Source organism: Bacillus sp. GbtcB14 (assembly GCF_019091205.1).
GTDB lineage: Bacteria > Bacillota > Bacilli > Bacillales > Bacillaceae_G > Bacillus_A > Bacillus_A cereus_AG.
In genome coordinates, this window is record NZ_JAGXJT010000005.1 from 461373 (window position 1) to 509261 (window position 47889).

The following is a 47889-nucleotide window of genomic DNA, read 5'->3' on the forward strand; positions in this document are numbered from 1 at the left end:
TTTCTTGTTGTGATATGAAGAAACGCTTACAAATATAGGGAAATGCGCTTATCACAAGGGATGGGAGTTGTTATGATGAAAGTCGCAAAGAAAAAAATAGTACCGTTGTTATTAGTAGGTGGAATACTTGCTGGGGGAGGTATTGTAGCTGAAACTGCGTATGGAGCTGAAACGGAAGTTTTTCAGCCAAAGTCAGTAGAGTATGAGATTCAGATGATGAAAGATAGTGGCATGACGTTGGAACAGGTAAAACAATTTGTTGAAATTTCTAAAGAAGGAAAAGAGTTTTTCGAAAAAGATGCGAAAATTAAAGCGGAAAACGATTTGAAAGAGATTGATGAGTTAAAAACAACACATCCAGAAGAAGCGAAAGAATTGTATTCTAAAATTGATGATCCTGCATATAGTCAAAATGAATTAAATGGTCTTGTTGCGTTAGCAGGATCTGCTTTAGGTACAAAAGGGATGTTTTAGTCAGTTATGAAATTAATTCTGGAAGTTCTTCTATCGGTGTAGGACACACAGCGATCGTATCAAAAGATAGTAGTCGTACAATAGAATCATTTGCAAAAAGTTGGAGTCCAACTGGAAAAGATGGAGTCCAATATTACCCTAATACATGGAAAGGACGTTCTAAAGTTTATGGTCTATGGGTGAAGGGAGCTAACAATACAAAATATTTAAATGCAGCTTCATATGCTCAGGGACAAATTGGAAAAGGTTATAATTGGTCATTCTTCGATAAAAATAGAACGGATAAGTTTTATTGTTCTCAATTGGCATGGCGTTCTTGGAAAAATCAAGGTATTGATATTGATAATGTTACTTGGGACACTGTTGTTACACCAATGGAATTAGTAAAATCATCAAATACTACTATTTTCTATTCTAATTGATAAACAATATTTTATAGAGCAATCGGCATTTAATTGTCGATTGCTTTCACTATATATGTGGGGTGATTACATGCTAAAGAAATATATTTTAATAGCTAAAGTTATAATATGTACAATGTTTCTTTTTGTAGGTTGTTCTAAAAATATTAATGACAATAAAGAACTTAAAAATATTCAAAAAGCAGATTATCTTGTTTCCTATTCAAATGCAATGAAAGACGGTGGTTACATATATGGATATGATAAGAAAGGAAATGAGATTAGTAAAATAGAGATAGATGGACAAAGTATGATGAGTAATGCAAAAGATGAAAAGGGGTACTATTTCTCATCAAATAGAAATAACAATCATTATGCTATTGATAAGATAGGCAAGATACAAGAGATAAATAGACCTAAAGAATTACAAGATGTAAACGCAGGGGCATATTTCATCCATGCAGAGCAAGGGTATGTATATTATGATGTAAATATTGGATTGGTGGACGAAAAGAAGGGATATACAAGTGAACTTGTATATTGGAAAGAGAGTGATAAAAAGCAAGAAAGTGTAGAACTAAAAGGAACGATTCAAGGGGCGCATATTATTCAGAATAACATGTACGCATTTTCACAAACGTTAGATAAAGTATATATTTCAGAAATAGATTTGGCGACAAATAAAAAGATAAACGAATTTGAAATTCCTAATGAAAATGTGTATTTTGCACCAACTGCTCAAAAAGTAATTTTTCAAAAGTATAAAGATAAATTATTACTCGTATTAAGTGATAATGTGAATCAAAAGTTACCACCTAAATTAATTATGGTAAATACGAAGACTAGAGTAGTAGAAAAAGAAACGATATTAGACGAAAAGCAATTCATACCTGTTCTAGTGCAGATAATTGATAATAAGGTGTATGTTTTAAATAATGATGAGAAAATGAAAGAATTAGATGAGAATTTGAACATCATACGCACATATTCATTACAAAGTGACAAAAATACAAAAATCAATAGAGAGGATAAAGGGATTTCAGATATACAAGTACATGGTAATAAGGTGTATATCTTATACAAAGATATGAATCCAAAGAGTAAAACGAAACAATTGGTAGCTGAGATTGAAGGATATGATGTGTTAACTGGAGCTAGTATTGAAAAGACTACTTTAAAATTAGATGAAAAATGGGATGATATTACTTTTCTCGTATTGAAAGAGTAAATAAAATGATGTGAAGGAGATAACTTAAATTATGGCATTCAATAGTGAGGAATAACTAAATGAAGCTATCCAAGAAGCTAAAGCAAGTCTAGCAATAGAGAGTATGATTATTACAAAAGAAATGGAAAAAATTATTAAAGCGAAGGTAACAGGAAAGATAACGCACAAGCAACTTATTACATTAGCTGATGCGATTGCAAGGCGTGAACTTACTTAACAATCTAGAAGGCACCACAAACTTTTGTTAAATAAACGGGAAAAAGTGATGGTAGACCCAACTCTCAGGCTGTAGATAAACTATTTTTGGAGAGTTCAGATGCTAAAAAATAGTTTGTCTCTTGCTGTATGGCGAATTTATCCAACAATATATATACGTAGTACGTTCTATGCTACAATTTACTATAAGTGAGGAAGGAAGGTGTCTTATGAAAATATCTGTTTATGTTGCAAGTGCATTTAGCAAGGATCATAAAGGCGGAAATAAAGCAGGAGTGGTATTTATGGAGAATACATTGACTACTACTCAAAAAATGGCAATAGCCAAACAACTGGGCTATGCGGAAACCGCATTTATATCAGAATCTGAAGTTGCTGATTATAAAATTGAGTATTTTACACCAAAAGAGGAAGTTGATTTATGTGGTCATGCCACAATTGGCTCTTTCGCGATACTGATGCATGTAAATAAACTTTTCAAGAATCGCTATACGATTGAAACGAACAGCGGTGTTCTTACTATTACCATAAAAGATGATATTATATTCATGGAACAAAACGAACCGATATTCTATGATGTTATATCTCCAAATGAGTTTATCGACTGCTTTGACATTGAAGATATAGACAATACATACCCAATTCAAATTGTCTCCACGGGCTTAAAAGATATTTTAGTTCCTATAAAAAGCGAAACACAATTACATACACTGCAACCTAATTTTGAAAAAATTAAAGAAATCAGCAAGTATTATAATGTTGTCGGGATGCATCTATATACTTTTAATGACAATCGAATTATATGCAGAAACTTTGCTCCACTATACGACATTAATGAAGAAGCAGCGACTGGAACTTCAAATGGTGCATTAGCTTGCTATCTTTATGAACAGCACTACTTACAAAAAGAAGTCTATGTATTTGAACAAGGTTATTCTTTACACTCGCCTTCCGAAATATTAGTTAAATTAGCAACCGATAGCGAGAATAAAATAGAAAAAGTTTATGTTGGTGGCAAAGGCTATTACTGTGAAACAAAGTGTTTAAATATAGAAAATATTGAGTGAAAATAAAAAAGAGATGGTATATCCATCTCTTTTTTACTTTCGAATCGCCTTAATCATAAATCGATGTTGCTTCACATCAAAATATCCCTTTTGCAAAATGATCTCATGTATACGATATAATTCCTCATAGTAACCCTCGACAGTAAAATCAGGAATTTGCCACGGAATTGCTTTTAAGTAATAGATGATAGCGCCAATGTCATAAAAGCGTTGAAAAGGGAACTCTTCTTTTTCTTCTAAAATAGTAAATCCATTTTCCTCTAACTCACTACATGCCGCTTCAAGCGACCAACTTGCAAATTCGCTATTTAGCGGTGAGCCAAACTGCTCATTAAGTTCAGCGCAATCAAGACCGCCAACTTGTTGTGTCAGAAAGGTTCCATTAGGAGAAAGGATTCTTTTTACTTCAGAAGCAGCATATGATTCATGTTGATTTAGGATTAGATTAAACTGACCATCTTGAAATGGCAATGCAGTATCATCGCTCACCTCTACAACAGTAATCCCTAAAGGCTCTAATTTCTTTCGAGCAATTGGCACGTTTGGAGCGTAGCCCTCAGTAGCATAAATAGTTGACGGGAACGGTTGTAACTTAGATAAAAACTCTCCGCCGCCAGTCCCCATATCGAGCGTTGATTCTGCATGCTGCATAAGCTGGAAAGCTGTACTGCCATATGACCACGATAAAGGCTCGCTCTTCATTCGACCCGTTTCTGAAATAAAAGAAAAATCCCAACCGCTAAAATTTGTATTAGCATTTTCTAATAAAGTTAAAAATAATGGATCACGTTTCATAATGGTATCCTCCTATTTTGTAAGTAAATGATATGGTGAGAAAAGAAAAAAGGAGGACCTCTTATGAAAGGGGAACGGTTTTACGTTTCGTGTTCGAATAGATGCATATAAATTCGCTCCTTGTGAGAATGGTAATTTATATATTCGGGATAACCGAGTGGAAATCCTTTGAAATTATGGGGGAAGATAGTTATTTAATGAAAGATTGGATGGAGTGTACAGAAAAAGGGTGCACTCAAACTTTAGAAAAGGTATTTAGTAAACTTAAATTTTCGCCCAGCCCTTTTATGAGATATGTGATATTTCTCACTACTATTAAGTAACAATAAAGTCGTACTGTTTATAAAAGACGTGACGTTGTTGTATCTCTTTGGATTTACTTATCTATGGGATAAGTAAAGAAGTAGACATATAAACTGAATATAAAAACGTTTTAATTCTTTGAAAACATTCCATAATTTAGTATTGTTATATATGGAATAATTTATTTGTACGAAAAGAGGAATAAGATGTTTATACAAAAGTATAAGGGTTTGATGCTAGGGATAGTTAGTAATATCCTTTGTTTACTTTAAAGATTTAGATTATATATAAGACGGGCCTTAAGTTATTATCTGTAACATTAATCATTATAGGTTGTGTTATTGCCTGTGATTCGACCTGTTTCTATAAAAAAGAGAATAATAATGTATAAGATTATTATTATATAAATTTAGCTTGTTGAGCATGGGGCATACTCCTCTTACAAACACGATAGTTGATTGACCACGCTATCTAAAAATTGCGATACCTTTTCTTTTGTTGTATCTGGCGAATGATACCCAATCGTAAATGTAAGTCTTCCATTATAAGAGCTTGCTCCCATTGTAAAGAATGGTGCATACATAATAGGTGATGTCATATACCCGTCTTGAGCCTGAACTTCACCAAACTTAATAGGTTCATCTGCTATCGATCCGAAATTAGTAAGTAACGGTAAAGCCATGCCCATTTGTAAAGCCCGTTCGTATTGCTGTTTATACATTTCCTTCACTTCAGATAGCTTTTTACTTGCCAGTAACTCCATTCCTGCGGCTGAAGAAAGACCTGGATTTTGAGATTTTATTATATCCATTGATTCTTTGACTCGAACTAGAGTTTGATTAAATGAATCATCATTTTCCATTTTAATCACTGGCATTTCCATCCCGGATAAGTTGCAAATTGAACCAGTTGTATGATTAGGGAGATATCGGCGTAAATCAATTGTTAAACCAACCATTTTTTTTGCGGTACGAGGTTCTGCATACACAGCGAAATGTGATAAAGAGCGGAAGTATGCAGTCAGGATTGCATCATTTAAGGTAGCTTGTTGTGCCTTTGTCCGCTGGATTAAACGTAGAGTTTGCTCACGGCTTAACCGTTGCACGGCCATTTCTGGATGAGCATTTTTGTTAGGTTGAGATGGAAAAGCCCATAACGCAGCTTGTTGTTCTTGGCTGGGACGATACGCACTTTTTATGTCTGTTATTCCAGTATATTTGAAAACAGGTGATTGATCGCGAAAACCCTCATTTTCTGCATTATATCTCATTATAATTTCATCCTTAGACTGTCCCATAGAAAGTTGAGTATAAATTGCTCCCAGCAAATGAATATATGCCTTGACTCCAGCGCCATCTGAACAAAGATGAGATAATTTCACAACTAACATATTTATTGAAGTACCTTGAAATAATTTTGTCTGAACCATAGGCCCCTGAATAGGATCTCCAGATTTCTTTATAAAATCTATTGCCATCATTTCAAGATTTTGATCATTTCCTTCTGCAAAAAAACAAATTGGTGAGTTAGAATTAGATGAATGTTCCTCCCAGTAAGGCATATCACTTTCTACAAAACGGCTGTTTAAAACGGGCTGTAATTGTAACGTTATTCTTACTGATTGTTCAAGTACCTTTTTTGATATACCTATAGGAAAATAAAGAACGGCATTAATTTGTTGGTTTGCGGAATAAAGACCTAGTATATAATTCATTCGATCTTGAGGTGTTACTGAATATTTCCTTTGTTCCATAATTTTCTCCCTCTTTTCAGGTTATTTTTTGTTACAATCTTGTTTTTTATAGGGTTGTGACTTTTTCAAGGATTCATAATGTTTTCTATTCAATTTTTTAGTAGTTCAATTATGAAAGTATGTTTTCTGTACTGATTCATGTTGTTATTGGTATTCATAATATTCATCACTTTCATTTGGAATTTGTGTAAGTTACTAGATGAATTTTGATTTCGTTTGGTTATATATAAACATTTTACATAAAAGTTTGCATAAAATCCACGAAAAATAATCGAGTCATTTTTATCTTTTTTCGACAGTATCTCCCATCTATTTCCTAGCGCTACCCAACCATCAAACAAATTAAGGAGGGAGTCTTCTGACATAGTTAGATAGGAGTCATTAACTTATGAAAAAATCTCATCTATAATTCAGATATAAACCATTTATTAAAGGAGTATTCTAATGAAAAGAATTATAAGTTATGCGGTAGTTATTGCTATTTTTATAGGAATAGGACTAGGAGTAAAACGTTTTGTACAAGGTCCAGGACAACCAGTCGATGGGATTCTAGTTAGTGGTACTGCAGCTGATGTAGAAAAAGTCAAACAAGAATTTAAAGATGATACTAAACAATCGATAGACTATAAAGTAAAGTATGTCACAACAACAAAAAGGATCCCATTATCAGAAGAAGATAAGAAACAAAATGATACAAATGAAGAATTTGAAATCAATACTACAGAATATACAGTTATTAATAGTTCTACCGCGGTAAAATTATTTAATAAGGGACTTCTAAGAGCTAGAAAAGATCCAAATTCAGCGTCTCTTATTTCTGAGATGGTGAAAGATAAAAATAAAGTATCTAGTGACCATAATCTATTATTTTCTTATGCGGGTGATAACTTTGAAAATAACCAGTTGAATTTGAACGGTAAGACGGTATCTGCCCAGTATGTGAAACAGCAAATTTGGATTGGGTATGACGCAATGGACCTTGTTATTCTAAAAGACCAAGACTATAATGCAATTTCTGAATCAGAGTCAATAATGAAATTAATTCAATTTAAAAAACGTGATTTTGATTATAAAAACAAACAAGAAGTAGATAAAGTTTTACAAGAGATTGATCAGGTCTCATCGAATAATCAGCATAAAATAAACTTTGTAGAGGTACAAGACTAACTTAAAATGATAAGAAGGTGATATAAATGGAAATCGTAAGAATAGAAAATGTAGTTAAAAGTTATGGTGAAGGAAATAGTAGGATAGATGCTTTGAAGGGCATAAATCTTTCTATACAGCAAGGGGAATTTGTTTCAATCGTAGGAGCTTCTGGCTCAGGTAAAAGTACATTACTGCATATTTTAGGAGGGTTGGACTGCCCAAGCTCAGGAAGTGTGTTTATTGGAGAGAATAATATTTATGATTATACAGATAATGAACTTTCGATATTTAGAAGAAGAAAAGTTGGTTTTATATTTCAGTTCTTCAATTTAATTCCTGTATTGAACGTGCAGGAGAATATAGCTTTACCTACTTTACTGGATAATGAATCTGTAGATAATCCTTATATGGACGAAATTATTGAAATTCTGGGACTTCATGAAAGAAAAAATCATTTACCATCTGAATTATCAGGAGGTCAGCAACAACGGGTTTCGATTGGGAGAGCACTTATAAATCGCCCACATTTGATTTTAGCTGATGAGCCTACAGGAAATCTGGATACTCAAAATACAAAAGAAGTCATGGATTTATTAAGATTGACAGCAAAGAAATATAATCAAACTATTGTATTGATTACCCACGATTTAAATATTGCATCAACTTCTGACCGTATTATTACAATTGAAGATGGCCAAATCATTTCCGATCAGTGGCTAGCTACGAATAAGCCTAAGACGGGAGGAAATTAATTTTGATTGGTCATTATAAACAATTAAGCAGGAGATACTTAAAGGGGAATATGAAACGAACAATTTTCACTTTGATCGGTATTATACTCTCTGTATCTTTAATTTCTACAATCGGCCTATTTATGAACGGTACTCAGATTTCTCAAATCGAGAACACGAAAAAGAATCAAGGGTATTCTTTTCATGCTGTTGTATTAAACTACGATGAATCGATATTGAAAAAAATTAAATATAACCCGCAAATTGAATCATTTGGTTTAATGTCACAGGGAGAAACAGTCCAAGTCGGAGAGGCTGCTGTACAAATGAATTTTGCTGATGATAATGCCTTGGAGTTTTTAAAATACAGCATTATTAAGGGGAGAGTGCCATCTAATGATCGAGAAGTTGCTGTGGATCCCTGGGTATTACCTTTTATAAAAGAAAATATCCAAATAGGTGATTCATTTGTATTAAATGGGAAAAAATACAAACTGGTTGGTTTTCTAAGTGATAGTGCATATACACAGGAAAATAAAGTGGGACGGGTACTAATCTACAAGCGTGAGTTTAGCGCTGGAGAAGGAAAAATATTAGTCGGAATTAACCCAAAAGCAAACTTTAATGAGGTTTTAGAGGGAATTAAGACCATTTCCGGAGAGAATAATATTAATATAAGCGAAAAATTAATTCAACTAGAGAAACCAGGTTACAATGATTCAATTATGGCTACGCTAATTATTACAATCAGCATTGTTGTGATAGCGACAGTTGTTGTGATTTACAACGCTTTTCAAATCAGTGTCGTGGAACGAACGAGGCAGTTTGGTTTGTTGAGAAGCATTGGTGCAACACGAAAGCAAATTAGACAAATTGTGCTGAGAGAAGCTACTTTTCTGGCTGCTATCGCTATACCCATTGGAATTATATGCAGCCTAATAGGGCTTGCCTCTCTTCAGTTTATTTTTTCACTTTTAATGGAAAATAGTAAAGAGGTCTCGATATTCCATGTTGATTGGAAGATTGTATTAATCAGTTCGATTATTACCTTCCTTTCTATAATAGCGTCAAGTTTGTACCCAGCTTATTTTGCAGGCAAAATTTCCCCATTATTAGCAATCAGCAGCAGGTTGTCAATTAAAAAGGAACAAATCAAAAAGCAAAAGAATTCCATGTTGAAAAAACCTTTATCTTTTCCTTTGAGCATGGCTATGAAAAATGTGAAGCGAAATAAAAATCGCTATACCATTACAATCTTATCAATTATTATAAGTAGTGTGTTATTTATTACTTTCTCTTATTTAATGAATGTTGCATTTGCATCTAAGTCTTTCAATGAATCATCTATTAAATCGGATATTACAATTAAGATAGAAGATAAGAATCCAGATTATTTAGCTGAAATTACACAAGTTTTGAATCAGTTAAAATCACTTGGAAATATATCTAATGCATACGAAAAGAAGGGCAATAAAATTGAAACTAAATTAAAGGATGTAACTCAATCTACCGCGACAGTTTTGGAAATAAAAAATACGATTGGAAAAAATCATACCATTACAATCGTAAATAATTATCAAGAAAATAAAACAAAAAAAGAAGAAAAACTTACTTTACAAGTGCTTGCATATGGTTTTATCACAGTCATTTCTTTAATTAGTAGTGTTAATATCTTTAATACTATAACTATAAGCATTATGACTAGACGAAAAGAACTGGCCGCGTTGAAATCCATTGGTATGTCACAAAAGGATTTGAAAAAAATGATTACCTATGAAGCTCTGATTTACGGTTTTTCTGGAAGTTTACAAGGAATCTTTTTTGGTTGTATATTGTCTTATATTATATATTTAGCTATATCTGATATGTTGAAAATGGCATGGACGATTCCCTATGAAGCTTGTATTATTACGTTTGTTTTAGCTTTAATAATTAGTTATGTATCAGTCTTAAATCCATTGAAAAAAATTCAACAAGATAATATCATTGATACTATCAGAGAAGAGTAATATTATAGGCCTGGCTAGATTATAGTCAGGCTATTCTGATTGGAAAATAAGCTAGGGGAAGAAAAAGGAGAGGACATACTTGAATAAAAAAATATTACTAGTTGAAGATGATGAAGCTCTTGGGCTAGCCATCGAATTTTCATTGAGGAATGAAGGTTATGAGGTGATTAGAGCGTCCAGTGTAAAAGAAGCTAAACACCAGTTTGTTCACAATACATTTGATTTGTCCATCCTTGATATCGGCCTACCAGATGGTAATGGTTATGACTTATGTTTGTATTTTAAAAAGCAAAACGAGAATTCGATTATTATTTTCTTAACTGCACTAGATGAAGAAGCAAATGTGGTAATGGGGCTTGATATAGGCGGTGATGATTATATAACCAAACCTTTCCGGGTTAGGGAACTCATGGCCAGAGTGAAAGTACAATTGCGTAAACAAGCGTCGCTAGAAACACCATCTCAAATTTTAAAATCTGAGAATATAAGAATCGATACGAACCTAGTCAAGGTTTATAAAAATTGTGAAAGTATTACATTGACGAATTTAGAATACAAACTGCTATTGAATTTCATGAAGAATTCTCACAAAGCATTAAAAAGAGATGAACTCCTACAACAAATAACAGAAGGAGATAATGTTTTTTTTGATGAAAACACGTTATCTGTATACATAAAGCGTTTAAGAGCTAAAGTTGAAGACAATCCTCAAAAACCACAGTTTATCGTTACCGAAAGAGGATATGGTTATCGTTGGAGCAAGGATGTGATTGGGTGAGCAAGATAATGAAAAATACCGAGTTAAAAAGCTATATGACGATACTGGCCGTCCTTTTATCTATATTTGTGATTTACCAATTTATTATTCAACAATTATTTTATGATCATTTGAAAAGAGACTCTATTGCAACATGGGGTGAAATTACAGCTAGGTTGGTAGAGCAGAATCCAGAAAATGAAGCGGAAATTATGAAAGTCTTATCAAGTCATTCGTCTCACTCAAGTGAATATCAGGAAAAAGGGACAGAGATCCTAAAGCAGTATGGATTATATGAAGACTTGGAATCAAAATTTTTTCCTCACTTAAATAATCTAATTATTAATCACAATCAATTTATGATGTGGGGATTGATTGCTTTTGGATTTTTACTTTTTGTTGCAAATTACATGCAACAAAAAATTATTTTCAATAAGATTAGCCAGCTTACTAGAGCTGCAAAAAAGATAATCGAGGGAGATTACTCGGTTGTCATCAATGAGAATAAAGAAGGGGATTTCGCGAAACTGGCGATTTCATTTCGTTCAATGAGGGATATCATTAGAAAAAATATGCATGATTTGCTTGAAGAGAAGCGGTTTTTAGGAGAAATGTTGCAGGATATATCTCATCAGTTAAAAACGCCGCTTTCAACTATTTCTATCTATAATGAAATGTTGTTAAATGAGAAACTATCCCGAGAGCAACAAGCTCAATTACTACAAAATAATGATACTCAGATTTCTAGAATGAATGTCTTAATTCAGAATTTGTTAAAAGTAGCAAAAATTGATGCAAAAGCGATTTCGTTTGATAAAGAGCCAGGGAATTTAGTAGATACGACTGAGGAAGTACTAAATCGCCTGCAAAGCATGATAAGTGATAAAAATATTTTGATTGATTGGAATGCACCAAGAGAAATAGTCGTTATTCACGACAAATTATGGATGCAGGAAGCTTTGTTAAACCTGTTGAAGAATGCAATCGAACATTCTAAACCCGGTGGTAAAATAATGATTCAGGCCAAAAATTCTCCAATCTATACAGAACTAGTAATCCAAGACTTTGGAGAGGGAATGTCAGCTGAAGAATTACCTCATATTTTTGAACGATTCTATAAATCAAGCAGTTCTAAAAAGCACGGCTCGACCGGAATTGGATTGGCACTTGTCAAAGCTATTATAGAGGCACATCACGCCTTAATTACAGTTGAAAGTGAAAAAAATGCTTATACAAAATTTACAATTATTTTTATGAAATTTTAATAACAGTTTGGTATATATTTTAATCTTTTTAATATAAAGGGGTTTTTTTTATGTTTAATAGATTGAAGTGTTTTCTTTTATCTGAGAAAGAAATAGTTGATACTGTGAAAAAATACAAGGAGGAAAAAATACACGTTTCCATAATAAAAGATTTTTTAGGAGATTTAATCTTAATAAGAACTTTTATATTTTTAATGTTTGTTCCAGTATCAACTTTTATTTTTTCAGTTATAATTTATGGAGCTGTTTTCTTTTTATCAGGCATTAAGATTACTGTTTGGGGCATCAATATAATGTTATTAGTTCCAATAACATTACTTTTCTATATGAATATAACTAATACATCAATTATTATTACTGGTTTAGTGAGAAAATTTTTAGTAACCATAAAATATCTAAATCCATTTTACTCAATAATAAATAAACCTTGGCTGTTTATTTTTGAATTATTATTTGGTTTTTTATATGTATTTCTGCTATCTTTATTTTCGATTTGGATAGTATTACATTCATTAGAAATAGATTTTTCTGAATTTAGTTCGGAGGACAATCGAAGTTTCCAATTTTCAATTATTATTTTACATACAGCAATTTATTTGTTTATAAGAGTTCATGGCCAGTATTGTAAGACAACTAAGCAAAAAATTAAAAAGCTGAAAATGAAATTTTATTTATGGTTTTGTTCTATGATTGCAAGTATTGTATATATATTTGAATCACTCTTTAATTATATGAATGGAATCCAAGCAATTTATTTTATTTTTGTTTTAATGATTGCTTTAGAAAGAACAGTGACACATTATAAGAAATTTATAGATTTTTTAGAATGTGAAAATTTGTATGAAAAATATTTTTAGAGGGAAAAGTCTTTTGAAATATAAAAAGTTATACCTACTAAGTACTGGACGAGTGAAAAAACGCTATTCTTTTTCTAGAATCATAGGAAAGGATAGCGTTTTTGTTTAAAATACTCAAAAAGAAAAATCTTTTGGCAAAGTACCACTTTTTATCATCGTTCTTAACCCATGTTTTATAATCCAAGGGTTAACCGGATGCTGTTTATCACGTAATTGTTGTAACCATTGCAAAACGAGTTCTTTATCTTCTTTCGTAATATCGTTAATATGATTGGCTACTGATTTTTGGACATATTTAGACGGATCATTCATTAATGGTTCAAGAAGCTGTAAATTGTTCTTAAAGTCACCTTTCAAAGCGCCCATTTTTTTAGCCCAAGGAAGTCTTGGTCTTGTACCCTCGGAAACTAATCTTCTAATGTGGCTGTTTTCGTCATGAATCCACTGTTGTAATATGTCTAGTGTGTCTTCATGGTATGTTTCAAGAAAAGGCCGAATGGCATATTCAGCAGTATTTCTTTTTGTTATTTCATACATGGCGTTGAAAGAGGATTCAAAATCGTTAAGCCCATATTTTTCAACGTATTTTGCGATAGGCATGTACATATATCCGTTTGTAAATGTGCCTACTTCTGTTGTATTTTCTGGTCCCAATGTTTTCAGTAATATATGTATAGCTGCATTAAAATCTTTTTGTAAAGCATTGTGTAATTCATCTGCCATTACTTCAATACGTTGCTTTAACTCTAAATTTTCAACTTTACATGTTACAGAATCTACAAAGATGCTTTTAGAGAAAGTAGGATTGTGTTTACAAATAGAATCAGCCATTTTTTCGGCTAATTCTTCATTAAATAAAAATTTTAACGGAACATATTTACCCATTTTTTCACCCCAATTGTCAGTTGAAAAAAATTTTATTTTTTAATCGACAACCCATAAACTAAAGTCTCACTTGGAGTCGTAATGCTAAAACCAGTCGTCTTATAATCAAGTTTCACCGTATCACCAGTGTAGTCTTTCGTAAATGAATCCATTTGTACGATAAAATCAGCATCTTCATATACAACGTCATCTGCATTATATGTATCCCAAATTAAATCCACATCAACGAAAATACTACAAGAGTTTGTCATTGTCCCTCTAATGCGAATGATCTTTTTGTCTTCGCGCTCTAATCTATGTATAGCTGCTTTTGTTTCATCAGTAATGCGAATGTTCATGATATCCCAACCTTTATGTATATTTCCTTTATTATTGCAAAAACAGGAGCAATAGGAAAGGGAGAAGCATCGAAATAAAAAAACGAGCAAACAAATTTGTTTGCTCGTTTCACTTTATTTCAATTCACATTTATCAAGAGGAATTACTTTCGTTTTCTTCGTAAATTTATATCCTAACCATAGTACTAAGAAGAGTGGTAAACCGATATAAGAAACGAGTACGCCGTTCCAATCGATTGCTTCGCCCATAAATGCGCCGTAGTTTTGACCTAAAATGACGATGACACAAAGTGCAAATGCGAAGATTGGACCGAATGGGAACCATTTTGCTCTATATGGTAAGTCTTTTAAATCTTTACCTTGTGCGATATATGCTTTACGGAAACGATAATGACTAATTGCAATTCCGACCCATGCGATAAAGCCAGACATTCCAGATGCGTTTAATAACCAAATGTATACAACACCGTCACCGAATAAAGAAGCAATGAAAGCGATACTACCGACAATCGATGTTACGATTAATGCGTTAACAGGTACACCGCGGCTATCTAATTTACCAAGAAACTTTGGTGCTTTTCCTTGGCGTGCTAAATCCCAAAGCATACGAGTTGAAGCATACATACCAGAGTTACCAGCAGATAGTACTGCCGTTAAAATAACAGCATTCATAACAGAAGCAGCAAAGGCAACGCCCGCTTTTTCAAAAATAAGTGTAAATGGACTTACTGTTACATCGCTTGCGGCAAGGCTTTCAGTTGTATAAGGAATTAATAAACCGATAACGAGAATCGCAAGGATATAGAATAAAAGAATACGCCAAAATATAGAACGAATTGCTTTTGGAATGTTACGCTCTGGATCAGCAGTTTCACCAGCGGCTACTCCTAATAATTCAGTTCCTTGGAAGGAGAAACCAGCAGCCATAAATACACCGATAATTGCCATAATGCCGCCATTAAATGGTGCATCTGCAACAGTGAAGTTTTTAAATCCAACAGATTCGCCGCCCATAATTCCAAATATCATCATGAAGCCGACAATTAAAAAGATAATAATAGTAACTACTTTAATAAGTGCGAACCAATATTCAGATTCACCAAACCCTTTAACAGATAAATAGTTTAAAAGGAAAATAATAGCTAAACATAATCCACTCCAAATAAGAGAAGGGGTATCTGGGAACCAAAATTTCATAATTAATGTTACAGCCGCTAGTTCAGCAGCAATCGTAATTGCCCAGTTATACCAATAGTTCCATCCAAGTGCAAAGCCAAGTGATGGATCAACAAATTTTGTTGCGTAGGTGCTAAAAGATCCAGTAACAGGCATGTAAGCAGCGAGTTCAGCTAAGCTCGTCATTAAAAAGTAAACCATAATTCCAATTGCGGCGTATGCAACTAATGCACCACCAGGTCCAGCTGAATGGATGACACCACCACTGGCAAGAAATAGTCCGGTACCAATTGTACCACCGAGAGAAATCATCGTAAGGTGTCTTGATTTTAAACTACGTTTTAGTTCACCTTTTCCTTTTGTAGTTTCTGTTTCAGAGGTAGTTTGATTCGTTGCGCTATTCATGTTCAACACTCCTTTTCTTGTAAGATAGGAAGGAGCGGGGGAGAAAAATACAAAAAACCGCCAAAGGAATTTGGCGGAACGTTTCACAAATAACCACCCCATCATACCCTTCCGTTAAGATAGCACCCCACGTTTACACGGTAATTTTGTAAACGTGACAGTTCTGTTCCTTTCGGAGACAGCCCCAGCTCATATTTCCAGAGAAGAAATAGAAACTTCGGCAACTTTTCCTTTTAAACGGAGTCGGTGACATTCTCTGTGTCTCGGCCGTTCTACTCTTAAAAGTTGCAACCTCTACCTCATCGGATTGATGAGGATTTGATATATTACTAAGATTTTTAATATATGGCAATTGTAATGACTTTCTGAATATATTGCAAGATATTTTGTTAGGAAAAGTCAAAAAATATCGGTTATTGTATAGGAAACGCTTGCATAACTCCACCCGAACCTACTATTATGTAGCAATAAGCAAAGAAAAAATTGTTATACAAATGTTTCGCAAAAAATATTGAAAAATCCTTTAAAATTAAAAGAAAATTCAGAAAATATAATTCGACATAACTATCAAAAGAGGATTATTCTTTAAATTCGTTTCAAAGAATAAGTATAAATCTGATAAAATTAAAGTGTTGTTTAATTGAAAAGGGGAAATCAATATGAAATTAGAAACAGAAAGACTCCATATAGTACCGTGTACAGAAGAAAGCGTGCACGTTGCTAGCGAGCAAGGATATAATAGTGGTCCACATATTGTAGGGCATGTAGAAACTGTAAAACAAGATGAGGCTTTATTACCTTGGGGAGCGTGGTATGTCATTCGAAAAGAAGATGGCATCGTTCTAGGTGATATAGGATTTAAAGGGAAACCAAATGAGGAACATACAGTAGAAATTGGGTACGGATTTATTGAGAAATATTGGAATAAAGGGTATGCGACAGAAGCTGTAAGAGAATTATTAAATTGGGCTTTTCAAACAGGAGAGGTAGAAACGATTATTGCAGAGACACTCCCTGAAAATAATAGTTCAATTCGTGTATTAGAGAAATTACATATGAAGAGAATTGGCACTACAGAAACGATAATTAATTGGAAAATAGAAAAATAAAAAATACCGCTCGAAGTATATTGGGCGGTATTTTTATCGTTATGGTAGCATTTGTTTTTGATCATTCGGATATCCGGCTGTCGATGCGTTAGAACGCTTGGAATGATTACGTACCGCAATGAAAATAGAAATAATAACGACAAGACCAACTGCCACGTAAGAAAGCGAAATAATAGTTGGATCCACTTTAAATGTAGTAAGCAGTGTACGAATATTTGTAAAGATAATAAGGCCACCAACTAATACGCCAAGTAAATGAGAAGGAACGATGCGTACTAGCCATGCAGCGATTGGTGCCGCAACGATACCACCAAGCATTAACGAAAATACCCAAACCCAGCTTACTTGTTCCCAGCCAAGTGAGATGAAGAAGCCAATTGTTGCAGCAAGTGAAACAGGAAATTCACTCGTATCTACAGATCCAATAACTTTTCTAGCTTCATTTCCTCTTGCAAGAAGTACAGGTGTTGTAATCGGTCCCCAGCCACCGCCACCAGTTGAATCAACGAATCCAGCGAATAAGCCAAGCGGAACAAGCTGTTTAGCAGACATACGTTTTTTTGAAGTGACAATTTGTTTTTGAATGAGGAATCGTAATAAAATATAAACCCCTAAAGTAAATAAAAATACGGAAATGTACGGTTTAATTACATCGCCAGGTAAATTACTTAAAAAACATGCCCCAATAAATGCGCCAACTGCTCCTGGTAATGTAAGCCTGGAAACGGTATATTTATCCACGTTTCCAAATTTGATGTGTGATGCGCCAGAAGCGGCAGTTGTAACGACTTCAGCTAAATGAACCGATGCGGAAGCTACAGCCGGTGCAATACCAAACATTAATAATAATGAAGTAGACGTTACCCCATACGCCATTCCAAGTGCTCCATCGATCAATTGAGCGAAAAATCCAATAATAGCAAAGACAATTAATTTCTGCATAAATAATCCCCCTGTAATAATAAATGAAAAAGACACTTTTCCCGTATGAGAAAAGTGCCTTTGGTTTTTCCAATCAGCAATAATTAAATTTGTTTCATTATAATACATATTAATCGTATAAATCAACTAGGTTTTAAAGATTTTGAATTGAATGAAAGAAAAATAAAATATACAATAAAAGGATGGAGAGAAAGGGGAGAAAGACATGTTACGATTTGATCATCTCGTTCACGCAGTTCATGGTACACCGAAGGAAGCGGCAAAACAAATGCAGGAACTTGGATTTCATACTGTATTAGGCGGAGAGCATACTACTTGGGGTACTTGGAATAGTTTAAGCTATTTTGACTTATCATATATAGAATTTCTGGCAGTTCAACATGAAGAAAAAGCGAAAGAAGCAGAAAATCCATTAGTACAAGAAACAGTGGTGAAACTACAAAATGGAGAAGGAATGCTACAAATCGCAATCCGAACAGATGCAATTGAGGAGCTAGCAGTTAACTTTAATAAGTACGGCTTACATACGATAGGGCCATTTGAAGGGAAACGCATGAGAAAAGATGGCCGACTTTTAGAATGGAAAATGTTATTTGTTAAGCAAGAAGAGAACGGACCGAAATTACCTTTCTTTATACAGTGGAATGAAACGGATGAAGAAAGAAGAAACGATTTACGTAACATAGGAACAATCACGGAACATAAAAACAAAGTAAAACAACTTGATACAATTCATTACGCAGTGAAAGACGTTCGAGAAACAGTGCGGAAATGGGAAGAAGTAATGGGGCTAACTGTAAGTTCAGTCGTAAAAAATGAAGAATGGAATGCGGAGTGTCAAAGTGTATCATTTGGTGACATTCATGTACAGTTTTGTGAACCAATTGGAGAAGGATTAGTGCTAGAACGTTTGAAGAATCATGGTGAATATCCATTTGCAGTCGAGTTTAAAGGGAAAAATAAACGAGAGTATGAAGTGTTAGGTAGTTTGTACATATATTAATAGAGGTGAACGTTGTGAAGGAAATGCTTAAAGAGGTAGAGAAAAAATTAGAATGGCCTCGTATTGTAAAGTGTACAGCTATTTCAAAAGGTTTTTCACATGAAGAGAAATATAAAATTGAATTAGAAAACGGAGTAACATATTTTGTGAAAGTATGTGATGCTGTTCATTTTGAACGTAAACAAGAAGAATATACGTATATGAAACAATTAGAGTTATTACATATTCCAACGCCCAAGTTAATTTATTTCATAAAACTTGAGGAATTAAATAAATGTGTTCAAGTATTTGAATGGGCTCAAGGTGTAAATGGTGAAGAAGGCTTAGGGAAGCTATCGGTGGAAGAACAGTATCATGCAGGAAGGAAAGCAGGAGAAATATTAAAAGGGATTCATTCGATAGAAAAAGAAAGCGCAAGTAGTAAATGGGAAACATCTAGATGGAATAAATACGAAAGATACATAGAGGCATTAGCAGATTACGAAGTGAATTTTCTAGATTTGAAGCCAGTATTAACCTTTGTAGAAAATCATAAAGACTTATTAAAAAATCGTCCAATCACATTTTTACACGATGACTTCCATCCAGCAAATAGTATGATTCATAATAAGGAATTTATCGTTATTGATTTTGGTGGATATGATTTTGGCGATCCAATACACGATTTTTATAACGTAGCGATTTTTACTACAAGGATAAGCAAACCATTTGCGGTTGGACAAGTTCACGGTTATTGCGAGGGAGAACCATCGCTTCATTTTTGGAAATTGTACACATTATATGCAGCAATGACATTCCCAGCTGATATCGTATGGACAAACCGAAGCACACCGCATTTAGTAGATGATATGAAGGAAAGATTGAACGGAATTTTAGAAGATCATAATCAATTTTCATCCTATATTCCAAAATGGTACCATTCAAGTGAATCTAATAAATAACGGAGGAAATTATATGGAAAAAATAGCAGTAATTTCAGATATACATGGTAATATTCCGGCTCTAGAATCTGTACTACAAGATATTAAATTGAGAGGAATCAAGCGCATCATTTGTCTTGGAGATTTAGTCGGAAAAGGACCTCATTCTAGTGAAGTGATTGAAATCGTTCGTAAAGAATGTGAAGTAGTCGTAATGGGAAACTGGGATGATTTTATTACAAAACCGACTGAATTTGAAGCGTTAAAATGGCATCAAAAACAATTAACGGAAGAACAAAATAACTATTTAAGAAGCTTACCATTTTCAATCGAATTTTTTATGAGCGGCAAACTGATTCGTATGTTCCACGCTTCACCGAGAAGTTTATATGAAAGAATTCAACCACATGCCTCAAGAGAAGAGCGTATTAGTATGTTCGAAAATAGTGAGCTCACAGAGAATATAGAAGGGGAAAGAAAACCCGATGTCGTTTGTTACGGTGACGTTCACCAAGCGTTCGTTCAAAATTTCAGAGGGAAAACGTTATGTAATGCTGGTAGTGTAGGCAATCCACTTGAAATTACACAAGCTTCCTATTTAATATTTGAAGGAACATATAATGAAAAAGAAGCAGCGAGCTTTTCCATTCAACTCGTACGTGTACCGTATGATATTGAATTAGCTATCAGACTAGCAGAAGAACTTGATATGCCAGGAATTGAAGAATACAAACAAGAATTACGGACTGCTTTGTATCGAGGGTTTAAGGGGAAATAAGGAAAATATAAATCAATAAAAATATCTCTATCGTAACTTTCAATATATCGACTTACCGACAAATAATGACACAAATTGTTACCTGTAATTATGTTATGTAAACTAATTGTAGGAGGAAATATCATGAACCGAATACAACGCATGAAAGAAATTGTAGATCATATTTTAAAATTAAACTTAAATTTAACCCATCCAACAAGAGTTGGAGTAAGTGGTATTACAGCTTCAGGAAAAACAACATTTGCAAACGAAATAGCTGAAGAAATAAAAAAACGAGGATTACCAGTAACACGCGCCAGCATTGATGATTTTCATAATCCGAGAGCGGTTCGCTATGCAAAAGGAAAAGAATCTGCAAGAGGGTATTACGAAGATGCACACGATTATAAAGCTTTTAAAGAAAGATTATTAAAGCCTTTAGAGCTTAACGGGAATTTACAGTATGAAACGATTTCTCATAACTTAATAACGGATATGCCTGTACATAATAAGCCACAAGTGGCCAAGCAAAATATGATATTAATAGTAGATGGAACGTTTCTATTGAAAAAAGATGTTGAGCATTTATTTGATTACAAAATCTTTGTAGATACAGATTTTGAGATGGCGAGAAAACGTGGTGCAAAGCGAGAGACTGAGACTTTTGGAAGTTATGAAGAAGCAGAGAAAATGTTTTTAAACAGATATCATGCGGCCTGTAAGATGTATATAGATGAGCATAATCCGAAAAGTTGTGCGGATGTTATATTTCGGAATAATAACTTTGATGATCCAGTAGTTGTGTTTAAAGAAATTTAATATTGTTTATACAGCAAAAAATTCGTGAAAGGAGATGTTTTGGATGGATAAAAAAGATAATCCAAACGATTGGCCTGTATGGGCGAATGAGTCAGTAGAGATAGTGAATGCAAATCCTGATTGGCAAGATAAAGGCCGATGTGAAGAGCAGCAACTATATGAACTGCTTGCTCCTCTCGGTATAAGCAAAGTAATACATATAGGAAGTACATCCATACCTGGTTTACCTGCGAAACCTATCATTGATCTAATGGCTGAAATAGACTCATTTGATAGAGTACTACATATTTCAGCGAAATTGGCCATATATAATTGGCATTATGTAAGCCCAGAATTAGATGAAAGACCGTGGAGAAGGTTCTTTGTGAAAGTTAAGAATAATAGACGTGTAGCGCACCTGCATTTGATGGTTAAAGGAACTGAGCGATGGGAGCATCAACTTTTATTTCGTAACCGTTTACGAGAAAATCCGCAATTAGTTTATGATTATTCAATTCTTAAGCAAGAGTTAGCTGAAAAGTTTAAACAAGATAGAGAAGCGTATACAAAAGCTAAAACAGAATTTATTAAACAAGTTCTAAAATGATGGGAATTTTGATTGTAACTGCGTTTGAATACAGATAAAAAAACTATATTTTATAACCTAAACATATATAAACTGCATGTAAATAAAGTGGGATATTTAGGTTGTTCAAAGTATTAGTGCAATGCCAATACTTATTTTATATGTATTTACTTTTATTTATTAGGATAAATTTTATATAATTGAATCAAGTTCATATAAGGATAGGTACTTAACCTATATTAAAACTCGAATTGATTTTATGAAAAAATCATAGGGGATAAGGGAAAATAAGTTAAAAAAGGTAAAAAGGGGATAAGAAATATAATGAATGAAGTACTAGAACTAAAAGAAGAACTACTACAAATTAAAAGTAACAATTATGCTGTACCAGAAGACGTAGATGCATATCCATATGCGCAGTGGATGCTAGATTATATCGGATCACCTGATGCTGAATTACGTGATGATTTAATTTATAGTACGCTTCACAAATGGATTACAAATGATGTGTTTAGACAAAAAGAGTTACGAGGATTAATGCTGCAAGCAATTAGCCCTGATTATTTATTTTATAAAATTGGTGAAAAGGGAACAGACTCTGTTTTTAAACGTGCATTCTCCGTATTAATTCCACCACTTATTTTATCTGTTCATGAAAGAGAACCACTGTTATCTGAAGAACAACTGTACAGTGTGGCAGAACAAGTGCTGGAATATGTATATTTAGAAGAAGATGTAAGAGGCTACGTAGAAGGAAAAGGATGGGCACACTCTACGGCGCATGCAGCGGATGCACTTGATGCTTTAGCACGTACAATACAAAATCGTGAGTTTTCATATGCGATCCTTGCGGCTGTTCGTCAGAAGGTTCGCTTGAGTGATTACGTATACGTACACTTTGAGGATGAAAGATTAGTAGCGCCAATTATGTCGTTACGACACCAAAATATTTTAATTGAAGAAGAGTGGAGCAATTGGCTACATAGCATAGCAACTGTTGAAGACATCCGGCATTCGCAGCATGCTATTTTAGTACAAAATATTAGAACTTTCCTAAGAAGTTTTTATTTCAGAGTTTTAGAGACAGAAGGTAGTACAGCCTTTACAGATGATATATTGGAGACTTTGAAGGGTTTGCGTAGGTATTAAAAATATGTTTTTTTAAGAGAAAAGTACATAAAACCACTACCTCCCAACCATACTAATAAAATGTGTTGGAGGTGCATTTTATGGATAAAAAAGACTTTGAAAAAGTTTATAATGATTACTTACATCAAGGAGATGAACGAGCTCAATTTGAAATAGGCCATGAAGTCAATTCAGGAGCAGAACAAATTGTTGCCGTTCGTAAAAATGATGATGGAGATTTAATTGCTTTTAAGACAAGTAGCGGGAGAGAGTTAGATTATATGACTGCTCTTAGTGAAGTGAAATCAGGGAAGTTAGCTCATGTGGATGTATTTCATAAGTATGGTAGAGATATTATACGTAGTGAACCGGATGGAATAAAAGAAAATAACTTAGATAATTTACCGTCATTTTAAAAGGGTAAACCTCAAGAAGAGAATGTTCATTCCAATATTCTCTTCTTTTTTTGCGAAGTTTTCCTTGCAAATAGACGGTTCATTTTTATAGTGTAATCATACTTTTAAAGAGCGCTCGAAATTTCTCTTTATCTTCTGCTGTAAATGGTTTTGGTCCCTTTGTACGCTTACCACTTTTTCGAACCATTGCACTTAAATATCGTGTTTGTAATAGTTGGTCAATATTTTCATTCGTATACTTATAGCCTTTATGGTGTAGGACGATACAGCCTTTTGCTAAAGCGAGCGAAGCAAGACCGTAATCTTGTGTAACGATTAAATCTTCTTTTTTGGCTAATTGCATAATCCGGTAATCCGCAGCATCTGCTCCAGAATCAACATAAATTGTTTCCACACCTTTTGGCTGCTCTGCATTAGAATAATGAGAAAAACTAGTAACGAGGGTTACAGGGATTTCTGCATTCGTAGCTTCAAAAATAATTACATCTTTTACAGGACAAGCATCTGCATCAACGTAGATTTTCATTTGTATCACTCCTATGACTAGGTTCGAGTTGATAATAATGGTAGATTTAGGTTTTGTCAAACGAAAAAGCTTTATCGCATGTTATTTCCCACAAACTAAAATAGCTTCTCGCAAACGAGAAATACCTTCCTCAATTTGATCAATATTCACTTTTCCATAAGATAAACGAATATAACCATCTTTCGCACCGAAAATACTACCGGGCATAAAGGCGATTTCTTGTTTTAAACTTTGCATAATAAGTTGTTTTTCGTTTATCGGTTCGTTTAATTTTCCCCATATGTATATACCACCGGTCGGGTTTGAAAAAGAGATTTTATCGTGAAGTTGCTCGTTTAGGGCGCGAACGATAACGTCTCTTTTTTCTGCTAATTGTTTTCGTAGCGGTACGATATGAGACTGAAATGGTACAGTTTCGAAAAATTGCTGCATAAGCCACTGCGGGAAAATGCTCATACCTAATTCCATTTGGTGCCTTGCGTCGGATAACCTTTCTACTACAGACTGCGGAGCGACAAGCCAGCCGACTCGTAAGCCTGGTGCAATCATTTTTGATAAGGAATGTACATAAATGACTGTTCCATTTTCATCAATTGATTTTAAAGTAGGGCAAGGTTGTTTCTTTTCTAACGTAAGTAAACTGGACGGATCATCTTCCACAATCGCAATTCGTAAATCTGCGCAAAGTGATAACAGTTTTTTTCTCCGGTTTGGATGAAGCATTGTGCCCGTAGGATTTTGGAAGTTTGGATTTAAAAAGATCATTTTAATACGATGTTTTCTATATAATTCTTGCACATCGTCTGGATTAATACCGTGTTCATCGACAGGTAATGGGAAAATACGAATACCTGCTGATTGGAATAACGGTAAGGAATAACAGTGTGAAGGACTTTCGAAAGCAACTGCATCACCGGGATTTAATAAACATTGCACGATAAGGTGAAGTGCTTGCTGTGCTCCAGATGTAATCATAATGGATTGTTCAGTCGCTTCAACTTTTAAATGTTCTTTCATATATTTTACGACCGCTTGTCTTAGCGGGAGATAGCCTTGCGGATGATCATAACTTAATGAATGCGTTAACGGTTGTTCTCGTAAAATCGTTTGTAGTTGATCGTGAGGATAGAGGTTACAACCGAGCTCCCCGTTTGCGAAATCAATGATGTTCTCATTTTGTTGTACTTCCGCACGAATATGGCGAAGTAAAGGTAAGTTTGGTAAAAACGTACCACCTTCTACGAAATTTCTCCAGTTCGGCGTTAATGTTGGAGAAACGCCCCACATATGTGTACTTACACGTGTACCTTTACCAGTCGTACTTTCTACAATTCCCATAGCACGTAGTTCATTATAAGCAGTCGTTACTGTACTACGATTTACATTTAACTGCGTAGCTAATTTCCGTTCAGAAGGGAGGAAGCTACCAGGTGGAAGTTCTCCGTATGTAATACGTTTTTCAATAAAGTCAACAACTTGCTGATAAATTGGGATTTTACTGTCGTTATCTAGCTTCCATTCCATACAAACGCCTCCGCATCTCTTATATACATTTAGTATAACAAATTGGCTGGGTAAAAAAACAGCCAATTGGACGGTGTTATATCCAGCCAATTTTACTATGCTAAATATGGAAGGGGAGATTCGGATGAAAAGATGGCAAATGGAATGGCTCCTAGTATCAGTAGCATTAGTATGGGGAGCAAATTATACAATAGGAAAGTATGGCGTGGCATATATGTCATCCATTCAATTTAATAGTTTACGATTTTTAGTAGCATCACCGGTATTATTACTTATTACATTTATGATGGAACGCTCATTACGTATTGAAAGAAAAGATTGGTTACGATTAGTAGCAGTCGGTATCGTTGGTACGGCGATGTATCAAACGATGTTTATGCTATCTGTGAAATATACTTCCGCAACGAATGCCTCATTATTAATTGCGATGTCACCTATATTTACAGGGATATTAGCAGTATTACACAAACAAGAACGTTTTTCGATGAAAGTACAAATTGGTTCAATAGTAGCGTTTATTGGTGCAGCATTCGTTCTATTAACAGGACATACAGGAGGAGCTACTTATGAATATGCGTGGCTTGGGAATGTAATTGGATTAGTCGCAGCAATTGCATGGGGATGGTATCCAATTTTAGCGCAACCTCTTATTACAAAATACTCCGCAATGAGAGTCACATCATGGTCTACTTTAATTGGAATTGTACCTCTCGTTATATACTGTTTATTCAACGTAAATTCTTTAACGTGGCCAGTAGATACGCCAAGCTGGGGATCACTAGCATATTCAATCATCTTTGCGACCATCTTCGGACTAGCAATGTGGTATGTCGGTATTAGTCAAATAGGCTCAACGAAAGTAATGGTTTATATGTATCTCGTACCATTGTTCGCGGTTATCTTTGCGGCAGTAACAATTGGAGAGCAAATTAATATGATGCAACTCGTTGGCGGACTTATTATCTTTATCGGTTTATATGTTGTAAAAAAAGGCGGAATCAAAAAGCCAGCTCTCAATTTGAAAAAAGTAAGTTAAGGGTAAAAATGATCTCTTTCATATAGAAGGAGATCATTTTTTATTTCGTAATAAAAGCGCTTGTTCAACCGCCCATTTTTGATGATCATGAATGAGAAGCTCTACAGCAAGTAAAGGAGACATCCATCGTAAAACATGATCCTCCTCACAATTTTCAGTTTGTTTCTGCACCATGTTCACAATATAAAAGAATCCATCATTCAAATAATATGTATCTTCTTTTTCTGCATAAAAATATCGAGCTGCATTACCGATATACTGATCAATTTCAATTGCCCATCCCAATTCCTCTAGTAGTTCACGGTGCAAACATTCTTCTTTTGTTTCATTACCTTCCATACCGCCACCAGGTAAAAAGTAACGGTCTCCTTTTTGGATAACAGCAATCATTGAAGAAGACGAATGGAAAATAATCGCATAACAACTAGGTCTTAATACATAATGAACGGTACGTTTTTTCGAGCCAAACGTGAGTTTTGAAATCATAAAACACGACCTTTCTCTATAAAATACATAAAAGGGATATTAAGGCAAATATAGAATTATATAAGTATAATCTTAATAGATTGGAGTGGTAACAACATGATAAATCGAAAATGTTCAAGATGTAAAGAAATAACGGGTACAATACACGGTGGTAAAAAAATTAAGGAAGAATTTTTATGTGAGGACTGTTTGCAAAAAGGAATTGCGAGCGGAGAAATCGAATTATCACAAGTGGAGCAAGAACAAACTTCGTATCTTTCTATAAAAATATTAAAAATAATGAGTGTGATTTATTTAATAGGATCAATTTTAATGGCTTTTTCAACTGGTCCATTTATACATAATATAGGATTTGATGAAATGTCCATTTCAGGCTCAGAATTAGGTTTAATAAGTATTGTTATGTTAGGTTCTATATTCCAGTCTGTTCTTGTATTTTGCGGGATTTGGGTATTCATCCTTTTAGTAGAAACAGTCATTAAAATATATGAAAAAATGAAGTGAGCGAGAGGGAGAAATATATGCGAGTAAGAAACATCCAAGGGGAAGATTATGTAAAGATTCATTCTGTTTTAAATGATTGGTGGGACGGGAGAGATATGGCTGCTATGCTGCCAAAATTGTTTTTCGTCCACTTTCAAGAAACGAGTTTTATCATTGAAGAAGATGGAGAAACGTTAGGTTTCTTATGTGGATTTTTTTCACAAACATATAAAGATGAAGCATACGTTCATTTTATCGGTGTAAATCCGAAGTATAGAAGAAGAGGAATCGCATCGACATTGTATTCTTATTTCTTTGATGCCGCTCGTGCAAATAACCGTAAAGTTGTAAAAGCAATTACGTCACCAATTAACAAAAAATCGATACAGTTTCATCAAGAAATCGGTTTTCGAATTGATGCCGGGGATGATGAGATAGAGGGTGTATCGGTACATACAAATTATGATGGGAACGGCGGTAGTAGAGTTTTGTTTTTGAAAGATGTGTAAATATTCTTCCTTACATACAAAACAATTAAATTTAAGATATAAAGGCGGTATGAAATCTCATATCGCTTTTATATATGGCATTTTACATAGAAAAAGATTTTGGAAAATAATTTAATGTCATTAAGTTAACTGGAAAATAAACGTAATGTAAAAAATTATTAATATTTCGTTTGTTTGATTTTAACCTCGATTTTTCTATGTATAATGAAGCCGCATACTAAAAATTATTTACATAAGGGGGATGAAGTGTATGAAAAACTAATTAAAAGTTTATGTACGTTTCATGATGACTTCGGGAAACGGAATAATATATTAAGTTTTTTGATAAGTGCAGCGTTTATCCCGCGTTAACGGACAGTAAAACTCCCACTTCAAAATTCAGTTGGAGCAAAGAAGTTAGGTGGGAGATCAACTGTCCGTAAACGTCCGATTGGTTCAACTAATAATCAGTGGGGGATGAACAAAACCCCCACTGATTAAAGTTTCACTTTATATGGAATTTGTCAAAAAGGATATTTATCTTTTTGACGTTTGGAGGGTATATGAATCTAATATTAAAAGAAATAGCAGTGAACAGAAAAATATTCATTATGTTATTTATTGGATTTACGTTAACAATTCTGCCCATACTTATAGCGATGTCGATTCGAGATGATTACGATGAATATTTTTATGAGCGAAAACATGGTTATTTTAAATATTACTATTCTGTTCAGCTTACTAGTTTTGGGGAATTGGATTTCAAAGCAATTCAAGAGTTAACAGAAAGCACTTTTAAGAACTCAAGTGTTATTACAAATAATATGAGAATTGGAATCCCCGGCATAGGGGAAGTAAGGATGATTGGACTTATAAATACGAATTGGTCTCCTCCATTAATAAAAGGTTCTCGAATGAAAGAGGGGGAAGAAAATAGTGTAATTGTCGGAAAGAACATTTATAAAGAATCTGAAACAATAAAACTGTTTAGTAAAGAATATAGAGTTAAAGGCGTGAACGGAGCGAAGGATGAACATGTTTATAATGACAATGTTTACATCGGTTTAAAGGATATGCCTGATGAGATAAAACGACGTATGAAAAATGAAACTACATTTGAAATGATAGTAAGGTCTAACGAAGATCCTAAACGAGAAATAGATACATTTATTCGGTATTTAAAGCAAAATAGAACTGATGCAAATGCGAAAGTAATAAATGAAAAAGAGAATTATGAGAAAGAAAAAAGCTCGAGTAAAGCTCGGAGAGAACAACTTGCTCTTCCGTATAGACTGCTTTTTATAGCTGTAATGAACTGTATAATTGCGAGTTATTTTTGGATTTATACGAAGAGGAAGAGTATTTCCTTAAGAAAAGCGTTGGGAGCAAGCAATTTGAAGTTATTTGTATTTATATTTAGCCAATTATTCATATGCGCAATCGCTGCAGCCGTTTGTGCCATATGTATGCAGTGGATTTTAAGTACAATGAACAAAAGTATAGTAGATTTACTTGGTTTTACCATTCGTATAGATGTTTTCAAAGTTATGATGAGTGTAGTAATTTCCTTGTCTATTTCGTTCATCACCGCTGTAATACCATTTTTCAAAACACTTAAAATTGAACCTGCTAAAGCCTTAAAGGAGTAAAAAAGATGAGAATAAAAAGTGCTCTTATGGCCCTGAAAAACAGATTGCTCATTTCCATATTTCTTTTAATACAATTCACGTTTGGATTAACGTCAATAACGATTTCAATTAATATGTATTATAACATGTACTATCTTGAAAATAGTTCCAACTCGTTGCTGGATGTAGAAAGTACATATTTTATCACTTATGACATGACTACTGATAGGTTGAAGGCAGATCAATTTAATAAAGGACAGATTGAAGAAATTTATAATAGAATTCATCAAAATAAAGATGTGATTTCGTATGGTACATACGAGAGGGAGATAATTGAATTAGAATCAAGTAATAGACCTCTTCAAAATAGTATGATTGATGATTTGAAACAAAAAACGTTTAAAATTGAAGAACCTACTATTAAAACAATTTCTGTAGATGAAAATTACTATAAATTGTTACATTTACCTTTACAAGCTAAAGAAGGCTTCTCTCATGAAGATTTTCAAAAAAAAAGAGAAGAGAAAACAAAAGTTTTAATGGGTGCTTACTTTAAGAAATATTTTCGTATAGGGGATACAATTAATGATCAATATACGATTATTGGATTTTTGCCGGCAAATAAATTCATTGTAAATAATCTCGGATCGAATGGGTACTTAAAGTTAGACAAGGCTATGATACTACCCATGCCGATTGATAGATACGAAAAGTATGAATTAATGTTTTTAAGATTACATCAAAGTACAATTATAAGCTTGCAAAAAGATGCTGATGTAAAAAAACTACAAGAAGCGATTCAACTTAAAGGAAACGACGTTACGTTATACCTGAAAAATTTAAGTGAGGAAATAAATGAAAATGTTATTAGTAATAAAGAATCTGAAATTATTGGCCTTATAGTAGGAGGTCTATTTATTTTATTTATAATAGCGGGCATTGTCGTAACGACAGTTGTTTCCATCATGATGAGAAAGAGGGAATTTGGTATTAAGATGGTCCTTGGAGAAAGTAAGTTTGGGATGTTCATTCAAATCGTTTTAGAAAACATATGTATTGCGATATTTGGTATGTTTTTATCGATAGTGTACTTTTTATGGAGATATGAGGATCATCTACAATTTTCGAAGGACTTTGATATGGCGTCTGTACTAGAGGTGAATTTAAATATGCCTATTTTATTATTTGTATTCCTATTCTTACTACTAATTATCATAGTTTCAAATCTCATTGTCTTCTTATTTATTAGAAAACTCGAACCGAAAACATTAATAGGTGGGATGGAATAATGAGGTTAATTGAACTAAAAGATATTAAAAAGGTGTATAGTAACAAGAATCAGAATATGTTCGCGTTAAACGGTATAAACTTAACGATAAATAAGGGCGAAATTATAGCGATAATGGGTCGATCAGGATCGGGGAAGAGTACGCTATTAAATGTTATTGGGCTAATTGATATGCCAAATGAGGGTGAATATACGTTAAATGGAAAAACATTACCTGAAATTAGAGAAAATAAAGTTCATAAAACAAGAAATGAAATGATTCTAGTAAGTAAAAGTAAAGTGTAACTTGTACTTAAAATAGTTATCATATTGGAAAAAAGAACCATCCTAAAAGTATTCTAGGATGGTTCTTTTTGTTGGGAGGAGGCAAAAATATGTAGAGTAAACAAAGGGGAAGTGGGTAATTACGACGCATTTATAAAGTGCAGAGTTATATAGAATTATGCATAAATGATTCACTTTCAATTGAAGAGTTAGCGGATGTAGCAGAATTTTCGAAGTATCATGTTTATAGAATGTTTAAAGGAATAGTAGATGAACCGTTATCTTGGTATGTAAATCGATTAAAACGAGAAAGGGAAACAAATCTTATTACATATCGCTCAGATATGACGATTACTAGCATAAGTTACCATTATATTTTTGCAGATTCAGCAGTTTTCTCCCACACATTTAAAAACTATTACATATATTACATAGTGAGTCGATTTCCATATCGAAACCACGATACTTGTATCCCACGTTTAAAGCCGGACTAAAGTCCTACGTGTGCTTTATCATATCGTAAACAGCATAAGAGGAAATTCCCAATACGATGAGTGAAGGAAAAGAAATTCTATCAAAATCAACATTGTTACTTATGTTGGTTACGAGAAGAAGAGGGTGTTTATTCATATTGTGAAATGGGAGAAGATCGGAATATGAATTACTGCGTACCAGAGAAAGAATTGTGAGGATGATTGCTTCTGAGGTTATTCAAAATGCAGGGAGGGTGGGTTTTGGAATTTAATATTAACTTGTTGTTTAATGACGGAAAGTTCACGGGATTGTAAGTTCTGTGTAAAAAAATGTAAATATTAGGATTTATTGATATTTTATTATTTTCTTTATGTATAATGAGGACAAGGCCTAAAAATACTTAAATATTTAAGTGAATATTTTAAAAAGGGAGATTAAGGATATATGAAAAGCTTACTTCAAAAAACTTTAGCTACTACAGGGATTACTGCTTGTTTATTAGGTATGGTTTCTTCCGCTTCATTTGCTTCAATTAGTTGGGATTCTTATGGGGAATGGGACGGAAGTGGAGGAAAGGCTACAGGATATGCCTACACTGCGCAAACAAATGAACCTCATTTTTACAAGATGACTGTAAGGGCCAGCTTTGATGATGGGTCTTCTAAAGAGGTAGAAAAGAATAATGCTAAAATTACAGATCGTGTGAACGTTAAAGTTTCATCCAGAGGGCCAATTACCACTGGCTATTCGGGTCATGAATGGGTAATGAAAGGGGATAGTGCCTATACCTCTAAGGAAATGGTAATTAGATAACAATCAACAAAAACCGTGAAAAAGGATAAATACCTTTTTCACGGTTTTTAAAATGAGGAGGATATATGAATCTAGTATTAAAAGAAATAGTGGTAAACAAAACCATATTCATTATGTTATTTATTGCGTTTGTATTGACAATATGGCCGATACTTATCGCAATGTCGACGAAAGATTATTATGATGAGAAATTTTATGATAGAAAAAATGGTTATTTTAATTATTATTATTCCGTTCAACTTACTAATATGGGGGAAATCAATTTCAAACAGTTTCAGACGTTAGTAGAATCTGATTTTAAAAATGCTAGTGTTATTACAAATGATATTCGTACTACTATTCCAGATATCGGCCGAGTAACAATGAATGGTCTCCTTAATAAAAATTGGTCTCCACCTTTGCTAAAAGGTTCTCCGATGGGACAAAATGAAGAAAATAGTGTAATAGTCGGGAAGAAAATTTATAAGGATATGGAAACAATAACATTATTTAATAAGGAATATACAGTTAAAGGCGTAGCTGGAGCAAATACTGGATATGAGTATAATATTAAAATTTACGTCTCTCTAAATGACATGCCAGATGAAGTGAAACAGATGATACAAAAAGATAATACATTCCAAATGATTGTTCGTTCTAACGAAAACCCTAAAGAAGAGATAGAAACTTTCATACAGCATATGAAACAGAACAATAAAGATATAAATGCCAAAGTGATTAGTGAAAAAGAGAACTATGAAAAAGAAAAAAACACAAGTAAAGCCGTGAAAGAGTTACTTAGTTTTCCATTTAGGCTTTTTTGTATAGCTTTAATTACCAGTATAATAGTAAGTTATTATTGGATTTATACGAAGAAAAAAAGTCTGTCGTTAAGGAAAGCTTTGGGAGCAAGTAATGAAAATCTGTTTATTTTTATATTTAGTCAATTATTTTTATGTGCAATCGCTGCATCAACCTGTGTAATATGCATACAATGGATTTTTAGCACTTTGAGTGAAAATATTGTAGAGTTTACAAGTTATAGCATTAGTTTACAGTCTACTCATATTATAATGTGTGTATTTTTTTCACTAACTATAGCTTTTATCCTCTCTGTAATACCATTTGTATATGTGCTTAAAAGTGAACCTGCTAAAGCATTAAAGGAGTAAAAATGATGAGAATAAAAAGTGCGTTCCTAGCATTAAAAAAGAGATTTCTATTTTCCGTACTTCTTCTAATACAGATTACATTTGGATTAGCAACTATAGCGAGTTCAATTAATGTATTTTATAATTTACACCATCTAAACGATAAATCCAGCTCAGCATTAAATGTGGATAAAACATATTTAGTTACTTTTGAAAGGACGACAGATAGGTTACAAAGCAATCAATTTAATAAAGAGCAAATTCAAGAGGTTTATAAAACAATTCATCAAAATAAAGATGTGATTTCGTATGGTACATACGAGGAGAGTTTAATTGAAATAGAATCAAGTAATAGGCAACTTCAAAATAGTATGATTGCTGATTTGAAACATAAAACGTTTCACGATGAAAGACCTACTGTTCAAACAATTGTTGTAGATGAAAATTACTATAAATTGTTAGGTTTATCTTTAAAACCTGAAGAGGGTTTCTTGCATGAAGATTTTCCAAAAAATAGTGAAGAAAAAACAAAAGTATTAATGGGTTCTTACTTTAAGAAATATTTTCAAGTTGGGGATACAATTAATAATCAATATACAATTATAGGCTTTTTACCAGAGAATAAATTTATCGTAGATAATAATACAACGAACGTTTATTTGAAGTTGGATTACGCAATGATAATGCCTATGTCATCTGATAGATATGAAAATTATGAAGGAATGTTTTTAAGACTGCATCAAAGTACAGTTTTACATTTACGAAAAGATGCAGATGTAAAGAAACTAGAAAAATCAATTCAACTTAAAGGAAACGGCGGTACGTTTTATTTAAAAAATTTAGGTGATGAAATAAATATAGATGTTACTCTTAACAGCTATTCTGAAATACCTCAACTTATAGTTGGAATATTATTCATTGTATTCTCGATCGTCGGAATTGTAGTAACGACTATTATTTCTATCTTGATGAGAAAGAGGGAATTTGGTATAAAAATAGTTTTTGGCGAAAGTAAATTTGGAATGTTTATTCAAATTGTTATAGAAAACATTATTGTAGCAATAGCTGGCTTAGGAATGTCAATAGCTTACTTTTCATGGAGATATGGGACTCTATTGCAAATGTCGAAGGATTTTAAAGCAGTATCGGCATTAGACTTTAAATTGGATATGCCTATATTATTTTTAGTATTTCTATTCTTATTATTGATCATAGTTGTCTCAAATGTAATTGTCTTCTTATTTATTAGAAAGCTTGAACCAAAAACATTAATAGGTGGGATGGAATAATGAGTTTAATTGTATTGAAAGACATTAAGAAGGTGTATAGTAACAAGAACCATAACACGTTCGCGTTAAACGGTATAAACTTAACGATAAATAAGGGCGAAATTATAGCGATAATGGGTCGGTCAGGCTCAGGGAAAAGTACGCTATTAAATGTTATAGGGTTAATTGATTTGCCAAATGAGGGTGAATATACGTTAAATGAAAAAACATTAACTGAAATTAGAGCAAATAAAGTTCATAAAACAAGAAATGAAATGATTGGATTTATATTTCAATATTTTGCATTGTTAAAAGAACATACTGTACTAGATAATGTAGCACTACCACTCACATATAGAAAGCTAAAGAAACGAGAAAGAGAAAATAAGGCGAAGTTCTATTTAGAAAAAGTAGGTTTAAAAGAACATATGCATAAAACACCGGACGAGCTTTCAGGTGGACAACAGCAGCGGGTCGCAATTGCTAGAGCATTAGTAGGTAAACCAGAAATAATTTTGGCTGATGAACCGACAGGGAATTTAGATAGAAAAACAGGAGAAGAAATTATGGATTTACTATTACAACTGAATGAAGAAGGACGAACGATTATTATTGTAACGCATGATATTGAAGTAGCGAATAAGTGTAATAGAATTATTGAGTTAGTTGATGGGGAAGTTGTGGGGAGTTAAGGAAAAGGGGATAATGCTATTCAGTTTCAGGAATAGAGAAATTTTTTGTAATGTATGGAGGCATTTCATACAGCCAATGTTAATCAGTACAAGAACGTGTTTGCTCTTGTGCTCATTGACATCCACTGGAGGATAATAAATCTGAACTCCAATGCCTGCTGTAAGCCTCATAATAAAGTTATATTACTTTTGATTGTGTATTCACTTTTTGTTTTTTCCTATGCATGGAAGCGAGGCTGGTAAATAAAGCTATTACTACTAGAATACCACCTATTACAGCATTCGCTTCAATGCCTAGACGTTCAATTGTAATACCTCCAATTGTCGAGCCAAATGCCATTCCTACATGGACTGCTGAGTTGTTTAGACTTTGCTGAATGTCCGATGTATGAGGAGCGGATACGATTAAATAGCTTTGAATAGCTGGTTGAAGTGCCCAGCTCAGCATACTCCAAACTATCATAACAATCAGGAAAAATACTGTATTGAATGTAGTAAAAGGAAGAATGAAAATGGATATTGCAAAAATGGGAATGATAGTAACAATCGTTTTCTTAGGACCTATACGATCTGACAACAATCCACCTACACCCCCGCCGATAATAGCGGCGATACCGACAATCAAATACATTACGCTTAGCCAGTTTCCATCCAAACCGAGTGCTCCTTGTAAGAATGGAGTAAGGTAGGCATATAGTGTTAAATGGCCTCCAAAAAATAAAACAGACGTAAGTTGAATGCGTATGATTTTTTTGTTTTTTAATGTTTGTAGTTGTGCTTGAATCGAAATACTTGGTTTCGGTTCCATTTTTCCTAATAATAATTGGATACATACAATTGAAATTGCAGTTAAAACGACAATAAAGATAAACGGAGCGCGCCAACCGAAAGCGTTACCTAGCATTAATCCAAAAGGAACACCTAAAACGAGAGAAGCACTAACACCCATTAATACTAAACTAATCGCACGAGCACGGTAAGCTTCTGAACTAATATTAGAAGCGATTGTTAAACAAAGGGAAATTAAAAGTGCTGCGCACATTGCCGAAATGATTCTGGTAACTAAAAGTAAAGTGTAACTTGTGCTTAAAACAGTTATCATATTGGCAAACAACGCCACAGATAAATTTAAAAGCATGAGTCGTTTTCGTTCCATCTTTGATGTTGCAGAAAGCAGTAAGGGGCCTGATATGGCAAAAGTTAAAGAAAAAACGGAAATTAACATACCTGCTTGCCCTAAGGAAATACCGAGATCATTTGCGACTAAAGGAAGAATACCGCCGAAAATCATCTCTACTAGGCCGACGACAAAAGAAACGATCGTCAGTAAATAAACACGTTTGTTCATAAAACACCTCTCTTTAATAATTCTTTAAAATGTACTTCAGTATGAAAGATTACCATTCTATTATTTAAAGCGCAAGCTCAATAATAAAAAAAGAATTCATAGTAATTTTATAAATTAAGAACTATCATTTTATTTCGAAAAAACAAATTATCCCGTAACTTTTAAGTGCAAAAAATCGTTTAACAAAAGAAAGGATTTTTAATCACGAATGGGGGAGAAGCATGAAGATTTTAATTCTAGGTGGTACACGATTTTTAGGAAGAGCTTTTGTAGAAGAGGCATTAAAAAGAGGGCATGAAGTTACATTATTTAATCGCGGAACAAATAAAGAAATTTTTCCAGAAGTAGAGCAGTTAATCGGTGACAGAAATGATGATGTCTCAAGTTTAATAAATAGAAAATGGGACGCGGTAGTCGACACGTGTGGGTTTTCTCCGCATCACATTAGAAATGTTGGAGAAGTACTTAAAGATAATATTGAACACTATATATTCATCTCAAGCCTTTCCGTATATAAAGATTGGATTCCGCATGACATAAAAGAAGACTATATATTACAACCTGAACCGACGGAAGAGCAAATAAAGGCTGTAGAGAATGGTGGAATATCTCCTTATGAGCATTATGGTGCACTGAAAGTATTATGTGAAAAAGAAGCAGAGAAGCATTGGCCGGGGCGTGTATTACACGTAAGAGCAGGACTTCTTTCAGGGATGTTTGATTATACAGATCGGCTTCCATACTGGATTGGTCGTGTAGCGAAGGGAGGAGAAGTGTTAGTTTCAGGGAGAAAAGACCGTCCAGTGCAGATAGTTGATATAAGAGACATCGCAAACTGGGGACTAAATATGACAGAAAACAATAAGACAGGCACATTTAATGTAACAGGTCCAAGTTATGAATTGACGATGGAAGAGCTATTAAATACTTGTAAAAAGGTTACGAATAGTGAGGTTGCATTCGTTTGGGTAGATGAATCGTTTTTGAATGAACATAAGGTGCAGCCTTGGACAGAGATGCCACTATGGCTTCCAGAAACATTTTCATTAGAAGGTGAGACGAAGCCGTGGAAAGGTGGTTTTTCTATTAGTATTGAAAGTGCTATTAAAGAAGGACTTACTTTTAGAAAGTTAGAACATACAGTTACAGATGTGTATGAGTGGATGAAGAGTATGGACGACTGGGAATTAAAAGCAGGTATTTCAGGAGAGAGGGAGAAAGAGTTGTTAGAAAAGTGGTATCAATAAATTTAGATGAGCCCTTTGAATATACTTGATTGCACATAAGGAGGAGAAAAGGTGATGTGGAAAAACACCATTCACAGTATCTCACCAAACTTAAGTTTGAAAAAAACAGCTATGATGGATGAACTAACTGATATACAAAACTGTTTACATGTGGAGTTACCGAATGAGTTATATCAATTATTACAGGAAACAAACGGTGTAGAAGGTGAATACGGGGACTTTATATGGTCTGCTTCAAAAATTAAAACTGAAAATATGAATATGAGAAATATAGTTGATTTCAAGGATTTATATATGCCTTTTGACTGTTTATTATTTTTTGCTGATGGTGGAAATGGTGATTTGTTTGGTTATTCCATTTTGAATGGAAAAGTGCAAAGAGATGATATATATGTATGGAATCATGAAAATGATAGTAGAACGTGGGTTGCTCCTTCCTTAAAGGTTTTTATGGAGTGGTGGGAGTGTGGAAAGATAACAATTTAAACATAGTATGAAGAAAAAACGCCTTGTTACTAAAGAAACTAGGCGTTTTTCGTATGTAAATTTATAACTCAATTGGTTCTTCCCCGTACATTTCCCACAGCTTAGAAAACATATTTTTCAGTCCTTCTTCGTCATCCTCATCCTAGTCTAACTTGATATCAACTTCCTTAAATTTTTCTTCTATTTCAAACTCTTTCTCTTTCACACTATCAGTTGTGCCGATTTTTCTGTAAAACACAACGAAGTCTTTATCGTGTATTAGCTAGTAGCAAGACCTCCACCTCAAAATCCAGCTAATACAAGGAAGGCCCGTATAAATAAGTTGTATTAATTACATTATTAGATTGTGTTTGTAACTATATTTTGGAAATTTTCTGTTGATTTAAAATATGCGATAGTATATATTGTATATAAAGTATATATACAATATTTTTCAAAAGAGGTATTTGCATGCAAATCATTATTAAGAACACTTCAAAGGAACCCATTTACGAACAAATTGGACTCCAAATAAAAAAACTTATTTTACTAGGTGATTTAAAACAAGGAGATGCCCTTCCTTCAATGCGTCAGTTAGCAAAAGATTTACGAGTAAGTATTATTACAACGAAAAGAGCATATGAAGAACTGGAAAAAGACGGTTTTATTAATTCAATTGTCGGAAGAGGGTCCTTTGTAGCAGAACAAAACATTGAAACTATGAAAGAAGAAAAATTAAAAACAGTTGAAGAAAAGTTATGTGAAGCGATTCAAAATGCTAAGCAAATGGATGTTTCTTTAAATGAGCTAAAAGAAATGCTTACAATTTTATACGAGGAGGAAAACTCTTGGAAAACGTAATAGAACTTCAAAATGTCAGTAAATCTTTTAAAGGGTTTCAAATAAACAATTTTTCGATGGAAGTAAAAAAAGGATTTGTTACGGGTTTTATTGGAGGAAATGGATCAGGTAAATCTACAACGATTAAAATGATTATGAATCTAATAAACCCGGATAGTGGAAACGTCTCCTTATTTGGCATGAACTATTCGACTGATGCGAAACGAATTAAAGAAAGAATTGGCTTCGTTTATGACGATAATGTGTTTTATGATGAACTCACATTAAAGGAAATTACTAAAATTATTGCGCCTGCTTATAAAAAATGGGATTTTAACCAATTTACATATTATAAAGATCTGTTCGAATTACCATTAAATAAAAAAATGAAAACATTCTCCAAAGGAATGAAAATGAAAGCCTCTCTCGCAATTGCCCTTTCACATCATGCTGAACTAATTATTATGGATGAACCTACATCTGGACTTGATCCTGTATTCAGAAGAGAATTATTGGATGTTCTACAAAATATTATGCAGGATGGAGAGAAAACTATCTTTTTCTCATCACATATTACAACGGATTTAGACCGCATTGCCGATTATATTACATTTATTCAAAATGGGAAGCATATTTTCACAAAAGATATTTATGCCATTGCAGAGGATTATGTTTTAGTCAAAGGACCACTAGATTTGTTAAAGTTTGATACTGAGCGTGAATTTATTTCTGTACGTAAGGCAAATACAGGTTTCGAGGGATTGATTGAAAATACACATTCTATCGAAAACTTATTTGATAAGGATGTGGTGATTGAAAAACCAAGTTTAGAGGATATTATGTATTTCATAAAAAAGGGGGATTCAAGATGCTTAATTTAATTAAAAAGGATTTGATTTTACAAAAAACTTTCTTGCCTGCTTATCTCTTATTTCTAGTTACCTATTTGTGGGCCGGCATGGATGTAGCATATGTCATAATCATTTGTAGTGCCGTTTTTGTAATTAACACATATCAATCTGATGATAAAGATAATGCTAATATTTTAGTAAACTCATTACCGTATACTAGGAAGGAAATTATAAGTTCAAAATACGTTGGAACCTTACTTTTTACAATAGTAATCATCCCATTTTGTTTAGTTGGAAAATATTTTATTTTAGACAGCATGGAGTTTCAACTTTCCTTAGAAAGTTACATACTAGGCTTCTTGGCAGTCATGTTGATAACAGCATTTTACATCCCATTTTTTGTTGCATTTAAAGTGAAAACACTTGTACCAGTTTTTATATTTTTATCTATTGGAGTTATATATTTAATGCGAAATACTCCATATTTATTAAATAAATATGCTAATGGCGTACTGGCTTTTTTAAAAGAGATTTCAGATTTGAAATTATTTCTTTTAGTTGCTGTCATAGCAGTGGGATGCTATGGGGTTTCATGGATATTATCTATTCGTATCTATCAGAACAAGGCTCTTTAATAGCAAGTTCTAAAAGGAGGATGGTTTAAATGACATCAAAAAAAGAGCGTCCTAGTCGAATACGAAATTGGCTGAAAACTATTGGAGCATTTTTCGTTATGCAACTAATTTTTATCATCCTTGATATGAATTCGTGGATACCGAACTTCAAGGAAGGAGGAGTTGGGGATCGTCTCGTTAATTCAGAGTTCTTTACGGAATGGTTCGCTCCTTATAAAACAAAGCAACTTAATGTACTAACGGCAGTTATGGCTATTTTATTATTCCTAAATGTAGTAACAAGTGCAATAAAAGACGCTTTTTCTAGGAAAAGAATTAATTAGCACATAAGTTGACCTTGCGTCTTTTTAATAATGTCTTAACTATATTTAAAAACAACAGGAAAAAGATAAAAACTCCACTTATTGATGTTTCACTTTATCTTTTATAATGATTTCTTGAAAAATATTTGATTTTTCAGTTTTGCATATTGATAGAGATGCATTCGTCCCCCATAATGCTTCCAAAGTGTGCGCAGTAATTGTGACATATGTATTTATACTTGTGATGACAAATGATGTGTATTGTTTTTGGAAAGTTCGAAAATTATTGGGCGAACTAGAGAAATTTAGTAATCTTATTTGTACAGTACATACATATTAGTTTTGTAATGGTTCGATATTTAAAAAATATGTAAGGGGGAATGGGTGTGGATCTTACGTTTAAAGTTGAGGAAACATGTTTTAATTACCGAGTCGGAGCAATTTGTAAACACGATAATAAAATACTCATCCTGCAAGGTAACGGTGAAGATTTTTGGTACGTACCGGGCGGTCGAGTGAAAATGCTAGAAAATAGTGAAGATGCGTTAAAACGGGAGCTGGCAGAAGAAATAGGTGTTCCTATTAAAGGGAAGAGATTAATATGGTCAGTAGAAAATTTCTTTACACTTTCTGAGCGAAAGTTTCATGAAATTAGTTTTTATTATGAAGTAGAGCTACATGAATTGCCTGCGAATGGAGCGGATCAATATATTTTGGAAGAAGAGGGAAGAACGTATTTATTTAAGTGGGTGCCGGTAGAAGAGCTACATGCATATAACTTACAGCCTGCGTTTATAAAAGAAAAAGTAAAGGATATAGCAGTTCATACAGAACATATCGTTTTGCAAAAATAAACGTATTCGGAGGGGAAAACGATGAAAGGGACTAAAAAAGAGATACATATAAATGACAAAGTAATTCATTACACACATATCGAAAAAGGTTCCAGTACGGTTTGCTTTATGTTCTCAGGTTCAGGATACAATTACGATAAGCCGTTATTTTATTATGCAACGATGTTAATGCTTGAACATAAAATTGATGTTGTACATATTCATTATTCCTTTGATGGACAATTAATGAATAAACCGATGGAAGAAGTAACGAAAGTAATGATGGATGATATTAATCCCGTAATAAATGCAGTGTTGAAAAATGGACACTATAGCAGTTCTATGTTTTTAGGGAAATCACTTGGAACAATTCCAATTGCGAATGATTTGATGAAGAGAGAAGAGTTTTTACAGTCGAAAATGATATTAATGACACCGTTACTGACGTTTGATACGATTTTTGATTCTATCTTGCATAGTAATCATAAAGGGCTTTTAGTAATTGGGGATAAAGATCATCAATACAATGCAGATCAAATTGATCAGTTATATAAAACGAATTTACAGATTGAAGTTGTCAAAAATGCAAATCATTCTGTAAATGTTGGGGAATTTGAAACAGAAAATTCAATTGAAGCTATAGCAAAAATAATAGAAAAGCTTAGAGAAATTATTAGGGAAAACTAACTTATCAATACATGCAAAAAGAGGTGCAATTTGCACCTCTTTTTTATTTAATAAGCCTTCAACACATGAAGTAAATAATCCTTACGATTCAGCGGATTATAATCAACACGTTTTCGAGTAGGGAAGGGAGCCTTCATTTTTGTAAAACCATCTGGTTTTGTTGTAAAGATGCCCTCACCTTCTGTAAAGGAATGGAGTATTCGCTTAAAATTCTCTGTTTTCGCAACAGGTAATGAGCCTGTTAACTGGTAAGAATTATTGTATAATTTAGGCTCGCTAAAATTTGCTGGAATAGCAGCTAATTTATACATTGCGGTACTAATTGCATGTTCTGGTACATTCAATTCAAACTCGTTTACTGGTTCATATACACACGATTCAGCTTGCTTTAAAGCATCCATTAAAACGAGTGGTGTTAAGTTTCTAAAGTCACTCGCTGTTGTAACAGGACTAGCATAACCTGTATTTGTTAACGTGACGATAATATCCGTAACTTCCCATCCGTACAAACCTTGTTTTAACGTTTGACATACAGTATCTTCAATCGCTTTATGAAATGCTAATGGAAGTGATCCAAGTTCAACACCTAACTTATACGTTATGCCAGAATTAAGTTCACCACGTTCCACTTTGAAGCCAATTGTTGCGTAAAATGGATTCGCTTTTTCGCCCATTTCTTCAACGCTATTCCCTACGCTAATTGGTTTCTCAATACATACAACTCGCGTATTTGAGAAAGTAACCTGCAAATGATACTTCTCATAAAGAGTTGTTTCAATAACCTCTTTTTGTACTTCACCGAAAAGGCGAATATATAGATCATTATGAACATCATCTTTCCACACTTTAATGAGCGGATCTTCTTCACATAGTTCCATAAGTGCAGCGTATAAATCATGAATTCGTTCTTTTGGTAATGCTTCAATAGCAGCTTCCATTTGTGGATCGGCAAAGTGAATATTTTTTATATAATCAGTCCGTTCACCGATAATATCACCAATTTTAATATCCTTCAGTCCCCACACTTTGCAAAATTCTCCGCTAGAAACGGTAGAAGCTTGAACCGCATTTCCGTTATGAAACATGCATATTTTCTTAATCTTTTCTTTATGTGCCAGAGCGTCATCACGTTGTATATCAACATATTTTCTAACTTGTAAATGACCAGAAAAAACTCTTACATATGCAATCTTTTCCCCAGAAGGTTCACGTTCAATTTTAAACACAACACCGGATAATGTTTCATTTTCTGCCGACTTTTTAGCTAGAAATAAGACTGAAATATTTTCTAGTAGTTCAGTTACACCCATGCCTGTCATGGCTGATCCGAAAAAGATTGGATACACATTTGCTTGCTGTATTTGTTGTTCTAGCTCTTTTCTTAATAATGCGTCTGGTATTATTTCGTTATTTACATATGATGCAAGCAATGATTCGTTATATGGTACTAATCGTTCTATGCAATCGTCATATGATTTGTATTCAATAATCCGGGCTTCTTTCGTTCCTTCGTTTAGAGCAGAGTAGAAGGGGAACGTTTCATTTGAAAGAACCTCTTTTATTTGTTTCATAACTTTTTTAGTGTTTGCGCCACTACGATCAATTTTATTAACGAATAAAATAGTTGGTATGTTTAGTTTCTGTAATGTTCGCATTAAAATTTTTGTTTGTGCTTGCACACCTTCTACGGCAGAAATAACTAAAATTGCACCGTCTAAAACGCGGAATGATCGCTCCACTTCAGCGATAAAATCAGCGTGTCCAGGTGTATCAATGACATTTACTTTTATATCATCAATAAAAAAAGAAACGACAGATGCTTTAATCGTAATTCCGCGCTGTCTTTCTAATTCCATTGAGTCAGTTTGCGTATTGCCACTATCTACTCGGCCAATTTCTTTAATCACATTCGTTTCATAAAGAATACGCTCAGTCAAACTCGTCTTGCCAGCGTCTACGTGCGCGACAATCCCTATATTTATTGTTGTCATATGTGAATATCCTCATTTCATTTTCCATTTTTATTTCCTCATTTCTATTTGTGTATTGCCGCATTACAATCACTCTCCAGTCATTTAAATTAGTACTATTATAGTGCAATTAACATTTTTTGTAACGCGACAAAGCGCCTTAATTTGGAAAAAATAAAATAAAAACAAAATGCTTGCATTCTAAATCGATATAGATTATATTAATTGACATATCAACTATTGATACATCAAACGTTTTTGATTTGGATGTAAAGGAGGATTAATATGACAAGTTCATGCTCAAAAGAAGCGATTATTTTATATAAATTACACTTTCTAAATAAAGAAGTAAGTTCGAAGTTTGAAGGGTGTACGGGTATGAGCCAGTCTCGATTAGAGCTTATACTTCAGTTATATGAAGTAGGTGAAATTAGTCAAAAAGCACTTCAGCAAGAAGTGAATATTGATAATGCTGCGATTACGAGACATTTAAAGCAGCTTGAGGCAAATGAAATGATTGTAAGACGTAAAAATCCAGATGATAACAGAATTACGTTAGTTTCTCTTACTGAAGAGGGACGAAATAAAATTCAAGCGTTTCAAGAGGAAAAAGAACGTTTTGCAGCATCTGCATTTAAAGGATTAAGTGAGGAAGAACGCGATAATCTTTTAAATATGTTAAATCACATTCAAGAAAATATAAAAGAATTATAAAAAAGGGAGACTTCAACTATGACTAACTCAGTAAAAACAAATAACTTTAACGAAATTTTAACAGGCCGCCGTTCAATTCGTAAATACGATCCTGCAGTAAAAATTAGCAAAGAAGAAATGACAGAAATTCTTACAGAAGCAACACTTGCACCATCTTCAGTAAACATGCAACCATGGAGATTCTTAGTAATTGAAAGTGACGAAGCAAAAGCAACACTTGCGCCACTTGCGAAATTCAATCAATCTCAAGTAGAAACATCTTCAGCAATGATCGCTGTGTTTGGTGACTTAAACAACTTTGATAACGCAGAAGAAATTTACGGTACAGCAGTTGAGCGTGGTTTAATGCCAGCTGAAGTAAAAGAAGATCAAATGAAAAAACTTTCAGGTTACTTCTCAATGGTTACACCAGAAGTAATGAAAGATACAGTACTAATTGACGGTGGTCTTGTAGCGATGCAATTTATGTTAGCGGCACGTGCTCACGGATATGACACTTGCCCAATTGGTGGATTTGAAAAAGACCAAATCGCAGAAGCGTTCGGATTAGATAAAGAGCGTCACGTACCAGTAATGTTAATTTCAATCGGAAAAACTGCTGACAGTGGTTACCAATCAGTACGTCTTCCAGTTGAAAAAGTTGCAGAGTGGAAATAATTTTATAAAAGAACTTCAATAAGTGAAAGATGAGAGGGGAAGCACCATGATTATAATTCACGCAATATTTCAAGTAGATCCAGCAAAACAACAATCATTTTTAGAAGAAATTCAGCCACTTATTCACGGTTCAAGAGAAGAAAGTGGAAATGTATCTTATGACTTATATAAAGATACAGAAAAAGAAAGTGTTTATACGATGGTAGAAGTATGGAAAGATGAAGCGGCAGTTGCGAGTCATAATACGAGTGAACACTTCACATCTTTCGTTAGTAAAGCAGCACAATTTTTAACTGCTCCACTTAATATAAAAGCTTATAATGGAGAGTTAGTGAAATAATAAGGTAGAAAAAGATGACTTTAGCGTATAGCTGAGGTCATCTTTTTTGTATAAGTAGAACCTACTTCCGACACAGTTATGTTGAAAGATAAGTGTTGTTCTTATCTTTAGTAACAGTGATGAATTATATGTTAAATTCGAACATTCGGTTTATTGGAATATTTTTCCGTGGTATAATTTTCTTGTAAATAAAAGGTAGAGGGGAGTAAGTGATGGGAGAATTTCAAAGTAATTTGCATAGGGCAACGCAACTTGCAACGAAAATGAGAAATGCTTCAGATAGAATGCAAAGTGCCACTAGTCGCTCTATAAATAAGGCAACGCGTACTACATTATCTGTGAACTTTAAAGCACAAGAAGCAAATCAACAAAATTTACAGATCACGAAACAATTTTGCGCTGCTTTTCAACAAACGATTGATAATATCCATTCCGTAGCAAATGAATTTGAAAAAATGGATACAGGACTTCAAAAGACTTTTCAATAATGTAACAGCCTACGTAAAGGGGAAAAGGTAGGGAGAAAAGATGAGTCAAGAAATTGAAACGAGAATGAGTCAATGTAATCAAAAATTACGAATTATATTTGAAGAACAAAATGAAAACCGAATTGCGCTGCAAAATCAAGAACGAGCTGAGGCTAGTTTTCAAGAATGGAAAAATAGAAGTAATCGTTTATTTAACCGAATACTAGAAACTTGGCATGGTGACAAAGAAGTATTTCGCCTTTTTACGAATATGCGGCAAGAGATCGGACAGTATGAAAGAAAACTTACATTCGAATTAGAAAACGAAAAAGAGACGTTGCTTAAAGAAAAACGGCATCTCAGTGAGAAAGAAAACGACCTTTCCTATGAACAGCAGCAACTACAAAGGGAGGTCAATACATGAGTTTAAACATGTATTTGGGAGAAGTACAAAGTCAAACTCAAAGTATGAACGCTATATGTAATGCTACGATTCAAAGTATGGAACAAGCCATTCAATCTATTGATGCATTTGCGGTAGATACAGTATTACAAGGACAAACATACAGTAGTGCAAAAGCCTACCTTGTCCAAACATTTCGGCCATTAGCGCACGGAATCATATGCTTATGTGAAGAATTAATTCGCCAAAACGAAGCATTCCCAAACGAGTTCCAAGCAAAAGTTGCTTCGACAGATGTGATCGAACATGAAATAAGACAACAAATACAGGAAATCAATCAATCGATTGCAAGTATAGAAGCAATAGAAGTACTTACACCGATGCCTGGAGTAGACGCAATTGTAACGGTATTAGGAGCAATGAGAAAAAAACTGGAAGAAAAACTAGAGCATTTATATGAATTCAATCATTCGTCCAGCAACAACTACAGCACCGCCCTCCAATTAGCAGCTAGCATCACAGCCGGACTCGCTGAAGTGCAAAGCGGGAAAGGATTTAGTCC

The 47889-nt window shown here is 33.7% G+C and carries 52 protein-coding genes, 3 pseudogenes and 1 riboswitch; of the genes and pseudogenes, 43 read left to right on the plus strand and 12 right to left on the minus strand.

Annotated features, from left to right (window positions below; translation table 11 throughout):
• The first annotated feature begins 75 nt into the window (after positions 1-75).
• The 4 genes from KVT31_RS30330 to KVT31_RS17990 all read left to right on the plus strand — a co-directional run bounded on the left by KVT31_RS30330 (position 76) and on the right by KVT31_RS17990 (position 3386).
• Positions 76-474, plus strand: coding sequence for a MerR family transcriptional regulator (locus KVT31_RS30330; protein WP_249276712.1), 399 nt, complete (start codon positions 76-78; stop codon positions 472-474).
• 179 nt (positions 475-653) lie between these two features.
• Positions 654-896 carry a YiiX/YebB-like N1pC/P60 family cysteine hydrolase gene (locus KVT31_RS30335; RefSeq protein WP_308162480.1) on the plus strand — a complete coding sequence of 81 codons (243 nt, stop codon included), beginning with the start codon at positions 654-656 and terminating at the stop codon, positions 894-896.
• A 70-nt stretch (positions 897-966) separates the two neighbouring features.
• Complete coding sequence (locus KVT31_RS17980) at positions 967-2103, plus strand: hypothetical protein (protein WP_140392482.1); 1137 nt, start codon at positions 967-969, stop codon at positions 2101-2103.
• 425 nt (positions 2104-2528) lie between these two features.
• Positions 2529-3386: a PhzF family phenazine biosynthesis protein gene (locus tag KVT31_RS17990; protein ID WP_088096865.1), complete on the plus strand. Its 858-nt coding sequence runs from the start codon at positions 2529-2531 to the stop codon at positions 3384-3386.
• Between the two features lie 33 nt (positions 3387-3419).
• Here the strand turns inward: KVT31_RS17990 and KVT31_RS17995 are convergent, their stop codons facing one another.
• On the minus strand, positions 3420-4181 hold the full coding sequence (locus KVT31_RS17995; RefSeq protein ID WP_088096864.1) for a class I SAM-dependent methyltransferase: 762 nt from the start codon (positions 4179-4181) through the stop codon (positions 3420-3422).
• Positions 4182-4923: 742 nt separating this feature from the next.
• Positions 4924-6237: a condensation protein gene (locus tag KVT31_RS18000; RefSeq protein WP_088096862.1), complete on the minus strand. Its 1314-nt coding sequence runs from the start codon at positions 6235-6237 to the stop codon at positions 4924-4926.
• 444 nt (positions 6238-6681) lie between these two features.
• Here KVT31_RS18000 and KVT31_RS18005 point away from each other — a divergent pair, with 444 nt between their 5' ends.
• From KVT31_RS18005 to KVT31_RS18030, 6 genes are all read left to right on the plus strand, one after another.
• The gene (locus tag KVT31_RS18005) at positions 6682-7404 is read left to right on the plus strand and encodes a lipoprotein BA_5634 family protein (protein WP_088096860.1); all 723 of its coding nucleotides are present in this window, start codon (positions 6682-6684) and stop codon (positions 7402-7404) included.
• A 26-nt stretch (positions 7405-7430) separates the two neighbouring features.
• On the plus strand, positions 7431-8138 hold the full coding sequence (locus KVT31_RS18010; RefSeq protein WP_088096859.1) for an ABC transporter ATP-binding protein: 708 nt from the start codon (positions 7431-7433) through the stop codon (positions 8136-8138).
• Positions 8139-8140: 2 nt separating this feature from the next.
• The gene (locus tag KVT31_RS18015) at positions 8141-10126 is read left to right on the plus strand and encodes an ABC transporter permease (protein WP_088096858.1); all 1986 of its coding nucleotides are present in this window, start codon (positions 8141-8143) and stop codon (positions 10124-10126) included.
• Positions 10127-10205: 79 nt separating this feature from the next.
• On the plus strand, positions 10206-10904 hold the full coding sequence (locus KVT31_RS18020) for a response regulator transcription factor (protein ID WP_088096857.1): 699 nt from the start codon (positions 10206-10208) through the stop codon (positions 10902-10904).
• A gap of 8 nt (positions 10905-10912) precedes the next feature.
• A complete protein-coding gene (locus KVT31_RS18025) occupies positions 10913-12148 on the plus strand; it encodes a HAMP domain-containing sensor histidine kinase (RefSeq protein ID WP_088096947.1) in 1236 nt (411 codons plus the stop codon).
• 50 nt (positions 12149-12198) lie between these two features.
• Positions 12199-13005 (plus strand): hypothetical protein, encoded by an 807-nt coding sequence (locus KVT31_RS18030; protein ID WP_088096856.1) that lies wholly within the window; start codon positions 12199-12201, stop codon positions 13003-13005.
• A gap of 114 nt (positions 13006-13119) precedes the next feature.
• Here the strand turns inward: KVT31_RS18030 and KVT31_RS18035 are convergent, their stop codons facing one another.
• The 3 genes from KVT31_RS18035 to KVT31_RS18045 all read right to left on the minus strand — a co-directional run bounded on the left by KVT31_RS18035 (position 13120) and on the right by KVT31_RS18045 (position 15809).
• Entirely contained in the window at positions 13120-13890 is a 771-nt protein-coding gene (locus KVT31_RS18035) for a DNA alkylation repair protein (RefSeq protein WP_088096855.1), read from the minus strand.
• A gap of 32 nt (positions 13891-13922) precedes the next feature.
• The gene (locus tag KVT31_RS18040; RefSeq protein ID WP_088096854.1) at positions 13923-14228 is read right to left on the minus strand and encodes an iron-sulfur cluster biosynthesis family protein; all 306 of its coding nucleotides are present in this window, start codon (positions 14226-14228) and stop codon (positions 13923-13925) included.
• 114 nt (positions 14229-14342) lie between these two features.
• Complete coding sequence (locus KVT31_RS18045) at positions 14343-15809, minus strand: amino acid permease (protein WP_088096853.1); 1467 nt, start codon at positions 15807-15809, stop codon at positions 14343-14345.
• Between the two features lie 112 nt (positions 15810-15921).
• Positions 15922-16114: riboswitch (Lysine riboswitch) on the minus strand.
• Positions 16115-16468: 354 nt separating this feature from the next.
• Between KVT31_RS18045 and KVT31_RS18050 the strand changes: the two genes are divergently transcribed.
• Positions 16469-16918, plus strand: a complete 450-nt coding sequence (locus KVT31_RS18050; protein WP_088096852.1) for a GNAT family N-acetyltransferase — start codon at positions 16469-16471, stop codon at positions 16916-16918.
• Between the two features lie 39 nt (positions 16919-16957).
• Here KVT31_RS18050 and KVT31_RS18055 read toward each other — a convergent pair whose 3' ends face one another.
• The gene (locus tag KVT31_RS18055) at positions 16958-17968 is read right to left on the minus strand and encodes a sulfite exporter TauE/SafE family protein (RefSeq protein WP_140392481.1); all 1011 of its coding nucleotides are present in this window, start codon (positions 17966-17968) and stop codon (positions 16958-16960) included.
• Positions 17969-18065: 97 nt separating this feature from the next.
• Between KVT31_RS18055 and KVT31_RS18060 the strand changes: the two genes are divergently transcribed.
• The 7 genes from KVT31_RS18060 to KVT31_RS18090 all read left to right on the plus strand — a co-directional run bounded on the left by KVT31_RS18060 (position 18066) and on the right by KVT31_RS18090 (position 23468).
• Positions 18066-18863 (plus strand): VOC family protein, encoded by a 798-nt coding sequence (locus KVT31_RS18060; RefSeq protein WP_088096851.1) that lies wholly within the window; start codon positions 18066-18068, stop codon positions 18861-18863.
• 14 nt (positions 18864-18877) lie between these two features.
• Entirely contained in the window at positions 18878-19804 is a 927-nt protein-coding gene (locus KVT31_RS18065) for an aminoglycoside phosphotransferase family protein (protein WP_088096850.1), read from the plus strand.
• Between the two features lie 13 nt (positions 19805-19817).
• On the plus strand, positions 19818-20561 hold the full coding sequence (locus KVT31_RS18070; protein WP_088096849.1) for a metallophosphoesterase family protein: 744 nt from the start codon (positions 19818-19820) through the stop codon (positions 20559-20561).
• A gap of 123 nt (positions 20562-20684) precedes the next feature.
• Positions 20685-21359 carry a nucleoside/nucleotide kinase family protein gene (locus KVT31_RS18075; protein WP_088096848.1) on the plus strand — a complete coding sequence of 225 codons (675 nt, stop codon included), beginning with the start codon at positions 20685-20687 and terminating at the stop codon, positions 21357-21359.
• Between the two features lie 43 nt (positions 21360-21402).
• Positions 21403-21945 carry a GrpB family protein gene (locus KVT31_RS18080; RefSeq protein ID WP_088096847.1) on the plus strand — a complete coding sequence of 181 codons (543 nt, stop codon included), beginning with the start codon at positions 21403-21405 and terminating at the stop codon, positions 21943-21945.
• Between the two features lie 303 nt (positions 21946-22248).
• Positions 22249-23073, plus strand: coding sequence for a DUF2785 domain-containing protein (locus KVT31_RS18085; RefSeq protein ID WP_088096846.1), 825 nt, complete (start codon positions 22249-22251; stop codon positions 23071-23073).
• Between the two features lie 80 nt (positions 23074-23153).
• On the plus strand, positions 23154-23468 hold the full coding sequence (locus tag KVT31_RS18090) for a DUF3892 domain-containing protein (RefSeq protein ID WP_088096845.1): 315 nt from the start codon (positions 23154-23156) through the stop codon (positions 23466-23468).
• Between the two features lie 85 nt (positions 23469-23553).
• On the opposite strand, the gene KVT31_RS18095 is transcribed toward KVT31_RS18090, so the two are convergent.
• Together KVT31_RS18095 and pdxR are read right to left on the minus strand one after the other, a co-directional pair.
• Complete coding sequence (locus KVT31_RS18095) at positions 23554-23994, minus strand: YaiI/YqxD family protein (RefSeq protein ID WP_088096844.1); 441 nt, start codon at positions 23992-23994, stop codon at positions 23554-23556.
• An 81-nt stretch (positions 23995-24075) separates the two neighbouring features.
• Positions 24076-25518 carry a MocR-like pyridoxine biosynthesis transcription factor PdxR gene (gene pdxR, locus KVT31_RS18100; protein WP_088096843.1) on the minus strand — a complete coding sequence of 481 codons (1443 nt, stop codon included), beginning with the start codon at positions 25516-25518 and terminating at the stop codon, positions 24076-24078.
• Positions 25519-25642: 124 nt separating this feature from the next.
• Here pdxR and KVT31_RS18105 point away from each other — a divergent pair, with 124 nt between their 5' ends.
• On the plus strand, positions 25643-26554 hold the full coding sequence (locus KVT31_RS18105) for a DMT family transporter (protein WP_088096842.1): 912 nt from the start codon (positions 25643-25645) through the stop codon (positions 26552-26554).
• A 33-nt stretch (positions 26555-26587) separates the two neighbouring features.
• On the opposite strand, the gene KVT31_RS18110 is transcribed toward KVT31_RS18105, so the two are convergent.
• Positions 26588-27040 carry an NUDIX hydrolase gene (locus KVT31_RS18110; protein ID WP_088096841.1) on the minus strand — a complete coding sequence of 151 codons (453 nt, stop codon included), beginning with the start codon at positions 27038-27040 and terminating at the stop codon, positions 26588-26590.
• 96 nt (positions 27041-27136) lie between these two features.
• Between KVT31_RS18110 and KVT31_RS18115 the strand changes: the two genes are divergently transcribed.
• The 10 genes and pseudogenes from KVT31_RS18115 to KVT31_RS18160 all read left to right on the plus strand — a co-directional run bounded on the left by KVT31_RS18115 (position 27137) and on the right by KVT31_RS18160 (position 35568).
• Positions 27137-27544 (plus strand): DUF3980 domain-containing protein, encoded by a 408-nt coding sequence (locus KVT31_RS18115; protein WP_061666972.1) that lies wholly within the window; start codon positions 27137-27139, stop codon positions 27542-27544.
• 17 nt (positions 27545-27561) lie between these two features.
• Entirely contained in the window at positions 27562-28032 is a 471-nt protein-coding gene (locus KVT31_RS18120) for a GNAT family N-acetyltransferase (protein ID WP_088096840.1), read from the plus strand.
• 542 nt (positions 28033-28574) lie between these two features.
• A complete protein-coding gene (locus KVT31_RS18125; protein ID WP_088096839.1) occupies positions 28575-29660 on the plus strand; it encodes an FtsX-like permease family protein in 1086 nt (361 codons plus the stop codon).
• Between the two features lie 5 nt (positions 29661-29665).
• On the plus strand, positions 29666-30928 hold the full coding sequence (locus KVT31_RS18130; protein ID WP_088096838.1) for an ABC transporter permease: 1263 nt from the start codon (positions 29666-29668) through the stop codon (positions 30926-30928).
• Positions 30928-31188: pseudogene (locus KVT31_RS18135) on the plus strand (ATP-binding cassette domain-containing protein); the annotation flags it as partial. The gene KVT31_RS18130 and the pseudogene KVT31_RS18135, both read left to right, overlap by 1 nt.
• A 152-nt stretch (positions 31189-31340) precedes the next feature.
• Positions 31341-31658: pseudogene (locus tag KVT31_RS18140) on the plus strand (helix-turn-helix transcriptional regulator); the annotation flags it as partial.
• 451 nt (positions 31659-32109) lie between these two features.
• Positions 32110-32478 (plus strand): hypothetical protein, encoded by a 369-nt coding sequence (locus KVT31_RS18145; RefSeq protein ID WP_000838686.1) that lies wholly within the window; start codon positions 32110-32112, stop codon positions 32476-32478.
• A gap of 65 nt (positions 32479-32543) precedes the next feature.
• Complete coding sequence (locus tag KVT31_RS18150; RefSeq protein WP_088096835.1) at positions 32544-33629, plus strand: ABC transporter permease; 1086 nt, start codon at positions 32544-32546, stop codon at positions 33627-33629.
• A gap of 2 nt (positions 33630-33631) precedes the next feature.
• Positions 33632-34897, plus strand: coding sequence for an ABC transporter permease (locus KVT31_RS18155; RefSeq protein ID WP_170930142.1), 1266 nt, complete (start codon positions 33632-33634; stop codon positions 34895-34897).
• Positions 34897-35568 carry an ABC transporter ATP-binding protein gene (locus KVT31_RS18160; RefSeq protein WP_088096833.1) on the plus strand — a complete coding sequence of 224 codons (672 nt, stop codon included), beginning with the start codon at positions 34897-34899 and terminating at the stop codon, positions 35566-35568. Before KVT31_RS18155 ends, KVT31_RS18160 begins: the two co-directional genes overlap by 1 nt.
• Before the next feature lie 178 nt (positions 35569-35746).
• On the opposite strand, the gene KVT31_RS18165 is transcribed toward KVT31_RS18160, so the two are convergent.
• Positions 35747-36916, minus strand: a complete 1170-nt coding sequence (locus KVT31_RS18165; RefSeq protein WP_098341678.1) for an MFS transporter — start codon at positions 36914-36916, stop codon at positions 35747-35749.
• Between the two features lie 221 nt (positions 36917-37137).
• Between KVT31_RS18165 and KVT31_RS18170 the strand changes: the two genes are divergently transcribed.
• Together KVT31_RS18170 and KVT31_RS18175 are read left to right on the plus strand one after the other, a co-directional pair.
• Positions 37138-38163 (plus strand): SDR family oxidoreductase, encoded by a 1026-nt coding sequence (locus KVT31_RS18170; protein WP_088096832.1) that lies wholly within the window; start codon positions 37138-37140, stop codon positions 38161-38163.
• 54 nt (positions 38164-38217) lie between these two features.
• Complete coding sequence (locus KVT31_RS18175; protein WP_140392492.1) at positions 38218-38649, plus strand: SMI1/KNR4 family protein; 432 nt, start codon at positions 38218-38220, stop codon at positions 38647-38649.
• A gap of 61 nt (positions 38650-38710) precedes the next feature.
• Here the strand turns inward: KVT31_RS18175 and KVT31_RS31010 are convergent.
• Positions 38711-38797, minus strand: a pseudogene (locus tag KVT31_RS31010) (DUF4240 domain-containing protein); the annotation flags it as partial.
• A 302-nt stretch (positions 38798-39099) separates the two neighbouring features.
• Between KVT31_RS31010 and KVT31_RS18185 the strand changes: the two are divergent.
• From KVT31_RS18185 to KVT31_RS18210, 6 genes are all read left to right on the plus strand, one after another.
• Positions 39100-39489, plus strand: coding sequence for a GntR family transcriptional regulator (locus tag KVT31_RS18185; RefSeq protein WP_001165710.1), 390 nt, complete (start codon positions 39100-39102; stop codon positions 39487-39489).
• Positions 39477-40349 (plus strand): ABC transporter ATP-binding protein, encoded by an 873-nt coding sequence (locus tag KVT31_RS18190; RefSeq protein WP_088096829.1) that lies wholly within the window; start codon positions 39477-39479, stop codon positions 40347-40349. Before KVT31_RS18185 ends, KVT31_RS18190 begins: the two co-directional genes overlap by 13 nt.
• Positions 40337-40954, plus strand: a complete 618-nt coding sequence (locus tag KVT31_RS18195) for an ABC-2 transporter permease (protein WP_088096828.1) — start codon at positions 40337-40339, stop codon at positions 40952-40954. Before KVT31_RS18190 ends, KVT31_RS18195 begins: the two co-directional genes overlap by 13 nt.
• 29 nt (positions 40955-40983) lie before the next feature.
• The gene (locus KVT31_RS18200) at positions 40984-41277 is read left to right on the plus strand and encodes a YfzA family protein (RefSeq protein WP_088096827.1); all 294 of its coding nucleotides are present in this window, start codon (positions 40984-40986) and stop codon (positions 41275-41277) included.
• Between the two features lie 365 nt (positions 41278-41642).
• Entirely contained in the window at positions 41643-42110 is a 468-nt protein-coding gene (locus tag KVT31_RS18205; RefSeq protein WP_088096826.1) for an NUDIX hydrolase, read from the plus strand.
• Positions 42111-42131: 21 nt separating this feature from the next.
• The gene (locus KVT31_RS18210) at positions 42132-42776 is read left to right on the plus strand and encodes an alpha/beta hydrolase (protein WP_088096825.1); all 645 of its coding nucleotides are present in this window, start codon (positions 42132-42134) and stop codon (positions 42774-42776) included.
• 47 nt (positions 42777-42823) lie between these two features.
• On the opposite strand, the gene KVT31_RS18215 is transcribed toward KVT31_RS18210, so the two are convergent.
• Positions 42824-44767, minus strand: coding sequence for an elongation factor G (locus KVT31_RS18215; RefSeq protein ID WP_088096824.1), 1944 nt, complete (start codon positions 44765-44767; stop codon positions 42824-42826).
• A gap of 264 nt (positions 44768-45031) precedes the next feature.
• Here KVT31_RS18215 and KVT31_RS18220 point away from each other — a divergent pair, with 264 nt between their 5' ends.
• The 6 genes from KVT31_RS18220 to KVT31_RS18245 all read left to right on the plus strand — a co-directional run.
• The gene (locus KVT31_RS18220) at positions 45032-45460 is read left to right on the plus strand and encodes a MarR family winged helix-turn-helix transcriptional regulator (RefSeq protein WP_000204172.1); all 429 of its coding nucleotides are present in this window, start codon (positions 45032-45034) and stop codon (positions 45458-45460) included.
• Positions 45461-45478: 18 nt separating this feature from the next.
• Positions 45479-46117 (plus strand): nitroreductase family protein, encoded by a 639-nt coding sequence (locus KVT31_RS18225; RefSeq protein WP_088096823.1) that lies wholly within the window; start codon positions 45479-45481, stop codon positions 46115-46117.
• A gap of 46 nt (positions 46118-46163) precedes the next feature.
• Positions 46164-46457, plus strand: a complete 294-nt coding sequence (locus tag KVT31_RS18230) for a putative quinol monooxygenase (protein WP_000583816.1) — start codon at positions 46164-46166, stop codon at positions 46455-46457.
• A 212-nt stretch (positions 46458-46669) separates the two neighbouring features.
• Positions 46670-46945 (plus strand): TIGR04197 family type VII secretion effector, encoded by a 276-nt coding sequence (locus tag KVT31_RS18235; protein ID WP_001988920.1) that lies wholly within the window; start codon positions 46670-46672, stop codon positions 46943-46945.
• A 40-nt stretch (positions 46946-46985) separates the two neighbouring features.
• Entirely contained in the window at positions 46986-47348 is a 363-nt protein-coding gene (locus tag KVT31_RS18240) for a DUF3958 family protein (RefSeq protein WP_088096822.1), read from the plus strand.
• The coding region (locus KVT31_RS18245) for a T7SS effector LXG polymorphic toxin (RefSeq protein WP_217613537.1) at positions 47345-47889 on the plus strand (545 nt) is incomplete at its 3' end. The genes KVT31_RS18240 and KVT31_RS18245, both read left to right, overlap by 4 nt.

Bases quoted from the DNA above. Each gene is read 5' to 3' on its own strand.
- KVT31_RS18110 (WP_088096841.1), bottom strand. From the start codon at position 27,040: ATGATTTCAAAACTCACGTTTGGCTCGAAAAAACGTACCGTTCATTAT.
- KVT31_RS18115 (WP_061666972.1), top strand. From the start codon at position 27,137: ATGATAAATCGAAAATGTTCAAGATGTAAAGAAATAACGGGTACAATA.
- KVT31_RS18070 (WP_088096849.1), top strand. From the start codon at position 19,818: ATGGAAAAAATAGCAGTAATTTCAGATATACATGGTAATATTCCGGCT.
- KVT31_RS18230 (WP_000583816.1), top strand. From the start codon at position 46,164: ATGATTATAATTCACGCAATATTTCAAGTAGATCCAGCAAAACAACAA.
- KVT31_RS18035 (WP_088096855.1), bottom strand. From the start codon at position 13,890: ATGGGTAAATATGTTCCGTTAAAATTTTTATTTAATGAAGAATTAGCC.
- KVT31_RS18175 (WP_140392492.1), top strand. From the start codon at position 38,218: ATGTGGAAAAACACCATTCACAGTATCTCACCAAACTTAAGTTTGAAA.
- KVT31_RS30330 (WP_249276712.1), top strand. From the start codon at position 76: ATGAAAGTCGCAAAGAAAAAAATAGTACCGTTGTTATTAGTAGGTGGA.
- KVT31_RS18125 (WP_088096839.1), top strand. From the start codon at position 28,575: ATGAATCTAATATTAAAAGAAATAGCAGTGAACAGAAAAATATTCATT.
- KVT31_RS18215 (WP_088096824.1), bottom strand. From the start codon at position 44,767: ATGACAACAATAAATATAGGGATTGTCGCGCACGTAGACGCTGGCAAG.
- KVT31_RS18090 (WP_088096845.1), top strand. From the start codon at position 23,154: ATGGATAAAAAAGACTTTGAAAAAGTTTATAATGATTACTTACATCAA.
- KVT31_RS17995 (WP_088096864.1), bottom strand. From the start codon at position 4,181: ATGAAACGTGATCCATTATTTTTAACTTTATTAGAAAATGCTAATACA.
- KVT31_RS18105 (WP_088096842.1), top strand. From the start codon at position 25,643: ATGAAAAGATGGCAAATGGAATGGCTCCTAGTATCAGTAGCATTAGTA.
- KVT31_RS18040 (WP_088096854.1), bottom strand. From the start codon at position 14,228: ATGAACATTCGCATTACTGATGAAACAAAAGCAGCTATACATAGATTA.
- KVT31_RS18085 (WP_088096846.1), top strand. From the start codon at position 22,249: ATGAATGAAGTACTAGAACTAAAAGAAGAACTACTACAAATTAAAAGT.
- KVT31_RS18060 (WP_088096851.1), top strand. From the start codon at position 18,066: ATGTTACGATTTGATCATCTCGTTCACGCAGTTCATGGTACACCGAAG.
- KVT31_RS18075 (WP_088096848.1), top strand. From the start codon at position 20,685: ATGAACCGAATACAACGCATGAAAGAAATTGTAGATCATATTTTAAAA.
- KVT31_RS17980 (WP_140392482.1), top strand. From the start codon at position 967: ATGCTAAAGAAATATATTTTAATAGCTAAAGTTATAATATGTACAATG.
- KVT31_RS18130 (WP_088096838.1), top strand. From the start codon at position 29,666: ATGAGAATAAAAAGTGCTCTTATGGCCCTGAAAAACAGATTGCTCATT.
- KVT31_RS18150 (WP_088096835.1), top strand. From the start codon at position 32,544: ATGAATCTAGTATTAAAAGAAATAGTGGTAAACAAAACCATATTCATT.
- KVT31_RS18080 (WP_088096847.1), top strand. From the start codon at position 21,403: ATGGATAAAAAAGATAATCCAAACGATTGGCCTGTATGGGCGAATGAG.
- KVT31_RS18235 (WP_001988920.1), top strand. From the start codon at position 46,670: ATGGGAGAATTTCAAAGTAATTTGCATAGGGCAACGCAACTTGCAACG.
- KVT31_RS18055 (WP_140392481.1), bottom strand. From the start codon at position 17,968: ATGTATTATAATGAAACAAATTTAATTATTGCTGATTGGAAAAACCAA.
- KVT31_RS18145 (WP_000838686.1), top strand. From the start codon at position 32,110: ATGAAAAGCTTACTTCAAAAAACTTTAGCTACTACAGGGATTACTGCT.
- KVT31_RS18160 (WP_088096833.1), top strand. From the start codon at position 34,897: ATGAGTTTAATTGTATTGAAAGACATTAAGAAGGTGTATAGTAACAAG.
- KVT31_RS18155 (WP_170930142.1), top strand. From the start codon at position 33,632: ATGATGAGAATAAAAAGTGCGTTCCTAGCATTAAAAAAGAGATTTCTA.
- KVT31_RS18030 (WP_088096856.1), top strand. From the start codon at position 12,199: ATGTTTAATAGATTGAAGTGTTTTCTTTTATCTGAGAAAGAAATAGTT.
- KVT31_RS18195 (WP_088096828.1), top strand. From the start codon at position 40,337: ATGCTTAATTTAATTAAAAAGGATTTGATTTTACAAAAAACTTTCTTG.
- KVT31_RS18200 (WP_088096827.1), top strand. From the start codon at position 40,984: ATGACATCAAAAAAAGAGCGTCCTAGTCGAATACGAAATTGGCTGAAA.
- KVT31_RS18225 (WP_088096823.1), top strand. From the start codon at position 45,479: ATGACTAACTCAGTAAAAACAAATAACTTTAACGAAATTTTAACAGGC.
- KVT31_RS18025 (WP_088096947.1), top strand. From the start codon at position 10,913: ATGAAAAATACCGAGTTAAAAAGCTATATGACGATACTGGCCGTCCTT.
- KVT31_RS18165 (WP_098341678.1), bottom strand. From the start codon at position 36,916: ATGAACAAACGTGTTTATTTACTGACGATCGTTTCTTTTGTCGTCGGC.
- KVT31_RS18095 (WP_088096844.1), bottom strand. From the start codon at position 23,994: ATGAAAATCTACGTTGATGCAGATGCTTGTCCTGTAAAAGATGTAATT.
- KVT31_RS18220 (WP_000204172.1), top strand. From the start codon at position 45,032: ATGACAAGTTCATGCTCAAAAGAAGCGATTATTTTATATAAATTACAC.
- KVT31_RS18010 (WP_088096859.1), top strand. From the start codon at position 7,431: ATGGAAATCGTAAGAATAGAAAATGTAGTTAAAAGTTATGGTGAAGGA.
- pdxR (WP_088096843.1), bottom strand. From the start codon at position 25,518: ATGGAATGGAAGCTAGATAACGACAGTAAAATCCCAATTTATCAGCAA.
- KVT31_RS18185 (WP_001165710.1), top strand. From the start codon at position 39,100: ATGCAAATCATTATTAAGAACACTTCAAAGGAACCCATTTACGAACAA.
- KVT31_RS17990 (WP_088096865.1), top strand. From the start codon at position 2,529: ATGAAAATATCTGTTTATGTTGCAAGTGCATTTAGCAAGGATCATAAA.
- KVT31_RS18000 (WP_088096862.1), bottom strand. From the start codon at position 6,237: ATGGAACAAAGGAAATATTCAGTAACACCTCAAGATCGAATGAATTAT.
- KVT31_RS18120 (WP_088096840.1), top strand. From the start codon at position 27,562: ATGCGAGTAAGAAACATCCAAGGGGAAGATTATGTAAAGATTCATTCT.
- KVT31_RS18170 (WP_088096832.1), top strand. From the start codon at position 37,138: ATGAAGATTTTAATTCTAGGTGGTACACGATTTTTAGGAAGAGCTTTT.
- KVT31_RS18045 (WP_088096853.1), bottom strand. From the start codon at position 15,809: ATGAATAGCGCAACGAATCAAACTACCTCTGAAACAGAAACTACAAAA.
- KVT31_RS18240 (WP_088096822.1), top strand. From the start codon at position 46,986: ATGAGTCAAGAAATTGAAACGAGAATGAGTCAATGTAATCAAAAATTA.
- KVT31_RS18005 (WP_088096860.1), top strand. From the start codon at position 6,682: ATGAAAAGAATTATAAGTTATGCGGTAGTTATTGCTATTTTTATAGGA.
- KVT31_RS18210 (WP_088096825.1), top strand. From the start codon at position 42,132: ATGAAAGGGACTAAAAAAGAGATACATATAAATGACAAAGTAATTCAT.
- KVT31_RS18050 (WP_088096852.1), top strand. From the start codon at position 16,469: ATGAAATTAGAAACAGAAAGACTCCATATAGTACCGTGTACAGAAGAA.